This window comes from Paenibacillus periandrae, from assembly GCF_022458865.1.
Classification (GTDB): Bacteria; Bacillota; Bacilli; order Paenibacillales; family NBRC-103111; genus Paenibacillus_S; species Paenibacillus_S periandrae.
In genome coordinates, this window is the sequence record NZ_JAJNMU010000044.1 from 1 (window position 1) to 44,975 (window position 44,975).

General features: G+C 42.0%; 37 protein-coding genes and 2 pseudogenes. 7 read left to right on the forward strand and 32 right to left on the reverse strand.

Annotated features, from left to right (window positions below; genetic code table 11):
- The 7 genes and pseudogenes from LRL21_RS42010 to LRL21_RS42040 form a co-directional block, all read right to left on the reverse strand.
- Positions 1–934 (reverse strand): annotated as a pseudogene (locus LRL21_RS42010) (hypothetical protein); the annotation flags it as partial.
- Between the two features lie 233 nt (positions 935–1,167).
- Positions 1,168–1,734 (reverse strand): sugar transferase, encoded by a 567-nt coding sequence (locus LRL21_RS42015; protein ID WP_240421718.1) that lies wholly within the window; start codon positions 1,732–1,734, stop codon positions 1,168–1,170.
- A gap of 4 nt (positions 1,735–1,738) precedes the next feature.
- Entirely contained in the window at positions 1,739–2,686 is a 948-nt protein-coding gene (locus LRL21_RS42020) for an NAD-dependent epimerase/dehydratase family protein (RefSeq protein ID WP_240421719.1), read from the reverse strand.
- Between the two features lie 11 nt (positions 2,687–2,697).
- Positions 2,698–3,825 carry a non-hydrolyzing UDP-N-acetylglucosamine 2-epimerase gene (gene wecB / locus LRL21_RS42025; protein ID WP_240421720.1) on the reverse strand — a complete coding sequence of 376 codons (1,128 nt, stop codon included), beginning with the start codon at positions 3,823–3,825 and terminating at the stop codon, positions 2,698–2,700.
- Positions 3,776–4,711, reverse strand: a complete 936-nt coding sequence (locus LRL21_RS42030) for a dTDP-4-dehydrorhamnose reductase family protein (RefSeq protein WP_240421721.1) — start codon at positions 4,709–4,711, stop codon at positions 3,776–3,778. The genes wecB and LRL21_RS42030 overlap by 50 nt, the downstream gene beginning before the upstream one ends.
- A 19-nt stretch (positions 4,712–4,730) precedes the next feature.
- Complete coding sequence (locus tag LRL21_RS42035; protein ID WP_240421722.1) at positions 4,731–5,954, reverse strand: glycosyltransferase family 4 protein; 1,224 nt, start codon at positions 5,952–5,954, stop codon at positions 4,731–4,733.
- Positions 5,955–5,968: 14 nt separating this feature from the next.
- Entirely contained in the window at positions 5,969–7,903 is a 1,935-nt protein-coding gene (locus LRL21_RS42040; RefSeq protein ID WP_338044765.1) for a polysaccharide biosynthesis protein, read from the reverse strand.
- A gap of 242 nt (positions 7,904–8,145) precedes the next feature.
- Between LRL21_RS42040 and LRL21_RS42045 the strand changes: the two genes are divergently transcribed.
- On the forward strand, positions 8,146–10,575 hold the full coding sequence (locus LRL21_RS42045; protein WP_240421723.1) for an O-antigen ligase family protein: 2,430 nt from the start codon (positions 8,146–8,148) through the stop codon (positions 10,573–10,575).
- Between the two features lie 119 nt (positions 10,576–10,694).
- Here the strand turns inward: LRL21_RS42045 and LRL21_RS42050 are convergent, their stop codons facing one another.
- The gene (locus LRL21_RS42050; RefSeq protein WP_275901164.1) at positions 10,695–12,200 is read right to left on the reverse strand and encodes a lipopolysaccharide biosynthesis protein; all 1,506 of its coding nucleotides are present in this window, start codon (positions 12,198–12,200) and stop codon (positions 10,695–10,697) included.
- Positions 12,201–12,311: 111 nt separating this feature from the next.
- Here LRL21_RS42050 and LRL21_RS42055 point away from each other — a divergent pair, with 111 nt between their 5' ends.
- The 3 genes from LRL21_RS42055 to LRL21_RS42065 are packed head-to-tail and all read left to right on the forward strand — an operon-like array spanning position 12,312 to position 15,406.
- Positions 12,312–13,106, forward strand: a complete 795-nt coding sequence (locus tag LRL21_RS42055) for a Wzz/FepE/Etk N-terminal domain-containing protein (protein WP_240421724.1) — start codon at positions 12,312–12,314, stop codon at positions 13,104–13,106.
- A gap of 10 nt (positions 13,107–13,116) precedes the next feature.
- Positions 13,117–14,070, forward strand: coding sequence for a glycosyltransferase family 2 protein (locus tag LRL21_RS42060; RefSeq protein WP_240421725.1), 954 nt, complete (start codon positions 13,117–13,119; stop codon positions 14,068–14,070).
- Between the two features lie 13 nt (positions 14,071–14,083).
- A complete protein-coding gene (locus LRL21_RS42065) occupies positions 14,084–15,406 on the forward strand; it encodes an O-antigen polymerase (RefSeq protein ID WP_240421726.1) in 1,323 nt (440 codons plus the stop codon).
- A gap of 18 nt (positions 15,407–15,424) precedes the next feature.
- Here the strand turns inward: LRL21_RS42065 and LRL21_RS42070 are convergent, their stop codons facing one another.
- From LRL21_RS42070 to LRL21_RS42130, 13 genes are all read right to left on the reverse strand, one after another.
- Positions 15,425–16,360: a glycosyltransferase gene (locus LRL21_RS42070; RefSeq protein ID WP_240421727.1), complete on the reverse strand. Its 936-nt coding sequence runs from the start codon at positions 16,358–16,360 to the stop codon at positions 15,425–15,427.
- Positions 16,357–17,841 carry a hypothetical protein gene (locus LRL21_RS42075; protein ID WP_240421728.1) on the reverse strand — a complete coding sequence of 495 codons (1,485 nt, stop codon included), beginning with the start codon at positions 17,839–17,841 and terminating at the stop codon, positions 16,357–16,359. The genes LRL21_RS42070 and LRL21_RS42075 overlap by 4 nt, the downstream gene beginning before the upstream one ends.
- A gap of 121 nt (positions 17,842–17,962) precedes the next feature.
- Positions 17,963–18,913, reverse strand: a complete 951-nt coding sequence (locus LRL21_RS42080; protein WP_240421729.1) for an NAD-dependent epimerase/dehydratase family protein — start codon at positions 18,911–18,913, stop codon at positions 17,963–17,965.
- A gap of 43 nt (positions 18,914–18,956) precedes the next feature.
- Positions 18,957–20,108 carry a glycosyltransferase family 4 protein gene (locus LRL21_RS42085; protein ID WP_240421730.1) on the reverse strand — a complete coding sequence of 384 codons (1,152 nt, stop codon included), beginning with the start codon at positions 20,106–20,108 and terminating at the stop codon, positions 18,957–18,959.
- Positions 20,109–20,447: 339 nt separating this feature from the next.
- Entirely contained in the window at positions 20,448–21,398 is a 951-nt protein-coding gene (locus tag LRL21_RS42090; RefSeq protein WP_240421731.1) for a hypothetical protein, read from the reverse strand.
- Between the two features lie 12 nt (positions 21,399–21,410).
- Positions 21,411–22,871, reverse strand: coding sequence for an MBOAT family O-acyltransferase (locus LRL21_RS42095; protein ID WP_240421732.1), 1,461 nt, complete (start codon positions 22,869–22,871; stop codon positions 21,411–21,413).
- Between the two features lie 716 nt (positions 22,872–23,587).
- Positions 23,588–23,854, reverse strand: coding sequence for a hypothetical protein (locus tag LRL21_RS42100; protein WP_420832564.1), 267 nt, complete (start codon positions 23,852–23,854; stop codon positions 23,588–23,590).
- A gap of 59 nt (positions 23,855–23,913) precedes the next feature.
- Positions 23,914–24,795, reverse strand: a complete 882-nt coding sequence (locus LRL21_RS42105) for a methyl-accepting chemotaxis protein (RefSeq protein ID WP_240421733.1) — start codon at positions 24,793–24,795, stop codon at positions 23,914–23,916.
- 115 nt (positions 24,796–24,910) lie between these two features.
- On the reverse strand, positions 24,911–25,825 hold the full coding sequence (hprK, locus tag LRL21_RS42110; RefSeq protein ID WP_240421734.1) for an HPr(Ser) kinase/phosphatase: 915 nt from the start codon (positions 25,823–25,825) through the stop codon (positions 24,911–24,913).
- 71 nt (positions 25,826–25,896) lie between these two features.
- Positions 25,897–27,213, reverse strand: a complete 1,317-nt coding sequence (locus LRL21_RS42115; RefSeq protein WP_240421735.1) for an MFS transporter — start codon at positions 27,211–27,213, stop codon at positions 25,897–25,899.
- Positions 27,213–28,322, reverse strand: coding sequence for a DUF58 domain-containing protein (locus tag LRL21_RS42120; protein ID WP_240421736.1), 1,110 nt, complete (start codon positions 28,320–28,322; stop codon positions 27,213–27,215). The genes LRL21_RS42115 and LRL21_RS42120 overlap by 1 nt, the downstream gene beginning before the upstream one ends.
- Before the next feature lie 11 nt (positions 28,323–28,333).
- Complete coding sequence (locus tag LRL21_RS42125; protein WP_240421737.1) at positions 28,334–29,296, reverse strand: AAA family ATPase; 963 nt, start codon at positions 29,294–29,296, stop codon at positions 28,334–28,336.
- Positions 29,297–29,559: 263 nt separating this feature from the next.
- Entirely contained in the window at positions 29,560–30,738 is a 1,179-nt protein-coding gene (locus LRL21_RS42130; protein WP_240421738.1) for a low temperature requirement protein A, read from the reverse strand.
- Between the two features lie 201 nt (positions 30,739–30,939).
- Between LRL21_RS42130 and xerS the strand changes: the two genes are divergently transcribed.
- Positions 30,940–32,019 carry a tyrosine recombinase XerS gene (xerS, locus tag LRL21_RS42135; RefSeq protein ID WP_240421739.1) on the forward strand — a complete coding sequence of 360 codons (1,080 nt, stop codon included), beginning with the start codon at positions 30,940–30,942 and terminating at the stop codon, positions 32,017–32,019.
- Positions 32,020–32,024: 5 nt separating this feature from the next.
- On the opposite strand, the gene LRL21_RS42140 is transcribed toward xerS, so the two are convergent.
- From LRL21_RS42140 to LRL21_RS42170, 7 genes are all read right to left on the reverse strand, one after another.
- A complete protein-coding gene (locus tag LRL21_RS42140) occupies positions 32,025–33,236 on the reverse strand; it encodes a hypothetical protein (protein WP_240421740.1) in 1,212 nt (403 codons plus the stop codon).
- A gap of 111 nt (positions 33,237–33,347) precedes the next feature.
- A complete protein-coding gene (locus LRL21_RS42145; RefSeq protein WP_240421741.1) occupies positions 33,348–34,907 on the reverse strand; it encodes a response regulator in 1,560 nt (519 codons plus the stop codon).
- A 27-nt stretch (positions 34,908–34,934) separates the two neighbouring features.
- The gene (locus LRL21_RS42150; protein WP_240421742.1) at positions 34,935–36,134 is read right to left on the reverse strand and encodes a histidine kinase; all 1,200 of its coding nucleotides are present in this window, start codon (positions 36,132–36,134) and stop codon (positions 34,935–34,937) included.
- The gene (locus tag LRL21_RS42155; RefSeq protein WP_240421743.1) at positions 36,131–36,691 is read right to left on the reverse strand and encodes a hypothetical protein; all 561 of its coding nucleotides are present in this window, start codon (positions 36,689–36,691) and stop codon (positions 36,131–36,133) included. The genes LRL21_RS42150 and LRL21_RS42155 overlap by 4 nt, the downstream gene beginning before the upstream one ends.
- Before the next feature lie 116 nt (positions 36,692–36,807).
- Positions 36,808–37,530, reverse strand: a complete 723-nt coding sequence (locus tag LRL21_RS42160; protein ID WP_240421744.1) for a carbohydrate ABC transporter permease — start codon at positions 37,528–37,530, stop codon at positions 36,808–36,810.
- A complete protein-coding gene (locus LRL21_RS42165; RefSeq protein ID WP_240421745.1) occupies positions 37,520–38,413 on the reverse strand; it encodes a carbohydrate ABC transporter permease in 894 nt (297 codons plus the stop codon). The genes LRL21_RS42160 and LRL21_RS42165 overlap by 11 nt, the downstream gene beginning before the upstream one ends.
- Before the next feature lie 37 nt (positions 38,414–38,450).
- The gene (locus tag LRL21_RS42170; protein WP_338044768.1) at positions 38,451–39,011 is read right to left on the reverse strand and encodes an extracellular solute-binding protein; all 561 of its coding nucleotides are present in this window, start codon (positions 39,009–39,011) and stop codon (positions 38,451–38,453) included.
- 564 nt (positions 39,012–39,575) lie between these two features.
- Here LRL21_RS42170 and LRL21_RS42175 point away from each other — a divergent pair.
- On the forward strand, positions 39,576–41,726 hold the full coding sequence (locus LRL21_RS42175; RefSeq protein WP_240421747.1) for an ABC transporter transmembrane domain-containing protein: 2,151 nt from the start codon (positions 39,576–39,578) through the stop codon (positions 41,724–41,726).
- Here the strand turns inward: LRL21_RS42175 and LRL21_RS42180 are convergent.
- A complete protein-coding gene (locus tag LRL21_RS42180) occupies positions 41,723–42,229 on the reverse strand; it encodes a hypothetical protein (RefSeq protein ID WP_240421748.1) in 507 nt (168 codons plus the stop codon). The genes LRL21_RS42175 and LRL21_RS42180 overlap by 4 nt on opposite strands.
- Positions 42,230–42,243: 14 nt before the next feature.
- The gene (locus tag LRL21_RS42185) at positions 42,244–42,762 is read right to left on the reverse strand and encodes a hypothetical protein (RefSeq protein ID WP_240421749.1); all 519 of its coding nucleotides are present in this window, start codon (positions 42,760–42,762) and stop codon (positions 42,244–42,246) included.
- Between the two features lie 533 nt (positions 42,763–43,295).
- On the opposite strand from LRL21_RS42185, the pseudogene LRL21_RS42190 reads away from it, so the two are divergent.
- Positions 43,296–44,079 (forward strand): annotated as a pseudogene (locus LRL21_RS42190) (SDR family oxidoreductase); the annotation flags it as partial.
- Here LRL21_RS42190 and LRL21_RS42195 read toward each other — a convergent pair.
- Complete coding sequence (locus LRL21_RS42195; protein WP_338044766.1) at positions 43,987–44,583, reverse strand: extracellular solute-binding protein; 597 nt, start codon at positions 44,581–44,583, stop codon at positions 43,987–43,989. The pseudogene LRL21_RS42190 and the gene LRL21_RS42195 sit on opposite strands and share 93 nt — an antisense overlap.
- The gene (locus LRL21_RS46555; RefSeq protein ID WP_338044767.1) at positions 44,584–44,775 is read right to left on the reverse strand and encodes a hypothetical protein; all 192 of its coding nucleotides are present in this window, start codon (positions 44,773–44,775) and stop codon (positions 44,584–44,586) included.
- Positions 44,776–44,975 lie beyond the last annotated feature (200 nt).

The window sequence follows — 44,975 nt, forward strand, 5'->3', positions numbered from 1 at the left end:
CACGCACATAGTATGTCGTACCAGGCGTCAATCCCGTCAAGGTCTTACTCATCGCTCCCGTGCTACTCGTTCCATCGGTTGCTTTTGAGTTGGACGTTGTCGGATTCGGGGTTGTTGCATACACAAAGCCACGCTCCGTTAACGATGCTCCGCCGTCCGAGCTTACATTGCCCGTTAAATCAACGGTCGTTGTTGTGATGTTCGTGTACGTCAGCGTCGTTACCGTTGGTGCTACCGGTAAGTTCTGCGTCCTAAACTGAACTTCCACTCCATAGCCCGTTGCTGTTGTGTTGTTGGTCGCATATGCACGCACATAATATGTCGTACCAGGCGTCAATCCCGTTAAGGTCTTACTCATCGCTCCCGTACTCGTTCCATCGGTTGCTTTCGTGTTCGACGTTGTCGGATTCGGGGTTGTTGCATACACAAAGCCACGCTCCGTTAACGGTGCTCCGCCGTCCGAGCTTACATTTCCTGTTAAATCAACGGTCGTTGTCGTGATGTTCGTGTACGTCAGCGTCGTTACCGTTGGTGCTGCCACAGGAACTGTAAATGAAGTTACCCCACCATAAGCGATTCCATTCAAATTTTTAGCATAGGCCTTTGCATAATAAGTATAACCAGGAAGTAAGTTAATAAGGCTGCCGTAAAAAGGTCCTGTTCCGTACATAGCATCTACAACATTCATTTCATTGGCGTTTGCATTAGGAGCAACTGAATAATAAATCCCTCGCTCCGTAACAGGACTGCCTCCATCCCCGTATACCTCTCCCTCTACCCCAAATACTCCGTTTCCGTAGTTTTGGTAGGTCACCGTTGTTACCGATGGGGCAGAATTTGGAAGGGCAAAAACAACAGCTTGGGGAATCACAACCTGAAGCATCAGCATCATAGCCATGATACCACTGTGAAGCCATAACAACTTCCTTCTCATTCTGAACTCTCCTCTCTCTCTCCTCTCGATAGATGATGACTACATGACTTCATGAGAGCTCATTCTTAGCCATCTGCTCGTCTTGCTCCAAAGTGGAAATTTGGCATAGTTCGACAAGCGAGAATATGATTAACTCTCTTCTTTACTATAACAAAAGTGCCTGATACTCAACAATACGCTTTTTCTTGAATATTCCTTTATTTTTCTTATCGATTTACATATATTTTCATATATTAGGAATTATTTCTGACATTTTCGCTCCTCACTACTTGTATGATGGTATTGCACAGAATCTGTATGTCAAGAATCAAAGTCATATGATCGAGATAAAATTTGTCAAACTCCAACTTTTGCTCATCTGTAATAAAATCCCTACCCATAATTTGCGCGTACCCTGTTAATCCAGGCTTAATTTGAGTAATACCCAGCCTGATTCTTTCCTGATTTAATTTATACTGATTATAAAGAGACGGCCTTGGACCAATAAACGACATATCTCCCAGTAAAATATTCCATACCTGAGGCAGCTCATCCAAGCTAGTCTGCCGTAAAAGCCTTCCAATTCTTGTTGTATATATGCTCGGGTCGGAAAGCAGGTCGGTTGCAATATCAGGCGTACCCGACTTCATACTACGAAATTTGAAAATGGAAAATAGCTTTCCATCTTGACCCAGTCTTGTTTGAACAAAAAAAGCCGGTCCCTTTGAATCGACTTTGATCATCATTGCAATAACAAGAAACAACGGAAAGAAGGCAACAAGTAGAATAACAGAAAAAACAATATCCAGTATCCTTTTCATATATTTATACATGTTTTCCTTTATTCCCTTCAGTACCTAAATACCATTGAACCGTACTCATAATACCCTCCTGAAAAGTAAAAGGCGGTGTCCATACCAACTCATTCCTAATAGTGCTTGTATCGACTGTTAATGAGCCTACCAATCGTTCAATCGCTGAAGAACGTCCTGTGCATGTTCCCAGCCATCTCAATGTCCATTGTGGCAAATAAAACATTCTCGCCTTCACGCCAGCAGCCCAAGCCACAGTTTGTATCAGTTCCGTTGTTGATACATCATGACAATCGGAAACAGCAAAAATGCGTCCAACTGCCTGATTGGCACTTAGACTACAAAGAATAGCATCCGCGAAATTATTTACATACAGAAAGCTGCGGCGATTTTGCAATTTGGCAAATGGAAGTGGAATCGGAGCCTGTACCATTTTTAACAAGCTTAAAAAATTAGCCTTCACTTCAGGTCCATATACAAGACAAGGACGGAAGATCACAGTCTCCAAGCCGCTTGCTTCGGAAATTTTGTGCAGTTCTGCTTCCGCTTCACGTTTACTCAAACCATAAGGATCCTCTGCCAAAGCTTTGGCATCCTCAGAGGCTTTAATTGAACTGACAAATATAAATCTGCGTACAGATGCCTTCACAGCAGCTTTAGCTAACAATTTAGTGCCCTGCGTGTTAACCTTTCGGTATTCTGCTAAAGGATCTGCTATACGATCATTCATTTGATGTACGCGTGCAGCCAAATGAATAACCGCATCCATTCCCTGCAAAGCGGCTTCAATCCCTCGTTGATCATCAACATCGCTGTATACATGCCAATGTATTCCGTTTGCGGTACTGAACGTTTGCTTGCTTCTGCTTAAACCGTGAACCTCGTAACCTGCATCAACCAGCACCCGACATACAGCTTGTCCAATAAAGCCAGTTGCTCCGGTAACCAAAACCTTATTCATAAATACCATCCTTACTTGAACCAAACTGTGCGATTAATGTAATCCGTATAACTTAATATAATGTTTAAAACTTTACGTGATACCAGATCGACATCATAATCTGCCACCGTTCTGATTAAAGCAGTCTGAGCTGTGAACTGTCCCATCGCCGCCTCCATGGAGTCCAGAATTCGCTCTTTTGTTAAACCTGCCATAATTAACGTACCTTCATCCATACCTTCCGGACGTTCATGAGCTTGCCTGATCGTAATGGCAGGAAACTTTAAAATTGACGCCTCCTCAGTAATCGTGCCGCTGTCGGAAATGACACAGCTCGCATGCATTTGCAAATAAATATAATCAAAAAATCCAAGCGGCTTCAAAAAACGGATTCGCTGATCAAACAGACTCATATCCAATTGTTCCAGCCTTTTTCGGGTTCTGGGATGCGTTGATACAATAAGCTCTTTATCATATCGTTGTGCAATAGTTTGAAGTGATTCAAGTAAATCATGAAAATTGGTTTCTGAGTCCACATTCTCCTCCCGATGTATACTGACGACGAAATATTGATCGTTGACAAGCTTCAACTTTTCAAGTACATTCGACTTCATAATGTTGGGGTGATAATAGTTTAGCACTTCCTTCATACTTGAACCCACTTTAAATATCGTTTCTGCCTTCAAACCTTCAGCAATTAAATACCTTCTGGCATGCTCCGTTAAAGTCATATTGATATCGCTTAAATGGTCAACGATCTTCCGATTCAGCTCTTCCGGAACACGCTGGTCAAAACAGCGGTTACCAGCTTCCATATGAAAAACAGGGATTTTCCGCCTCTTAGCGGCTATCACCGATAAACAGCTGTTGGTATCTCCATACAATAAAATAGCATCCGGGCGTTCAAGCTCCATTACCTCATCGGATTTGGCAATTACATTACCTATCGTTTCAGCTGTATTTTTTCCTACCGCATTCAGAAAATGATCCGGTTTTTTAATACCAAGCTCATTAAAAAAAATTTCATTAAGCTCATAGTCATAATTTTGTCCGGAGTGTACCAGTATATGATTCGTAAACCTATTTAAATGATCCATTACTCTCGATAGCTTAATAATTTCGGGTCTTGTACCGACGATGGTCATAACCTTCATAGCCATATTCGTTCTCCTTCAAGGTGTTTTCATAGTCCTTATGCATATTCTTAATTAATTCCGGCCAGGAAGGAGCTTTATAACCGGTAGCCTGCTGAAAGCGGTCTGAATTTAATGACTTTTTATCTATGAAATCATTATAAGGCACTATCTCTACCCTATGATCATAAGACTCGGATACGTATTTGAGCAAATCGTATTTGGATATTTGCTCGGATGAAACATGATATAACCCGTACAATCCCTTTTGAGGTATTACAAATTCCTTGATGATACGGGAAAACTCTATAGTTGGAAAACCTGTATAAATGGCACCCGAATAACCTCGTACAGTTTGATCCTGTGCAAGAAACCAGTCAATCAGACTAAAATGGTTTTTGAGCTCATGGCCTATTACTGAAGTTCTCAGGGTTATTGTGTTAATATCATCAATCACTTCCCCCATCTGCTTCGTTTTACCATAAAGATCCGTCGCATTACTGGCATCCGACTCCAAATAATTTCCCTTTTGTCCATTAAAAACGCAATCCGTACTGATATGAATCAATCTCGCATGGGCCTGCTTGCAATAAGCCGCCAGCAAATGTGGAAACAAGGCATTGACTGTAATCGATTTAATAGCATCTTTTGCTTCCGGAAGCTGTTTGATAATCCCTATGCAATTTATGACGACATCAGGTTTAACGGTGTCAATGGCCTTATATACAGTTTCAATTCTATAGGCGTCTACGCCAGAAATCGTGTGCTGCAGTTGCTCGGTGGTGTACCATTGAGAAAGATTTTCATTAGACCTGACAGTTGCAAAAGTAATCCATTGATTTTCTCTTATGAAATCCTGAAAAAGCTTATGACCAAGCATTCCTGTACCGCCCAAAATTAATATTCTTGTCATAGGATCACCACTTATCGTTTTATGAGGTATGCGTAAATTGTTCCATCCAGGCTTCCAACCTGTTGACCAACATTGGCCGATCAAAATTTTGATCGTAGTAATGCTTTCCTTTCCTACCCAGCTCCTCCCTAGCTTCTGCGTTCATCTCATAAAGTTGGAGCACCGCTGTAGCTAACGCTTGGGCATCTTCAGAAGGACAGCTGACTCCAGCGCCCGCTTCTTCAAGTATTCGATTTCCTTCACCATCCAGGGCGGAAATAATGGGTCGTCCGCATGCCAGATAAGACTGTAATTTGCTTGGAATAGTAAGTGCAAATATTGAACTTTTTTTCAATGTAACCAGTAAGGCATCGGCATGCGCAAAATAATGCGGCATGGTTTCAGCCGGGTGCTTACCCAATACATACATAGTTTGCTCAAGCCCCTGCTCAACGATCTGCTTTTCAAGCCAGGACTTCATTCTGCCATCACCTATCATTATCCAATTAATATCGGAATGAACCTTCAGCGAGTGGGCCGCATCAATAATGGTCGGGAGGTCTTGGGCTGCACCCAGATTTCCTGCAAAAACGATATTAAAACCCTCAGGTAAGGCTCGAGGTAATTCAGCTTCTGAAGTAGAAAGCGGCATGTAATAGGACTCAGCCCAATTGGGAAAATATTCGATTTTTTCGCGTGGAACATTCAGTTTTTCGATAGACGATCTAAATTTGCTCGATTGTATCAAAATGAGATCACATTGCTTATAAATATACTTCACTACATGACCTACCACTGACAACAAGCGGGGCGAATTTAACGCTCCCGTAGCCGACAAGCTCTCCGGCCATAGGTCTTGTACCCAGAAAAACAAAGGTTTTTTAATAAGCTTTTTCATGACTATTGCAGGAAGCCCGACTGTAATCGGCGAAGGTTCATAAACAAAAACCATATCGTACTTCCCTCTGCACAGAAAAGGCGCAAACAAACTTGCCAGTAAAGCGAAAGAAATAAAGTTAGCAAATAAATAGATGCTAGTTCCCTTACCCCTCGGAATTATTGGAACCCTAAACACATCACATTCGTAGTACTTGTCATGACTTTTACCCCAAAAGCTATAGCCAGCTTCAAATTTACCAGATGGATAATTGGGTTTACCGGTAAGAATAGTTACCTTATGTCCCTTATCCAGCAGACCGATCACCAAATCATTAATTTTAAAATTTTCCGGCCAAAAATATTGTGTAACTACTAGTATATGCAACTCGGCACACCTTTCTATGTTTTCGCTTTGAAACCAGGTGACTGCTCAAGATATACCAGGTTTTTGTGAAACTTATTGTTCACCTTCTGTGGATGAGTGCCTGTATTCATTTGGTAGGAAGGAACCAATCGGCACAACAACATTCTCAACTCTTTGGAACTTAAGGAAATATCATTGTGAAGAACCGCCTGCTCCAATTCGGATAACTGCTCGTCCAATTTCTCTAATGAGTTGATAGCAGGCCTACCAATATAAATCCGGTTATGCTTGGTAGCAGAAGTTATTTCCTCCGTACTCAACAATTCTTCAAAAAGCTTCTCTCCAGGTCTTATACCTGTAAACTGAATAGCAATATCCTTGTCGATTTCTAGACCGGATAATGCAATCAAATCTCTGGCAAGGTCTACAATTTTAACTGGTTTACCCATATCCAGTATAAATATTTCTCCACCATTTGCAAAAGCCCCTGCTTGTATAACCAATTGAACAGCCTCTGGAATTGTCATAAAAAACCGAACCATTTCGGGATGAGTAACGGTTACCGGTCCCCCGGCTTCAATCTGTTTTTTAAACAAGGGAATGACACTTCCCCTGCTGCCCAAAACATTGCCAAAACGAACAGCAACAAACTTGGTCTTGCTTCTACCATTCATGTTTTGTACAATCATTTCGGCTAATCTTTTTGTTGCTCCCATCACATTTGTCGGATTCACGGCCTTGTCTGTCGATACAAGCACAAAACGAGAAACTTCATAAATATGACAGCAATGGACCAGATTACGTGTGCCAAATACGTTGTTTTTAATGGCTTCTACTGGATTTTTCTCCATTAAAGGCACATGTTTATGGGCCGCAGCATGAAAGACGACATCCGGCCTAAACATTTTCAACACTGCATCCACTCTTTTACGATCCTGCAAGTCCGCAATTATCGGTTCGATTTGAATATGGGGAAAACTTTTTTTTAATTCCAGCTCAATTTCATAAATACTGTTCTCACCGCGTCCCAGGAGTATTAATTTCTGAGGCGAAAATTTGCAGACCTGTCTGCAAAGCTCCGATCCAATGGATCCCCCGGCTCCCGTCACCATTACTGTTTTATTAGAAATATGTTCTTTAATTTCAGTAGAATCAAGGCGAATCGGCTCTCTACCAAGTAAATCCTCTACACTGACGTTTCTCAAGGCACCTATATTGACATGTCCCTGAATAAGGTCACTCATTGCAGGCATTATTTTTAATTGACAGGTAGTTTGTTTGCAAATTTCGATAATTCTAGTAAAGTTCTCTTTATTGGCTGAAGGAACAGCTATAATAATAATTGAAATGTCGAATTTGGAAACAATGTGGGGAATATCTCTCGTATGTCCTGCTATAGGTACACCGTAAATCTCCATATGATGCTTCCCTCTGTCATCGTCCACAAAAGCGATGGGAAAATATGCCGATTTATATTTGGTTTGTTTAAGCTGCTTCACAACAAGCATCCCGGCCTGACCGGCCCCAACAATCAAGGCTCTTTGATGATGAGGCTGCATCTTGATAAAAGAATTGTGAATGCCCACTACTAATATTCGCGAGCAGCAGAGACAAACCATAGAAATAATCAATGACATGACATGGATACTTCGTGGCACAGTGAATTCGGAGAATGAATAATTAAGCACAGAAATAACGACAAATGAAATTAGGTAACCGGAAAACACAAGCTTTACTAACGAGAAAACATCCTCGATGCTTGCATGCTGCCAAACCTTTTTATAAATATTTTTATTAAAAAATAGTGAAAACATGACTATGGCGTGTATAGCAGCTGCATAATTGATAAATTTGCTATATGGAGCCGGAATCGGATAATCAAATCTCAAAAAGTATGCAGCATACGTTGCCCCTAATATAATAACAGCATCCGATATCCGAATTAAAATTGCATAGTGAGATTTGTTCATAGCAGGCTCCTATTTGGTGTTGTAAAATATTGTCGAAGCTTGTCCTGACTACTTCTGATATCGATAACAATGATATCAAAATAGATTATCAAATACTAGATAGATAAACATCAAATTTTAAGTAACCATTTGAATAAGTGTCGAATCAAAACATCAAATAGCGAAAGGTGAGGAAAATAGTTGAATGCTCGACATTTTATGATAAAATCTTAAAGTATCTCAACGATAAGAGGAGAATTCTAATGAATAAATCTGGGCACAAAACTATAAAAAAATCAGACTCTGGCCTACAATATGATAATTCCGTATTTATCAATGGATTAATCGCGGCCTGCCTAACATTTTTTGTTGCTATTGCCCCTTTTAACAAAGGGTTATTTTACAGTACGAACTATACCTTCGAGAAACCCATCTTCGCCTGGATTTTGTTTTTGTCTATTGTCAGCATTCTTGGTACTTGCTTGCTGTATGTAAATAAATCTTCACTTACCCGTGCCTCAGTGATCGCATATACAGCCGCACTACTGCTTCCCTTAAGCATGATTCTGTCCTATAACGCTTCTGTATCCAAATATATGTCCCAGCAATATATCCTTATAGGCTGCATATTGGCATTCATGTTTGTAGTAACAAATGTTTTGACGAGACGCACCGGCTTCTCTTCATGGCTGCAGTGCAGTATAGTGATCGCGGGGTATGGGGTTGTTTTATTCGGTATTCTAAATATACTTGGTGTTGCTAGTTACCCCGACGCCATGACAGTAACGCCTACAGCATCAGGATTTGATTTCAGGCTATCTTCTGTATTTCAATATGCAAATGCTTACGCAGCCTATTTGATAGCTCTTTTTATCAGCACTGCTTATTTCATCATCCACACTTCCAAGAGATGGCTTTATGCCGCATACTCCCTTATGCTGGTTCCAATCATGCTTTCCCTGCTTCTAACCGGCTCCAGAAATGGGCTGCTTACTCTCGCGGTCATGATAGTAATCATGTTGTATTTTTTGAATATTTCCCAACAGATTACACTCATTCTGATGTCCGCAGCCTGCTTTTTGCTATGTCTTTTTATGCTTGACCCTATGGTGGCCATTGGTATTGAAATGCACAATTCCCCAAGCACAGCTCCAGCAACTAAAGGATCTTCAATTATTATTATTTCTAGTCTTGCATTCACTGGACTGTGGTTTTCATTAAACCTTAAGCTGCTGCCAGTTTTGCAAAAAAAGCTTCAGTACTTCGAGAAATTCCACTTTTCACGATACACGCTAGTGGTGACACCTATTATACTTTGCTTCTTAGGAATAGCTGTTTTTTTTGTTTTACAATTCTATTTTCCATACCTAATTCCTGAGCAGGTTCTCAATAGAATTACGAGTATAAGCAGTATCTCCGAGCGAATCATGTTTTACAAGGATAGCTTGAAAATATTTATGGATTATCCGCTAACAGGAACTGGCGGTGGTGGTTGGCAAATGCTGGCTACAACATACCAGGAATATCCCTATAAAAGTGCTCAGGTACATAGCTACTTTCTCCAATATCTGGTTGAGTACGGCTTCTTAGGCTTCGCAATTTTAATATTATTTATGGCTTTTATATTCTATTCTTATATATATAACCACCGTTTAGAAGCCAAGGAGAATAAAGCCCCTAAACACATGATCTTTTTCATTTTTGCTTCGGCTATTTTGATCCACAGTATATTCGATTTCAACATGAGCTTTGTTTATTTATCGATACTCGTATTTATTTGCCTGGGCGGCATGTTTACCTCGCCATTCCAGAAAGGATATTTTACTAATAATAATCTCAAAATCCCTATCATTTTGCTTACCTTTGCTCTTTCTATAGGTTCTATTGTGATCATTGTTCAATCTAGCCGTATCTTGGGCAGCAACGATGCTTTCCGAGCAACCCTACAAACAGCCGGCTCATCAAAAGATAATCAAAAAACAAAAGCCGGGATTGATTATGTCCTTTCTTATGGGACTAACAACCCTAATTACACTCTTTACAATATTGCTGTATTGATTCAATTGTTCTCTCAGACAAAAGACAAAAGTTACTATGACGAAGCGGTTCGGTCTCTTCAGACTGTTAGATTATCAGATCCTTATAATCGGGATGTCTGGGAACAAGAATTTAATTTAAAGATTAACAATAATGAATTGGAGAAAGCATTCGAAGTAACACAGCAGAGCCTGAATATTTTCCCTTGGGATATAAAACTGTATGAACGATTGATAAACATCTCTTACCAACTTGGGAATCTTGAAAGAGCTAAGGATGCGAACAGCAATCCGTCTGTATGGTGGGACAAGGCACTGCTGTATTTCAATATAGTTACTGAGAAAAACAATAAATTAAAGAGCTACACAGCAATTGAACAAATCAATAACTTTCCTTTCAGTCCTACAAATCTGATTAGTTTAAACATAGGAATCATTCATTTTTTACGCGGAAATTATACGGAGTCCGAAAAAGTGCTTTTCGACAAAATAAACTTTTATCCGAAAAGTGATATCGAAAAAGCTATTGACCGGTGGTACTTGGCGGCATTGCAAAAACAATACAAGGATAATATTTCTTTATATAATCAACTTTTGTTGAGTGATAATAAAGAAAAGGAACTGATTCAAGGCCTAGTAGACGGACCTAATAAATAAAAAAATATTACCTGTCAATACGCATTCAGAAATTATTGGATATCTAATTGAATGGGACATAACAAATTTATAAATCAGAAAGGATTCTTTCTGATTTATAAATTTGATACTCACTAAAATTATGATCGTTTCAAGACTTTTTTCAATTTATCCAACTTTAGCTCTCTAAACGCTATGAGGCCGAACAAATATAAAGGGATCATAATAGCAAAGCAAATACAAATAACAGGCAATATAGGCAAATAATCATGTAAAATTCCTTTGGTAAACCATCCTATACAAGCAATAATTATGGCCAAGCCAACAAGCTTGCACAACAAAACTTTCGAAACCTGCCAGAGCACGTAACGCTTGGAGTTAAAATAAATAAGTAACGTATACGTAGTAAAAGCAATTAAGGTTGAATAGGCTGCTCCCATATAACCAAAGTAAGGAATCAAAGCAAAGTTGAATACAACATTCACCAATGCGCTAATTCCTACGAAGATCAGCATGACTTTTGTCTTTTCCTTATATTCATAGCCTTTATGCCCAATAATCGATACATTCCAAATTATAAAACCAATAACCATCACAGGGATAATAGGTGATCCAGCTGCAAACTCCTTTCCCAACAACAGTGTGCATAATTCATGATGAAAAACAATCATGGCCGCTCCAAGTGGCATTGCTATATGAAAATATACTTTTGTAATGCTTTTGATCAAATGCTGCACTTCGATCGTACTTTCTGCTCTCATCACCATAGGATGCACAGCGGAAAATAAGGGGGCTACGGATATCCCGATGATAGAAGCCGCCAGACCGTAATTGGCTGCATAAATTCCAACTTCCGTACTGCCACGGAACCATTCCAGAAAATAACGGTCACATATATCAAGTACTGCCGTCCCCAAAAACCAGCCAATCATCGGCGTTCCAAAACGCCAAAATTTCTGAAGAAAATCAGCAAATTGACCGTCTTTCTTAAAAAGGTTTGAACATGAGTTAAATATTTGTGTCTTTACATACAAAGGAACTAGCAAAGCTACATTAGCAAGAATAGCCCCATAAATAATTCCGTTTATGTGATTTTCTATAAAATAAATCCATACTAATCCTATGCTAAATCTAAGCAACGCGTTCGCTACCTGAAACCATCGGTATGCTCTTACATTGGAATCCGATTGAAACAGCGAAACCCCCGTTGTATATAAAATTTGAGTCCATATCAAAACAACGACCAATATATATTCGCTTGACGTTAACAAGGAAAACCCGGTAACAATCCTGTGCATCGCTATCGACACAAGCACAAGGACAATCGAAATAAAGATCATCATTCTTATCAGATTTCTATCAAATTCATCCTGCCTGCCTTCCCTTGCATACTCCGGCCGATATCTCTGGAGGGATTGAATATTCCATTGAGCACAAATAATCGTCAAAAATGTAGTTGTGCTGATTAACAATGAATAGTGTCCGTAATCTGATGGCGCAAATATTCTTGTCAACAACATCAGCAATAAAAAGTTTAGAGTAGAAGGTACCAAAATAGCAGGTATGTATCCTAATGATTCTTTGTTAAGACGAAGCAAGGTGTGCTGAATAAAACTGCTCGAACTGACTGCCTTTTCACTGATCATAAAAAGTCCCCTTATAGTAACAATAATAAATTTCTAGCTAGTGTTTCCAACAATATTTTGCTATTATAATCTAGGCTGGGCTCACTAATCAATGATATTGGAGATTGCTAGATGAATGAGGATATAAATGTGCAAGAAATTTGGATGACTCTTTGGAAAGGGAAAATGATATGTATATTATGTGTAGCACTAAGCATCATTCTAACTGGACTGGCCAGTTGGTTCATGTTTAAACCGACTTTAATTACAAGTGTAACCATACATGTAAATAAATCTGTAACCAACGATTCGGCAGCTTTGGCCGGGCTAGTTGAACAGTTCAAAAGTGCTTTTTTTATTGAACGTGTTTTAAAAAAAATAAATAACCCGCAACTTACAATTAACAAGCTTCAAAACAATATTAATTTTGAAGTCTTATCAGAGCCTGACACTATTAAACTTATAGTAAGAGGAACTGATCCTCAGGAAATAGTTGATTACGCAAATACGGCTTCCATTGAAATGGCAACTATGATTGACATCTATACTAGACAGAACAGGATCATTTTTTTAAAAGAACGAATCTCGGAAATAGACAGAGTGCTTATATCCGGCCATGAAGATCAAACAAGGCGTGCCGTTGTTGAAGAAGAAAAAAAAGAAATTAATAATTCAATCACAGTATTAGATAAAGATATAGCTCTTCTAGAAGCGAATAGATTAAATAATCCCGTTGCTGATACATTCAAAATTTTTCCGAATTTTATCTACTATATATATATTTCGCCTGCCATTAAAGTATCCTCTTTAGGAGGACCTCAAATTGCAGTCAATATGCTGTTCATGTCTGTAATAACGGCAATAGCTTCCATGCTTGGTCTGCTGATCAGAAATTCCGGGAAACTAATTACTTTTAAACACACTTGAGGTGTACGCTATGCAAGTAAATAATAATATAGGTAGTGAACTTCCATTAGTTACTATTGTTACTCCTTCCTATAACCAAGCTGAATTTTTGGAGGCATGCATTTCCAGTGTCTTGATGCAGGACTATCCACGAATAGAATATATTGTATTAAACGATGGATCTACCGATCATACTGCAACTATACTAGAAAAATATCGGGAACGTATACGCTATGAGAATCAATCGAATATGGGCCAGGCCAGCACTTTAAATAAGGGATGGAGCCTGGCGAGTGGCTCAATACTAGGATATTTGAGTTCTGATGATATCCTTCATCCCTGGGCTGTTAGATTGGCTGTAAATGAGCTGTCAAATCATCCAGAGACAGTAATGGTTTATCCTAACTGTGATCTGATAGATCCCAATTCAAGAATTATTAAAAAGTCTGTTTCAAAACCAACCGACTATATCGCTTTAGTCAGGGATCAGGAATGTCATGTCGGTCCGGGTGCTTTTTTTAGAAAAGAGACATTTAATATTGTTGGGGGATGGAATTCAGATTTAAAGCTGGCCCCGGATAGAGAATTTTGGATGAGAATGGGCTTGCATGGAAAATTTAGAATGATACCAGAAGTATGCGCCCAATATCGGATGCATCCAAAATCCATATCTTATTATGCCACGGATCTTAAAGCTGCATCTGAGTATATTCAAGTGACTCAACAGTTTTTTAACAGGTCTGATATCCCCTCCGAACTCTTCAATCAAAAAGATATTGCCTTTAGCAAGGCGCATGTTGTAGCTGCCCGGATTCATCTTCGCGGAGGACGTATTTTGAACTGCCTTGAAGAGATTAAGTCTGCCTATCAGTGTGATCCTAAGCTAAATATCGCCGCTTTGATTATTATGCTAATCAGGACAAGTATAAGTCGATCCGTTTATCGGGTCATCTGGAACTTACGTCAAATATTTTCCAAAAAATAGGTGATTATAATCAATGGAACTATTGTTCATAGGTATTTGTTATAGCATAAGTATTCTGTTTTTAGTAACTCCTCTTATATTAATAATTAAAAATAATAATTTCCGTAAATATTTTGTTTATTTTATTTGCAACACTGGCTTTTTAACTTTAAATGTTGTGGGACTCGTTTCATTTAATATTCTTAAACGCCAGCCTTCAATAGAACTTTACTTATGTTACCTCTTAATTTCCTTTTCTTTTTTTATATTATATTATGTTCTCGAAGCTGTCAGAAATAAATACACCTATCCGGCAATCGCTCCTAAAATTGGCATTGGGGAATTCTCCATAGCAAAAACAATCATTATTGTATTGCTCGGTACCAGTATATTTTCTACCATTTTATGTTCTTACATCCTTTCGCCACCGTTGCTTTTCAGGTTTGACTTATATGGAAACTGGTCGTCTCTCGTATCAAAAAGAATTGACATTGTGCTAACATCTAAATTTCATTGGTTCGCTTTAGGAATATTCGAAATCCCTTTATTTTTGACTATATTCATAAGTATGATTACGATTTACCAGCAAAAGCAAAAAAGTATGGATTATAAGATATGGAGAAAATATGCTCTTTTTGTGATTTCAATTTCCACCATCCTATCCATTCAATACCTTAATAAACAATACATTATGTATTTAATGGCCGCTTTGCTCCTAACTTCTATCATTATGGCGAATACTATTTCATTGAAGAAACTATTATTATTTATGATTACAGCTTTTTTCGTACTCTATGCGCTTTATAGCGTGTATGTTGGAAGCATATCCATAATGTATATATCCGGAACCATTTTTCATCGCATTTTCGAGGTATATCCATGGGCATCTTCCATCGCTTTTGAGATATTTCCAAAAAATCATTTTTTTCTGTACGGAACTTCGTTCATTAACCTGTTTGGCTTATTTGATTACCAACAGGTCAGTGCGGCGAATATGATTTACCCTTACATATATGGAAATGTCGGCTTTGGTAGCGCTCCACTACCAGCTTTAATGGAGAATTATGTGAATTGGGGGTGGTTTGGAATTGTTGTAGGTATAGCGGTTATGTATTTTTTGATCGTTTTTACAACTCTGTTATCCTGGACCAAAAATCTGTTTCATTTCTCCATGTCTATCTATTTAACCATGAAATTGATTCTGCTATGGCAGGTTCCTTTCTGGTTTGGAACCATTGAGCCCACCCTGTTATTTTTGATTTTATGCCTATATTCGTTTTATTATATTTGTTCGTACATCGTTGCCAGCCGTTTGCCACAAAAAAGACATATTAACCTCCAAAGCCATAAAAAATAATGAACTGAATGTAATTGCTTATTTATGTTTGCTTTGCAAATTTCTTATTTTCCATACCAGCTTATACAGCGGCCTGCTAAAAACAGCATTAATTAATAAGCGTACAGTTTTAATGGAAAAAATATTTTTCGGGTATATCTGAAGTGACTTATACAACATAGAAACTCCTTTTTTCAACCTATTTGACCTTAAGTGCAAGCGTGAAGACAATATATAAGCATTTGAGAGTGCGTAATTGAAATCTCGCGAAATATAACCAGGTATTTTTTTTTCTGTTTTATAAAATTTGTTTACAATAGCCAGTGGCTCCTCTGCCCTGACTTGGTCTAATTTGGCAAAGGATTGAGAAAGTTCGTGAACTCTGTATAAAGCATCAACAAAAGGCAGTCGTTTGAATTCACCTAATAGACCCAATCTGAGCCAGAATTCCAGATCAGGCATTTGACGAAATTGTCCATCCCAGCCTCCGGTAATTTCGAAAGCAGAACGCCGAAAAAAAACACCAGGTCCTGGCTGACAAATAAGTTTAACAGCCATATCATGATAACTATAATCACGAGCTTTGACACTTCTGATCGTATTGGAATCAGCATCAATCAATTTGTAATCGCAATAGGTCATAATCACAGCGCTATCCTGATTTAAATATTGTACAGCGTGTTCAGCAGCTGATGGTAAGAGCACATCATCAGAACTCAAATAGGATAAGATGCCCCCCTTTGACATTTGCCAGCCTTTATTCAAAGAATTAGCCTGCCCCATATTGACATGGCTCTCCCATATCAGCCTTCCGTTATATTTGCTCAGAATCTCAACCGTGTTATCAGTTGATCCGTCATCAAGAACAATTAACTCTATCGGGCTGTATGTTTGCGCCAAAACGCTATCTATAGCCGCTACCAAGTAATCAGAGCAATTATAAGTAGGAATCACTATTGAAACAAGCGGATTCATAAGTTCTCCTGTCTACTGGCTGCCATATTCCGGTTTATGTTAAGTTTGTTCTGCAATATCCAAATTACTACAAGTGCAGCCCAAAGTTCAATAAAAAATGTTAATCCCAAATAAGGAAAATTCATTTGACACAACACATTTGCCATGGATAAGCCAATAAAAGAAATTAAAAATATATTCTTAAGGTAGTAAAAACAAAAGAGTTCCGTTACGAACATTAATACACAAACAAGCAGCATTCCACTAAACACATACCATATCGATCCAGAATAGTAAAGGATTGCCACAACACCTGGAATAGTCATAAACGTTGTTTTACTGGATTCTAAATATAAGGACTTGGAGAGTCTCTGATAAAGGGAGTTAACCCCTGTTCTCGGATCTTCCGTTAAAGCGTTCATTAAATAGGATACACCTAAACTCTCTCTACTAGAAGCAACGGCAAGAATTCCTTCCATGCCTATCCACCTATTAATAAACAGATTCTGAAGTTCATATTTTGCTGCTTCTTTGACACCAGAAGGCAGTTCCTTGAACGTTACCGCCTCAGGTACTACTGGTGTTGACACTGCTGTGCTTGCATCTGTCTGAGGTACTACTGGTGTTGGCACCGCTGTTTCTATTTTTGGATTACTGCTCATTGATAAATTATAGTATAAAGGAAGCCTCAATAGCGATACCGAAACCAAGCTTAAAGCAAATAAGCAACAAAAAATCACTCCCAATAAAGCCAGTTTTCTTATATTAAAATGAGCTTTGAACTCCTTTTCGGTAATAACAATAAAATAAGGAATGGTACGAAATAAATACATAGATCTGCTCAATGCAGTAATGGAAGAAATCACACCTTCTAAAAAAGCTGCTATCACTACGATCAGGAGACTTTTGTTTTTATTGTGATATTCCCAGAAAATCAAGCAAGACATCCATATTCCAAATCCCACATTAATAAACCACGCCGCTAGCAAATTAAACGGAAATAACAAAAAAACCTTTGTATTAATTCCTACCTGGTAATAGGCACCCCAAACATTTGCTAGATTTAAACCGACGATACAAAGCAATGTAATTGACCATATCATATTGCGATAACGGATATACCAGATAGGAAGCTTTAACAAACTTTGATTTGCGTTCAGAATATGAGGTTTATCCCTTTTATATAAGCGAACATATACAAGGTGCAGAGAGCGGAATACGATCAAACCCATGGCAGCCGCAGCAGATATGTAAAGACCTTTATCCCATTGCTGAGGTAAACCAGTAAATAGACCTACTGGCTCTATAAAGGACTGGCCAGAATAAGAATGGAACATAAATTTAACCCAAAATCCCAAAAAAAGAAATGAAGCAAAAAACGTATAGGAATAAATTCGTGGTCTGGGAAAAACAAGTAAAAACATTCCCAAGAAGCTTAAATCGAACAATAAGAAAGGAACTGCGGTTCCTGGATATTTATTTACCAAAGGAATTGTAATCAAGAACAAAAAAATAGGCATAACTACAAATAGCAGCTTCTTTACTGATGTGTCCACTTATCCGTATATCCCTTCGTACAATCATTTTCTTAAATATATCAAACGACTACAATCAAAGAAGGGTTTATTTATTTGTTATTAATCCCATATCAGCCATACCTTCTTGAGCAGTGTAAGGAAGTGCAGCAACCAAGCTTGCATTTTGAACACTCAAAGGGTACTGGACTTGAGTATTCAAGTTGCGTAGGCTTCTTACCTTGAATCTCTTCAACAAACCAATCTTCTGTACCAGATTTATTGCAATAATAAGAATCTTAACGATCAAAGTAGGAATGGGTATTAGATAACATTCCTTGTTTATCACTCCCTTCAACTGAGAACACCATTCACGAAGAGTCAATTGCTCATGATCGCGGGCCACAATGATGGAATTATTATAGCTATCCCATTCTAACGTTTTTCGAATAATAAAACTTACATTTTTGATATAAACCATATTCATAATTTTATTACCGCTATTCGGAAGCAGGTAATAGCCTCTACCCATTTTGTTGATCAAATCTGCAAAATAACGACTAGGTTCATTCTTTCCATAAACCATTGTTGGTCGTATGATGATAAAAGTAATTTGATGTTGCTTACAAAAGGCCGTAACGTATTCCTCCGCCTTGCGTTTGGACTGCTCATATATGTCACTGGGATCATTATTATAGACTACCACACTGCTGATCAAAACAAACTTGCTGACCTTTGCCTCAAGGGCTAGATGTAGAACCGCTATTGTTGCATCTATGTTGTTTCTCATAAACATAAAATCGGCATTACCCGTCTGGGCAATATGTGCCTGTCCAGCCGAATGGATACAAACATCAATCTGAAGCTCAGTAGGCAAGTCAGCACGAATATCATCCAAATTCAATTGGTTGAGATCACCTGTCACATAGTGAATATTAGTGTGTGGCTCCTTCTTCTTAAAGTTTCGGCCCAGCGCAATGAGGCCATAATCATTCTGCAGCTCTCTCAGAATGTCACTTCCAATAAATCCGCTCGCCCCTGTGACCAAAATTGTTTTCATTATTTCCTCCTTAATTCCGAACTTCATAGCCGAAAAAATCGGACTATTCGTCAAAAAGCGACCTGTGGGCTTTAATGACCTGTGAGTCCCTCATATAAGCAAGACTGTAAGCATACGCATTGACGGACATACGGCTGTATGCTTCTGCATCCATATCGACGAATTGTTGCACCGCTTGAGCAAACCCGTTTGGCTCCTCCAATGGCAGCACAACTCCAGCATTGGCATCGGCTACGTCATTCCATGGGGTACGATCAGATAATAAAACAGGACAAGCGGATTGTAATGCCTCAAAGATAGCATGACCGAATCCTTCACCCAATGTGGGAAGGTAAAACACGTCATTTTGTTCCATGCAGCTTTTTACTTCATCATGCCTAACGGCTCCTTTGTATTCAACTGTTATATTGGCTGGAAGCTTGTCTGCTATCGCTTGACAGCTCTCCCAATATAAAATGTCTTCAATCGGTCCGTAAATAGTAAACAAAACCTGACCCGTTACATGCTGCATAGATTTTAAAGCAAAATCAAGATTTTTCATTTTTGATACTCTTGATAGGAAAACGAGCCTGAGTAGTCCTTTTACCTTCGTACGACGTAAAGTTTGACTCTCATAGTTCGCTTTGGAAGGAAGGTCAGGGGCTACTATAACATGAGAAAGCTTACCAAATACTTGTTGAATTTCCTGTTTTTCAATCTCACTGGAAGCCTGCCAGGTCACATGCTTATAGAGGCCCAATGCCTTAGACAAACCTATGAAACAACGTTTTTTTAAAGTATTCAGCGACAATGCGCCAGCTGAAAATTCCCCTCTTGGTGCAACAATAACTTTTGTTCGAGAACGCAAAAAAAAATGATGATAAAAAATGGGGCGAATTGAGAATGCATAGCTGAAAAAGCTGTTCGCATATAAAATATCATACTCTTCTTGCTTTAAAAGCTTGAGCATTGTCCCACAATTACCTCGGGATATATAGATGACCTCCGAAATTCCGGTAATCCATTGATCTAAAAGAAGCGGATAGGGTGCTCTATCTCCCAAATCACGGTCTGAGGTTACAACCCTAAATCTATATTGATCACTTAGGTAATGAATTGAATTTTTAATAGTGGTAATAGGACCGCCAGCTTTGTAACCAGGCTCATAATACTGGAGCATTGTAAGAATCACCTTAGGTTTTTTTTTTGTATCCACGTCATACCCCTTTATCGTTATTTCCCCACTACCATAGAAAAGAGACCCAGCAAGGAGGCTCGGTCTTAATCGGTATTCATAGAGCAATTTGCAAACGTAGCCCTGCTCGGTATGAAGCCTTTTTTAACCCGCATCAGTTTGTCCATCTACTATAGGGCGCAGCATTTCCAAATATTTCATTTCAGTCAATACCGGCCAGCATCCAAGATGTCGGTATAATTATAAGCATTGAATTAGTCATTTTATTAAGTTATACACCTGTCAAGTGTCTTCCCCATTTTAAATATTATCATTGTTTGTGTCAATAATTCATCGAAGCAATCGAACATTAATCAATCTTTACTTATTCACAAAAACTTTTCTCAATTCTTTGATTATGTCGGCTGTTCTAAGGCTCACACCTTTTTCATTCATATGATAATCAGTATCGTAAAACAATTCCTTATTATATAATGAATCCTTTTGCTTCATGAGTACTTTGATATGATGCTCGGCAAAATATTGATCAAGAAACAGAAAATAATTTTGATAGTTTTGATTCAAATATTCTTCAAAAAAAATCATGTTCGGATATGTATAGTATAAAGCAATGCCGTTTGCCTCACACCATTTATTAAAATCATCCAGTTTTTTCAAACCGATGGTTTCCTTAAGTTGTGCTGGTATAGTTATTGGCTGTCTATGTTTGATCAGTGTTTCCTTATACTCGATATTATTGATTTGATCACCATGATCATTTAGATTCGAGCTTTTGTAACCAATTTCCGAAGACTTTTTCAATAATGAGGTGGCCGCATTGATTATCGATTCCATAGGATTGTTCTGGAATGTATAACGCCAACGATCAATTGGAATTATTCTTCCCACTTTTTCCGGTTCATACAGCCTGTAATAATCGAATGCAAGCTTTGTAGTATTACCAAAGAAGTCGTTCATGAGTAATTCGTGCTCCAGAGGCAGTATGATCGTATCCCCACTTTTTAAAAATCCCTTGGACTCTTCCAAAATAAAATCCAGACCTAAGCCCGCATGCATTGACATATTGTAGGCTGGTACTCCCAGTTGCTCTGTGATTTCTTTGGAGCGTATGCCAAATAAGGCGTTGCTACCCGAGTTAATTACAATTTTGTTATTCTTCTCAGCATTAACATAGCTATCCTTCTTGGATTTGACTTCCTTTACCCATAACAGATCTTCATTGAACCCGTAGTTAGTCATCAAATAAAAAAAAACCATTAATAAAAAAGATAGAGATAAATAGTATCGGACGAATATTTTATACTTCCTCATTAGGAAATCTCCCTAGAAATTGAAATAAATGAATTCGGAATTTGTTGGATTTACCAGTGTTACAGCTAATGCAAGAACTAAGATTAGAGCTATTTTCAAAGCTGTAAATACATTCGGTTTGAACGCATTTAGCATTTGAATCGAGTTTTTGAAGAAAAGCACGATTATCAAAAAAAGTAAAATCATACAAATTGCTTGCCTGACTCCCAAAATAGATGCAGAATTAACAAATTTTATTCCATAACTACTTAAGAAACTTATTTTCCCTTGTATAGGAGCGGGTACCCACACACCACTTAATCCGATCATTCCTTTTAAAACCTTAACCGCATCCGACCACTCTTTAGCTCTGAAAAATACCCAGCCTATATTGATAAAATTAATTGTGATTAACCAGGCTACTACTGCTGGAAGTTTAATTTTAAATGATCGCCAATACCGGTGGATAATCATGGCCAGACCATGAAGGAACCCCCAGGCAATAAATGTCCAGCCAGCTCCGTGCCACAAACCACTTATCAAAAAGATAAGTAGAATGTGAACATACGTTCTTACTACCCCTTTCCTATTGCCTCCAAGCGGAAGATAAATATACTTATGTAGAAAATTTCCAAGTGTTATATGCCAACTTCTCCAAAAGTCCTGTATACTAAGCGATTTATAGGGAGAATTGAAATTAACAGGTAGTTTAATATTAAATAAAAGCGCAATTCCGATAGCCATATCTGTGTAACCACTAAAATCAAAATATAATTGAAAAGTATATGAAAAGGATACAATCCACGCCTCAAAAAACGTTAACACGTTTGTTTTATCGAAACCATTGGTTGCCCAAAAAGCAAATTTGTCAGCAATCACTACTTTTTTGAATAACCCTATTGAAAATAAACCTATAGCGAGAGCAATATTTTTATAATTAACAAGCTTATTCCTCATATTCCCAAATTGGGGCATCATTTCGTTATGATGGACAATAGGACCAGCGATCAATTGAGGAAAAAAACTTACAAACAAAGCATAATTTAAAAAGCTGTGTTCTTTCACTTCATTTCTATAAGTATCAACCAGATAAGCTATTTGCTGAAAAGTATGAAAACTGATTGCAAGCGGTAATATCAGCTTCAATAAAGGTAGATTGGTCGAAAAAAAGTAATTCATATTACCAATAAAAAAATCTGTATATTTATAGTATCCAAGTAAAAGGACATTGAACAAGATTCCTGATGTCAGAACAAACTTTCGCTGAGATGAACCTTTGACCTTTCCAAGCAACTTTCCAAACATAAAATTAATGGTGAATGATGCAATAATCAGCGGAAGATAGATTATATTCCACCAGCCATAGAAAAATAAGGAGCTCATTATTAGCCATATTCTGGAAAAAACTATCAGTCTGTATTTATTTAATACAAAGTAAACTATAACTACCAAAGGCAAAAAACCAAAAATGAATTCAAAAGAATTGAATAGCACAATTTAACCACCTTAAACATGTTTATTGCTTTATTATCGATTTTTAGATATCCTAACTTAATTCGTTCAATAACTTTCTTTGCTAAGCTTTTCAGGCAAAATACGATCAATAATTGAGCACTTTGCATTAACGTAGCAAGGTTTTCCGTTAATGCAAAGTGCTCAATTATTGGAAAGCAGGGTGTTGGCGATGTAAATGTTATTCTTGCAATATAACTTACTATTTTTATGACACTCAGAATTGGACCTTCTCATCAATTGCCAAAAAAGCACAAAAAGTCACCAAGAAATCTTGGAATCTTCTATGGCTGCGGGTTTGCTATACGGTCCTGTCACTATAATTTTAGCTGAAGCTTTTATTACAAATTATGAGGCTGAACCTAAGATTTTGGCGGGTGGTATATTGTACATATTTGTTTAATATTATGTATTCATATTCATGAACGTCAAGGTTACTGGAACAGCAAGTGCTACAGTGGCAGTACGATCCACCACAGTAGCACTGCACCTATACATTCGAAATTCTAAAAATGCATTTTAATTCGATAGCTTCATATTTTCAGAGGAGACCCTCTCATCCTAGCAGAAAATCTGATCGAGCCAACTCTGGCAAGCTATGCATTTCCGACTCATTATCAAACTCGGAACTGAAGCTTAAGCAACATAGAGATCTTTTCGTATATGCCTGGTTATTGATTGGTACTATGGTCTTAAGTCTAAGCTTCTTTTTGCAGCTTGCTCTTCGCTGCTTCGATTAATTGGTCGTAAATATCATCATCTTCCAATAAATCTTCTACTGCTTCAATATCCTCCTCGCCACCAGGCTCGTTCAGGAAGTTCAAGCTATAGCTCCACTCTTTGCCTTTTTTACTAAAAAGCATGATTTCATAGGGCTGCTTGTGATTCTCGACTGCAAAAGCAACCTTGCCTACATGTCCATCTTCTTTGCTATAAACCATACTTGCTTCCAATATTTCAACCAAGAGTATCATCCTTCTTTGTTTGTGATTCATTTAATCGTAACACATTACTGTAGGAAGAGCTATGTTAGTGTACTTGCGATAGTGGAGAGCCGCGCGGCTAACCCGGCCATCGTATCGACAGAGGCAACCATTTGATTCGTAGCATCAGCTTGTTCATTGATTCGCTGCGCACTATTTTCGGAGGAGCTTGTGATTTTATCCATATTGAGGACGATCTGTTCCGTTAAATCGGCGATTTTCTCGGCATTTTCCTTGGACTGGGCAGACAGCTTGCGAATCTCCTCGGCAATCACGCCAAAGCCTCGACCATGCTCGCCGCTTCTAGCCGCTTCAATCGCTGCATTTAAACCGAGGATATGCGTCTGCGTTGCCACATTGCGTATGAACTCCAGCATGACCCCGATGTCTTTGGAAATAACCTGAACCTCTTTGATCTGTTGGGCGAGCTGTCTTTCGTTCGTATCAATCTCCCCGGCAGAAGCTGCGATGTGCATGATGCTGCCTGATAAGCCTTGTGCGTTCTCGTGCAGCAGCTTGGACACCTCTTGCAAATCGTTCCCGATCTGCTTAGCCAGCTCATTGTTCGTACTGCGAATCCGGCTGGATAAGCCCTTCATGACGCGCCAAGCCAGAACGATATCTTCCTTCATCAGCTTGCGGAACGAATCCTCACTAAGCATGACAAGCTCGCTTGCTTGATCCACGATCGCAGTACCACTGCGCGGCATTCCTTCCAGTAAAGACATTTCGCCAAAAAAGTCACCTTGTCGAAGCCTTGCTACCGGGATGCTGCTGCCATTTTGCTCAAGAAAAATGTTGACCGTTCCCTTAAGCACTACGTACATGTCCTCACCAGCATCACCGGAACGGAAAATAACCTCACCTGATTGCTTTGTAATAACCTGGCCCGCCTCTTTTAACAGCTGCTCATTCATTTCCATAGTTATCTACCTCTACCTCAATGGTTTGTCTTTGTACGTACCACTCCTTCTTACATATTCTATGAATATTCGACCAATTCCTTTATTGCTTTTTTGTAAATGTTTTGTTTATCTTCTAGCCCTGATCATGCTCCAAGCGTTTCATAAAATCCTCTACAGCACTATAGCCCTGCTGACGCAAATACCAGTTGTTCGCTGCAGCTTCAATGAGTCCGGCCACATCACGCCCCGGCTGCAGTTGGATTTCGATATGGGGAATGCGTACGTCCATATACTCGGTAAACTTCTGTTCAAGCTCCAGCTCATTATTAAGCCGATGATCCTCCCATTTGGTCAGCTCAATATCCAGTACGATCCGGGTTTCATCCTGAAAAGCTCTACGCCCGTACAGACGGGAAACATTCACAAGACCAACACTGCGCAGCGCCAGGAATTCCTTGGTTTTGCCATTATGCGTGCCTACGATCGTCTCAGAGCTGATCTTGCGCAATACGACGATATCATCTGCTACTAGCCGATGCCCGCGGTGGATTAGCGTATGGGCCGTCTCGCTTTTGCCGACTCCTGACTTGCCGCGAAGCAGGATGCCGATTCCGGACACATTGACGCAAACGCCATGAATCGCGATCTCGGAAGCCAACGCTTTAGCCAAATACGTATCCATCAGATCCACAAATTTATAGGTAGGCTCAGGGGTACGAAGTAACGGTATACCCTCTTCCTCGCAGTATTTCTTTAAATATTTCAACCCTTCCTGATTACGTGTGACTACGAAGCACGGCGGATGATATTTAACCACATTTCCAATCCTTAAGTTCCGCTCTTCTTCACTTAGCGTGTGCAAATAATTGATTTCTTTCCTACCTAACACCTGAACGTGTGCATGAGAGAAAAAGTCAAAATAGCCAACAAACTCGAGACCCGGTCGATGAGTCTTGGGCTTGGAAATCATACGCTGCAGCTGACCATGGCCGGCTAGTACTTCCATAGAAAAACGGTTTAACAAATCCTGTACAGTGACGGTTTTCATTGTAGCTACACTCCCCTTAACGAATTATTCAATACTTGCTTCTATCTATATGAGTCTTACTTGGCATAAGGTCATTTGGTTTCAACAATCTTTTTCATTGCTTCTATATCAGCGTCCTGAAGAGCCTTGTCACTGTAGCGCGCTTGTTCGTATACGCCTACAATCGGACCGGTTGAGATAGAGGATTGCCTCTTTCCCCAGCGCTGAATATCGTGACTGATTTCCTCTGGAGTCAAATGCTTCTGAAGCTTGTAGCCTTCCTTCGTATGCTTGAGAAGCCATTCACGGTACAAATATCGGGCACGCTCTCGATTATCCATCGCTGCCCACTTCCCTTTGGGATGAAGCTGTCCTTGGAGCCACCGCTTGATATTGCCGGTTAAGCTGTTGTTCAAGCTTTTCCAATCCATCAGACTTTCGACGTCATCCTCATATCCGGTATCTTGCTGGTGCATTCCCCTTTGACCGAATCGGAGCATCAGCCATTGAACAATTCGCTTGATCAACGGAGGAAGTTTTTTGGCTGCTACATACAGCAGAACGAGCACCCCAACAATAAGCGCGGCCCCCACCATGATCATCAGAGCCTTTTCGAGCCATTGCAGCCAGGCCGCAGGAGGAGGTGTTTCTCCAAGATTCATAGAAGGCGGTGGTGCCACCTCATTATTGACGGGTGGCGGCTCGTTAGATTGACTGAATAATTGCTGAAGCCAGGCAATAATTTGATCTCTTAGCCATAGCAGAGCGGCTTGCAGCTTTCGTATGAACACAATAAGGACGACGATGACTAAGACCAGCACGATCAGAACACGATTTTGCAGCAGTATACCCGCAGCAAGTACGGGCTCCTTGCTGCCGGATAGCGTTTCCTGCTTCATCATAGTCTGGTTGGTCATCAGAAAAGTGATCGCCAATGCCAATAACCCAAAGCCTGTCACAATGGACGAATAGGGCTCAAACGATGGTACAAACTGGAGCACAACGGATGATATAAAATAGATGACCAGACCAACAGCGTATAACGTAACAGGAAACATCATACTCCAGGGTACAGTAACCATGCGTGCGCCGCGGTACATACAGACAGCTGCGATGGGCAGCGTAATAAAAAAAGCATACGTAGATCCAGACACGCTGTAAGCTGCTATGGCTCCGAGACAGATAACCATCGCCAGCATCGCAAACATTTTGCCGATATTCAGAAGCTGGTTTACTGCGAACCCGACAGCATAACAAACGGGCAATGTCATCAGCCACAGCCATAGGCCCGCATTCTCAGGAAACAAGTACACGCCTGTCACCATCAGCAAAGGAATAACCATGAGCAGCTCTGTACTGCCTCTAAGAGCGGCCAGTCCGATACCGGTCCATCTCGTATGGGTATTCATCAGACGACACCTGCCTCTTCCTTAAGTGCTGATTCCTTATTGAGCATCAGCAGCTCTACAGCATTCCCGCTGCGGCGAAGCTGTTCAATGGGCTGAATCATTTTCTCGCTCATATAAGCCGAAATGACGACAATGTCCAAGTTGGTAGCTCCTTGCTCCGCTACCTCCTGCAACAAATCATCAAACGGTATTCGCCGTCCTGCAACGAGCTTGGCCATTGTTTCTAATAAAAAGGTCATCTGCTCAGGTCCGTTTCTTGCTTCAATATATACGGGATCTCTTGGTAAATCAATCAGATGCGCATTGGTACCGAAGCCTGTTTCCATCCCCTGATCAATAGCCTGGGCAGCAATGGCCGCAGCGTAGGAAATGCCCTGCTCGAACAGCTCCTCATCGTTGACCTGGCTCCACATCTTGGCATGATCCTCGACATTCAGCAATATCATCAGACGATGATCCGCGGTATAGTCCAACTGATGCACCTGCAGGCTCCCACTTCGGGCTGTAGCCTTCCAGTTAACGCCCTTTAGAGGATCACCGTAGCGATACTCCCGTGCACCAGAAATCATAAAAGGGTCCTCTACAATCCAGCGGCGAACACTGATATCACCCTGCCAGCTGTGTGAAGGCAGACTGAGCACATCCAGATCAGCCAGCTTCGGGTAGACGAGCAGCTCCACATTCAGAGCAAGCTTAATCGTATTCCGGTACACACCCAGCAAATCACCGCATGTCATAGACGCTGTATTCAGACGGTAGCAGCCCCGTTTCTTGCACACAATCCGATGTCGTCTCGTAATCTGCGTGAAGGGCATCAAGCTGAACAGGCTTTTGTGATTCTGAAACATCGTACCGTCACTAATATCCAGATTACTCTGGTTTTGAAATTTCAGACCTGCATGAATCAACGATTCAAGTCTGAGCCAGGGTACGGGCACCCAATTCCGGTTGGCGATTCGCTCCACCAGTTCAACCTCTTCACCCTCAAAGCAGGCCCGGGTACCAAAAAAACGCTCGTATTTGAGCCCCTTTTGACCCCAGTAGCGGAATACAAGTCCCTGCGCGACAACGATGATAAGTGCCGTTAATATAAACCAATGGATTCCCATACAACCACATCCTATCCGGAAATCAGGCTATCTTCAGTAGGCACGGGTACATCCCGCAATATAGCGGCAACAATGGATTCACTCTCCTCGGTACGGGAGCGGAGCGATCCCTTCACGATCAGGCGATGAGCAAGCACAGGCTCTGCCACTGCTTTAATATCATCAGGCGTAACGAAATCTCTGCCTTTCAGTATCGCCTGCACCTGTGCAGCTTTAAGTAAAGCTTGGCTCCCGCGCGGACTGACTCCGGTTGAAACTTCACTATGAGTCCGGGTCTTCTCCACAATAGCTATCAGATAGGCCAGTATATCATCACTCACCTTCACTTGGGAATAGCTGTTCTGCGCGGCGACAATTTCTTCTGCATCGGCCACACCAAGGATGGCATCGAGCGGATTGGCTTCTTTAAAGCGTTTCAGGATTTGGATGCCTTCTGCAGCATTGGGGTATCCCATCTTGATCTTGAACAGGAAACGGTCAAGCTGGGCCTCTGGAAGCGGAAAGGTTCCCTGATTTTCGACCGGATTTTGTGTAGCGATAACAAAAAAAGGTCGCGTAAGCGTTCTTGTTTCACCATCTATGCTCACTTGTCTTTCCTCCATGCACTCCAGCAGAGAGGATTGAGTTCGTGGTGTCGCACGATTAATTTCATCAGCCAGCAGCACATGAGTGAACAGGGGCCCTGGCCGGAATTCGAATTCAGACAGCTTTTGATTGAAAAAATGGATACCACTTAAATCCGACGGCAGTAAATCAGGAGTAAATTGTATTCTTTTAAAGCTGGCCCGAACCGACTTTGCCATCGCTTTGGCCAGCAGCGTTTTGCCTGTTCCCGGCACATCCTCCAACAGCACATGCCCCGATGCTATGATGGCAATGAGCAGCTTATCAATGACATCCTCTTTTCCGACAACCACCCGATTGACATTGTCTCTGATGCTTTGGGCCAAGCTTCTAATTTGCGTAAGCTGCATGCATGTAACCTCCATCGATAATTAAGCATGAATGAATCCTTTGTAATCGTTTGCAGTTTAAATGTACCACAAGCGCCGCTGGTGTGCACCTTCCTCGTTTATTGCCGCATGCTTTCTAAGATGAAGGTCCGTTCAGTCGAAGCAGTTGTGATATCTGACGATGTGAAATTAAAGCCTGTTCAAAGTTACAGGCCATGAGAGACGGTAATAGCAGTGAGATACAATGGAGCAATTATTGAATCAGAAACAGTTGCTCGCTCGAACTACACTGCTGTCCGTCTCCTTCTGGAAATCAACCTTTCCGATACGCCCACAACCACCAGCAGGATAGTAACAAGTAAACCCAGAACAAGGGGAGACAAGCTGTGAGCCACGAATATGCATAGAAGTAAGGCTGCCGTACCTAATATGTAGGGTAAACAAAATTTGCCTGTTACTTCACGCTTAAACAGGGTATTGCCAATCAAATAGATCGCGGGACCACCAACAATCGCACAGATCGTTTTCGTGTCCATATGCCCTAATGGATGTGCCAGAACAAGCTCATCACCAACCGCTGTCACAATAATTCCGGCAGCAATCGGTAAATGCAGGTACGTATAAGCAAGACGCGCCAACCGCCCCGGATCGTTGGAATGTGTAATCTTGTGGTGGCCCGAGTGTGCGCTTGAATCAAAATAAATCCACCACATCGCTACACTGCCAACAAACGTAACCATGAATGAAAACAAGTTGACAGAGGTCCATGGGAGTGAACTGAAGGTCGAACCGGTTACCAGAATGGATTCACCCAAGGCTATAATGACAAACAATCCACAACGTTCGGCAAAATGAGCCCCCTCTACCTTCCATACACTTGTTGGCGTGCAGCCAAGTCTCGGCACCCAGAAGCCTACAGACGGTGACATGTATTCCAGCACCAATGCCAGTATCCATAATACGTACCGAAGTACTTGACTTTCTACAATACCTCCAGCTATCCAGAAAACACCGGATACGATCAGCCAGACCAATATCCTTATAAAGCTAAGTCGCAAATCCTGCTGGTCCTTCCCCACTCCCCAGACCATAAATGCAGTTCGTCCAACCTGAATAAGCACATAAGCGATAGCAAAGGTTAGTGCCCTTTCCCCAAAAGCGTCAGGGATCGAAGAGGATAAAATCAACCCTGTCAGCATGAGGCCAATGAGCACGATTCTCACCGGCAGCTTCTCAGGATCCAGCCAATTCGTTACCCACGAGGTGAATATCCATACCCACCACACCGCCATCAGCAAAAACATAGTTTGCAGCGCCCCAATGAAACTAAAATGCTCCAGCAAATTATGTGACAGCTGTGTAACCGCAAATACAAAAACAAGGTCAAAAAACAATTCAATGAACGTAACCTTGCCGTTATCATGGCCCGATCCGCCCCTCATAAGACTCAACGATTTCATCATTATTGTAGCTCCCTATTATAACGATTATAAAGTCAACCACCTATCTCTTATGCCATAATAAAAGAATTATTGGCAACAATCAATTACATGTTTGTTCATAATCAGTTGGATCCAAAATGGCAGCAACTGATTCCGATTTGCAATATCTTCTTCCTATACTATACTTAAACGTATCTGTACATAAATTTGAGGTGCCTACTAATGAATATTTTGAAAGTAAAAGACCGCCAGGAGCTGGATAAAAAAATACCAGCGATGCCTTGGTACGTAGAGAAATTTATCAATTTCAAGCTTCCTGACCTCTCCCCTTCTTCATTGCTGGAGTATGTGCGGGATTATGAAACCTTTTTCTCGTGGATGCTTGCGGAAGGTCTGGCTGAAGCCGATTCGATAAAAAACTTACCGATTGAAGCACTCGAGAAGCTGCATATGGAAAGCATCGATAATTTTCGGATGTTTTTGATGACCCGTACCGAGCATACGAACAGCCGTGTTACGATTTCACGTAAGCTGTCCTCGCTTCGTTCATTATTTCATTATTTAAGTCAAATTGCCGAGGATGAGGAGTTTTATCCTTTGCTCAAGAGAAATGTGATGGCCAAAGTCGAGATCAAGCGGACCCATAAACCGAAGGATACGGCAGCCAAGCTTGAAGGCAAGCTGCTGCAGGAGCAGGAAATCCATGAATTCATAGCATTTGTTGAGCATGGGTATGGTGAAGAGGTTGCGGGAAATAAGCAGGCCCTATACTCCTACAACATCAACAAGGTTCGTGATACCTGCATTATCCGACTGGTGCTGAACTCGGGCCTTCGTGTCTCGGAGGTTGTTAACCTGAACGCCGACGATATCGATCTTAAGAAAAAGCTTGCTTATGTATACCGCAAGGGCTCTAACGATGATACTTTCAAAACACCCGTATATTTCCGTCAGGATGCAACTGAGAATCTTATGGCCTATATGGACATACGGCAGACGCAGTATAAAGCGCCACGCAAAGAAAAAGCCCTCTTTCTTGCCATTGCAAACGGCAAAAAAGAAGGGGAACGGATGACCAAACGAGCCATTCAGGAAATGGTCATTAAATATGCCAAACGGTTCGGCAAGCCCTATTTGTCAGTCCATAAGCTGCGGCATTCATTTGCTACAGATTATTACCTACGTAACGATTTATACAAAACTCAGGAGCAGTTGGGACACGCTTCGCCGGAAACTACACAGATTTACGCCCATTTGACTGACAAAACGATGGCGCAAGCGATTGATAATGAAAAAGAATAGGATGCTTATCTCTTTACCCATTCATTTCCATTTAGACCGATAAAATGATACCAGACACCACCCTGACCTGCATCCCATTTCTCGAAGGCATGTACGGGTTGTGGGCTATAGAAACCTTTGGCGTGAGCCGTTTTCTCTTCTATAGGGTGGTCAAAGGTTTGATCCCCCAAGGTCAATTGCAGTTCTTCATCTGTAGGCACGATCCCGATCGGACGCTCTAATAAAGCCCGCTCTGGATTCACCCACTTGTCTCCCTGAGGAGTTTTTACATGCTTCCAATGCTCCCCTGAAGCTTCGAAGGCTTCGTATTCCCCAGGCTGAAGCCAATAAATCATGCTATTATCTAAAGTAGGCTTTTCAAAATAGCGGGTTTGGACAGGCAATCGGACAGTTTCCTGAATAGGTTTATAAGAAATGACAGCTTGATTGCGGGGAGCTACCCAACGATCACCTTGCGGCAGCTGGAATTTATACCATAGCTCTCCACTGGGACCCAGGAAGCCATGAGTATCCCATGTCCCCACTATTGGCAAGGTTTGCGGCAGCAAGGGCTCAGCGTCTTCTTCAATATGATAAGGATATGGATAAGCCGTTTCCGCTGCTTCCAGCTTCAGATCGAACGAAATCGGTGTTTCATGAATATCCTCAACCAATGTTGGCTTCAGCAGCCATTTATCCCCGAGCCAAGTATGTATGCGATACCAGCTGCCACCACCACCCATAAAAGACATCGCATTAGTGCCACGTAATTGCGAATATGTAATAGAAGCATCAGATTGCAGCTTTTGTGGAGCTAGCTTTAAACCATTTGGCAGTGTATTAGGCTGATCATACAAAGCAGTGTCAAAAATCGTCGTAATCGATCGTTTCTCCTCCTGCAATAATCCGTTCATTACCCGATCATCTGCACGTATCCACATGTTGCCCAGCCACGTGGTCTCAATTAAATACCAAGTAATATCAACAGGCTCATCCGCCCTCCATTCTCGATCAACGTCAACAACCTTCACCGATTGCAGCGGGCCCAGGCTGGCCAAAGCTTCCTTGGGCTTGTTATAGTCCTTATACAGCTCCGTGTCTGCCACAATTGTAATGTACTGGGGCTTTACGTTGATCACTGCCCCTGCAGAGTGTGGGGAATTAGAAAATGCCAGCAAGCAAATTCCCGTAGCTACAACAAATCGTATAAAAAAAGAACCTCGGGCAGAAAAATTCATTATTCACACTCCTCGTCAGCTTTATTACATAAACGGTAGTCCTATCCAATAAGTTGCGAGAAGTGCCTATTATTTACATAACTTTTACAAAAACGCGACGTAGCTTTTCTCCTATATATCAGGATGACCCAGTCCCTTTCGTTGATATTCAGAAGGAGAAACACCCTTTTGCTTCTTGAACAGTTGTGTAAAATATTTATAATCCCGGAAGCCGACATTCCAGCTAATTTCATACAGAGCGGCAGTAGTTTTGGCTTGCAGCTGCCTTGATGCTTCCTCGATCCGAATTCGATTCAGAAATGCCGTATATGAAATGCCCATTTCCTGCTTGAATTTATGGCTAAAATAGTTGGGAGACTGTTGAATATACGCCGCCACTTCTTTTACAGAAATATCATGAAAATGATCATGCATGTAGCTGATAGCCTTGGTGACGCCTTTCATATTCGGGAGTGGTTGACCATTTTGTACTTGCTCATAAGCAATCCGATACAGCTGGAGCACATAGCTGCGGAAACCATCAATCGATTCGATCTGCTCCAATGAATGATCACGATTCCATTCTGCATGGTTAGGCCGGATAGAAACAACTGTCATTCGTTTCATCTCCTGCTCGGCAATCCAGGCATATTGTCTGCATATCCTACGAACTTCCCCCACCAGTCGGTTCCGTTCTTGCGACAACGCGTCGAATTCCCTGTCGATGCAGCTTTGTAAAGAGGCGAAGGAAGGTTCATGGAATCCTCTTGAGAGCTCATCCTCTGGCGGTGTGTAGGTTCTGCTCCGTACTTCTTTCCGGTCAGGAACCTCGTAATAATAATACATAGCCCGTGGTCCACCGTATAACCTCAATTGGATAGCTTGTAGAGCCTGCTCATACAGCTTGGGGAGATGGGCTATCCCATCTTCGTTGCTGATACCTATCGTTATGCTGATATGGCAATGCTCCAGCAGCACCGCTTGAACCTGCTTCCACCACTTCTCCAGCTCAAAGGTACGGTTGTCCGAGTTCATAATCAGCATATAGTCCCGGGGAGAAAGCCTATGTACCATACTTGGTATTCTGTGAGCTTCTGTGTCCAACAATTGTTGAATGCGCTCTGGATGATGAGTGAGAACGTCTCCAAGCACCACATCCGCTTGCAAGTAACAAATCCGAAGCGGAATCCCGGGCTTCCACTTGATACTGAGAGCAAGCATCGCTAACATATTCGGTGTCTCTGTGAATGTGTTGTTTACAATATCCCGAACAAGGCGTTCACTCCAATATTCATGGTACCAGGTGATCTGACTTTTTTCTTTTTCAATCGTTTCGATAGCCTTCTTGACCAGATTGAGCAGTCGTTGTATATTGACAGGTTTTAACTCATAATCGATGACCCCATATTGGAGTGCTTCCTTGGCATACTCAAATTCGGAATAACCACTCAAAATAATAAACTTGCAGGAAGACGACAAGTCTCTTACAGATTTGATCAAGGCCAGACCGTCCATCCTGGGCATTCTAATATCCGTGATAATGATTTCAGGATTGTACTGCTTGAAGAGCTGCAGCGCGGTAACCCCACTATCCGCAATATACACCTCATCCAACCCCAATGATTTCCAATTTATGCCTTCCTGTAAACCCGTTCGAATTTGAATTTCATCATCGACAATAAGCATTTTCATACCGCTTGTATCACCTCAATTATATGCCTATACGCTATCGTGTCTTAAAACTGCCGGAAGTAGCAGTACGACCTTCGTCCCTATACCAAGCTCACTGCTAAAAAGAATCCCGAATCCAGTTCCGTACTTCAACTGTAGACGACTGTGTATATTTTTAAGCGCATAACCTGAATGTGATTCCTCACCGGCAAGCAGCCTGCGGATACGGTTCTCATCTGCCCCGATTCCATTATCCTCTACACAAATTCGGGTAAAAGCCGCCTCCTGTACAATCGAAATACGGATGAAGCCTTGCCCAATCCTATCAGCAAAGCCATGCTTGATTGAGTTCTCAACCAATGGCTGTAAAATAAAATGCGGGCACTCGTACTGAAGCAGATGCTCCTCCACTTGTACCTCGAACTCATAAATGTGATTGAACCGGAAATTGAGAATGATCATATAATTGCGCACATGCTCTACCTCTTGCTCAATCGTGGTGATTTGATGCTCCTGGGTTAACGAATATCTGAACATGTTGGAGAGCACCTCCAGCTGATCAGCAACCGAATCCACCTGATGCCTGATAGCTACCCAACGAATGGATTCAAGCGTGTTATACAAAAAATGAGGATTAATTTGCATACTCAGCATTTGCAGCCGGGCTTCCTTTTCTTTTAATTGACTGTGATACACCTTATCGATCAGATCTTTAAGCTCCAAGCCCATGGCTCTAAAATGAAACACCAGCTGTCCGATTTCATCCTTTTGTTGCACATCAAGCTTAATTTCCAGATTGCCGCGCTTAACCTTATCCATTTCGCGCTTCAGCAGCTTGATGGGTCGAATAATGCGGTTGTTTTGGATAACGGAGAAAATAATCCCAAATAGCAAACAGATCGACAGTGCGACAACAATCAATATCCCGAGAAACTTCTGCGGTTCATTAATTTGCGAGTCTGGAACCACTTTGATCACATGCCAGCCTGGATTTGGCAGCTTATAATAAAATACAGAAACTTTTTCCCCATTGATCGTGGAGCGAAAATTCCCCTCAATGCCGGACATAACCTGCTGAACATAGGGCAGCTGTCCGATATCGTTTCCGATCTCACCTTTGTTCTTGGAAGACACGATTTGCCCATGGCTATCGATAATAACCATCCCGTCATTTTGCCACGCATCATTTTCTGTGTAAGCCTGCTCCAGCGCTTGTTCGGGGATCGTTAATATTTCAACAGAAATCACAACAAATGAATTAAGATCATTAACGGCTCTAAGCAAAGAGACGACATATTCATTTTCATTCGGATTTTGATAGGAATGCAGCTTATAGGTGCCGGTCCATACCGGAACTCCTTTTCGCTGGATCGCTTGTTGGAGCAGCTCCTGGTTAACCTCGTTCTCATAGTAACCGAACCGGTAAATCGGCTTCGTATGTTGATAAGGAGAAAAGAGTGCAGGTAAGGCTGCACTCTAATTTCCTGCTGCAAAAAATAATTGAGTCCATTCGTACGCACTACGAATTCATACGGATAAGATTGCTCGTTCAAGTTCGATAGCTGCTGGACATCTTCATTGCCCAACAACTTATCAGATAAATATTCTGTATTGGAGACGATTTGATTCAAGCGAAACTCGGTTTGCTTAAAGGATTGAAAGACGGCCTCTCTCGACTTGGAACCGATAATATCGGACGAAATCGCGAGGATTAAGAAGGACGCTGCCATTAACGGAAGAATAACAAGCACAAACAAATACACAAAAAAAATTTGGTTTGGATAGACATGGTTTATATTCTCCAATTGGTTCACCCTTTTACTGCACCGCTCGTTAATCCTCTTACAAAATACTTTTGTGAACATAAAAATATGACAACGAGCGGAACCATGACAATACATATGGCCGCAGAGAGCGGTCCTCAATCGGTGCCCATCTGCGTTTGAAAAGCAATAATACCAAGTGGTATGGTTCGAAATACCGATGCTGACATGGAAACAGTCGTCCAGAGCAGCTCTCCCCATAACCCAAAATTGAGAATAGCCACCGTCAATAGTGTCGGAATCATGATGGGTACGATCACTTTTACAAAAACAAGCATATCGTTCGCCCCGTCTACCTTGGCTGCTTCCAGCAGCTCATTCGGGACCGATTGGAAGAAATTACGCAATATAAACGTTGCCGTGGGCACCCCCCATCCAATAAACGGAAAAATAAGCGTATAAGCTTCATTCAACAGCCTCAGCTTACTCATCATGATATAGAATGGCATAATGATCGATTCGGATGGAAACATCGTTGGAATGAGAATGAACAGCATCAGGAGCTCCGCCTTGGGAATACGTAATCTCGCCAAAGCATATCCTGCCAATGAGGCAAATAGCACGATGCCTATAATCGAAATCGATACGACATAGGTGCTGTTTAATAAATAGCGACCGATCCCGCCGTCAATGAGTGCCTTCGAATAATTAAACCACTCGATACGTTCTGGTAGCGCCCATATGTTCTGAAGAAACTGCTGTGTGGATTTAAAAGAAGTCATAAATACAAAGAGCAGCGGGAATAACGTGAGCAGCGTCAATAGCAGAACGGTAACTCTGGGAATCCAGACGATGGCTGTGGTTTCTCTATTAATATTCATACGTCTCTCCCCCTAGTAACCGTCTCGCTATAAGTACAGTCAACAGCAATATTCCTGTAAACAAGGCTCCCATCGATGCTGCATAACCGAATTCATTGTAATTGAATGCGGTATCGACCATATACAAGGATACTGTCTTCGACATTGTCCCTGGACCGCCGTTCGTTAATATTCTCACCGAGTCGTAAGTTCGGAAGGCTGTGATCAAGGACAGCACCACGCACAATTGGATAATCGGCTTAAGTAATGGCAGCACAATGAGTATGAATTGACGCGTGTATCCGATACCATCCATTCTGCTTGCTTCAAATATGGACTTCGGTATAAGCTGCATGGCCGTGAAACAGAGCATCATCGTAATGCCCATATTCTTATACACATCTACAAGCACAATACTTGGCAGGACGGTTTCCGGTTCACCCAACCATACCCGCGTCAAATGCTCCAAGCCAATCGCTTCCAGTGCTTGATTCAATACGCCTTCAGGACTATAAATAAAAGTAAACAAAATCGCTATGATCGTTGTCGGAACCATAGAGGGAGTGAACAGAGCAAATCGGTAGAACGCTCCCTCTTTATTCCCCAACGGGTAGATCAGGGCTGCGAGCATAATGCCGATAACTACAGAAAATAAGGTGATACAAATGCCCAGGAAAGTTGTATTATAAAAGCTAATAAGAGCAGTACGGTCAGCAAAAATATGAATGTAATTATCGAATCCAATCCAGTTTCTCGTTAGAAACCCATCCCACTCCTGGAAAGACAAAATCAAGTTCCATATGAAAGGAATATAGGAAACAAACAGGATCAGGAATAAGACCGGAGCCAAAAATAGAAATCCAAGGACTGTACTGCCGAGTAAATTGCCTTTACGGTTGTTCATCCATGTTTCTCTCCATTATCTAAACTTAGCTATGTTGTCACTTCTTTTTAAGTGCTTCCTGACGTAAGGCTTCGAGATCACTAATAATTTCTTTGAAATCGGAGCCCTTCAGGAAAAGTTTAGGCAAAAGCTGGTTCCTGAAATATTCATCGATCTTGCTGTCCACATAGGTGAATCCCGGCGGGTTGGTAATCGCATGCTTATACAAAGCACCAATCTGAGTAACTATCGGATTTGTATACTTAACATTCACGTTGGAAACCAGGAAGCCCGCATCCGCATGAATTTGCATATATTCCTGGCTGGTCAGTTTTTTAATAATTTCGACTGCTGCTTCTTTGTTGGCTGCGTTCGCCGGAATCATAAATCCGTCCGCACTGCCCGTGTAAGCCAGCTTGTTGCCCATGGTCGGAACCGATAAAGCAACGACTTTAAATTTCGAATTGGTTGTTACTGTTGCCGCAAGTGAGGAGGCTTCGCCAATCATTGCTACTTTACCTTGGTAGAAAGCCGATTGCTCCTCGTCACGCTTAATCGTCAAAGCGCCCTTACCCGGATACCAGTAATCGTTATCATTTAATTTTTTGAGTATTCGGATTTAATGGTGGAATCATATGTTTAGTAGTATGTGATAAAGTTCGGATTAATTGGTGGAATTATCATTTTTATATACTCGCAATATTCGCCATTGTTCAAGTCATGAACGAAGAGGGGCGAAAGAATATCACCGAATCCTACATGTGGGCATAAAGCAGCGGCCAGCATTGCAATGGACAATCGACATATGCTTGTTAACCGTTGAGATCTTCATGCCCCTTGCAAACAGCTCATCCCGGTAGGCCAACAGGTCATCCGCGATCACCACCCGGAGCTGATTACATTGTTGAATGTGGAAAGAGGACAACACCCCTTCCATCTCGGTAGTTTATAACCGGATCATGCTCGCTTCCTTTGAAGAAGGGAAACACCCTATTCGGATCTTCGTGTACCAACCGGGTAGATGTGGCAAATAGCTCGTAAGATGCGGAGTTAATCGGCATATCCTTTACACCGGAGAAAAGGGTATCTCACGTAAACTCATTAATTCCGAAAATATTTTACCAACATCTGCCTTTGTCTATATAATAGACTCAGGTTATATATAGAAGGAGTTGAGTTGGCCGTGAAATTTCTTAAAGCATCTATCCCTTATCTGCGTCCCCACAAATGGTTGCTCATCATTATTCTCCTGTGTGCAGGGCTGGAGACAGCGTACAACTCCCTCTGGCCCCTAAGCTTTACCTACCTAATCGATAAAGCTTTCATCCCCAAGGATAGCGGCGTGTTTTTTCACACCCTGATCCTATTGATCTCGGGAGGGATCATCGGACTGCTAGCCGGCTTCGGCTCTGATTACGCCATGGCTGGACTTAGCGGACGAGTTGCCCTGCAACTGAGAAGGAGGGTATTCGGCAAGCTCCACCGCATACCTATAGAAAAGATAGAACACTACGGAATCGGAACGATTGTAAGCCGATTTTCGAATGATATTCCCTCAATTGGAGGCATTACCGCCTATTTAATTCCTGCACTCTTTAAAGGGCTGCTATCGGCCCTGATCGGCACGATTCTGCTTTTTCAAATGCAGTGGAAGCTGACCCTGTTGTTGCTTCTCTGCTCAGTGATTTTATTCGCGGGGCCCATGCTGCTCGAGAAACGTTCAAAAAGAGCAAGTGAACGCTTCAAGCAAGCTCAAGAAACATTTATTGATCTGGTAGACGAAAATGTAAAAGGGCATAAGCTCGTGAAGGGCTTCCACCTCGCCGACCTCATGAATCAAAGAGCGGAGCCGCGGATTCAATCCATCTTTCAAATCGGAACCAGGATGAATCTGCTCTTTTCCTTCCTGGAGCGAATACCGGCCGCTTCACTGCTTACACTTAGCGCACTCATGGTGGGTGTCGGCGGTTACCTTATTTTTAAAGGGGATCTGACAGTCGGAGAGTTCGTTGCCATGAATACGGTCTTCCTGCAGGTAGGTCAGTCGCTGTTATCCCTATCTATGCTGTGGCCTCGGCTGTTCGAGGCGGAGGTATCCTTAGCACGTATTAAAGAGCTGCTCGATTCAAGCGGCCCGGACGAAGGTAGCAAGAATAGACTTCCGCTTCCTGCCGCTATTCAAGAAATTCGCTTCCAAGACGTTCACTTCCGCTACACGGAGGATAAGGATACGTTAAAAGGAATAACCTTGTCCATTCCAGCAGGTGGATATACGGTCTTCGTAGGTACAAGCGGGTCCGGCAAGAGCACAGCACTCCAGCTGCTGCTGCGTTTCCTGAAGCCCTCGCGAGGAACCATTTACTTCGGCGACTTAGATTTACATAACCACGTAAGCGAGTGTTCCCTTTATGAACAGCTCGGGGTGGTTTTTCAGGATTCTCAGTTTTTGCAAATGAGCATTAAGGAGAATCTGTTCCTGGGGCGGCCTGTTAGCCTGGATACCATCGTGGAAGCGGCGCGCTTGGCTCGTATCCATGATACGATTAAAGCCATGCCTTTGCAGTACGATACGCAGTTGGATCAGAGCGGAGGCAATTTATCGGGCGGGCAGAAGCAGCGACTGGCGATTGCGCGGGCCCTGGCCAAGAACCCGAATTATTTGCTGTTCGATGAAGCGAGCTCTGCACTGGACCCGGCTACAGAAGCGGAAATTAACGAAACGATTGAAGGACTACGAGGCAGGAAGACCATCATCAGCGTGACCCATCGGCTTGCGTCCGCCAAGCGAGCGGATCGGATCTTTGTTTTTCAGGAAGGGGCTATTGTGGAAGCCGGAACCCACGAGGAGCTGCTTCGGCAGGAAGGAGCCTATAAGCGTCTATGGGACAAGCAGCATGGTATCCACATTACCGGAAACGGGTTTCTTGCTCAGGTCGAGGCTAGCCGGCTGGCGCAATTTCCCTTTTTCGAAGCCATTGCCCCGGATCTGTTAACCATAATCAGCAAGCAGTTTGTTAGCGAAAAATATGAAGCGGGGCAGGTCATAGTCCGTGAAGGCGAGGAAGGAGATAAGTTTTACTTGATCGCTCGCGGTGCCGTAGAAGTGGTCAAAGGAACCGGGGCAAACAGCAAAGCTGTGGCGGTTTTGCAGGATGGGGATCATTTTGGCGAGATTGCCCTGCTTCGCGGGATTCCGCGCACGGCAACCGTTACGGCTAAGATGCCCAGTGTACTGCTGTCCTTGCAGCGTGAGCAACTGCTCGAGCTTACCTACAACCATCATCAAATATACGAGATGCTGGTGATGACGTTACAGGAGCGAATGTCCTCTTAACCGAGCTTCCATCGGTTTAAACGGTCTAAAGAAGCGACAAATTCGTGCTCCACGCCAAAGCGAGTCGGCTCCGTACTGATCAGATCCGCTATCTTTTCGAATAGTTGTTTACGTTCTGCCGGGCTGGACTCGGTATAAAATTGGATTTGTTGGGTTGCCGGGACATGCTCCTTCAAAAACTCTTTGAGCCAGATCAGTCCGCGTAAAAATAACCTTGTGTTACGGTAAGTCGGGAGGATATGCACCATCTCCAGTCTTACCGTTTCTTTGTCGGTAAATCCCTTCTCCGGTGTTCCATACACGAATCCCAAAGCGGCAATCACTTGTCCGGATGCATCCTTCACAATGACCGCGCTCCCGTATAGGACCTGCTCCTTGATGAAATGAATCACACGTTTCGCTAAAAAGGCACTATGGATTTCCAGCTTATGATCCAAAATATACAGTGTATAGGCTTCCCAATCAGCGTCAGTCTTACATGGATTAAATTGATAGGCCATCATTTCCCTCCAAAACACTATGAATGTCGATGAAAAGATCGGATGAAAGCGGAAAGAGCCTCCAAGGAGGTAGAATAGACATCGAGCTCGCCAAACTCCCCTTCTCGTTTGGCAACCGGATTGGCAAACTTCGAATAGAGCCTGCGCAAATAGGCAGAATCCGCATGGGCATAGAAGAACACTTGTGATACAGAGCAATCTGCTTCCGTAACCCCGTTTATCAGGTATTCAAGACCCTGAAAAAAAGCAGTGGTTTTGCGATATTCCTTTTTGATAAGTAAAATCTCCACCAGAAGACTCTCACGGTCCTGAAAATCATTATCCGGGTTACCGTAATAATAGGTAACGATCCCTCCCGGTTCCCCCTCCTCGTCCAAGCCCATGATGATGTGTCCTTTGGACACCTGGGTGGATATCAGCTGCAAGGTATAAGTCAGCGGATACGGTGGAGTCATTTGATCCCTGTATTTGAGAAAAAATCGGATAAATTGCTCGTATTCATGATCTTCATTGCACTTTATAAGGGTTAGCGCCACTTTTCCACGCTCCTGTCTTGAGCTTACGAATTCAGTGATAAGAGCCATCGTTTAATAGGTATTATAACATGAGATTTCTGAAGAAAACCTCCCGTTTTTGTTTTTGTATGTAAATTCACAATTGATATGTATTGAAACATCTTCAGCTTATGGTAAAATAAGGGCAATATCACTTAATCTCGAAAGGATGAATCCTATGTCAGCCGGAATGAAAATTAATGCCAACGATAAACACTTTGACCCAAGAGCTAACGCATCTGCATCTTCACCGTCAAACTCGGAAACATCACGTAAAGCTTAAGCTTACCTCAGCACCCAACCCTCTCAGGGGGTTGGGTGTTTTTTTCATTCTTCCATCGTTCCCCCTTAGTGGGGAGCTGGTCGAACCATCGACATTCTGAGCACTCCAAATTGAGAAAGCTTGTTCTATTAAGCGACCGAACATAATGGATAGGCCTCTTTCATAAACTTCACTATCGATCAACGACCGGTTCCCAAATCGAACGGTTTAACCGAAAAAAGGAGGGATTAATATGTACCCGGTGTATCCTTATTATGGTTATGAGACCAAATGCGAGAGCAATCCCGTTACCTTTCCGCCGCAGCACCAGGATATTCAGCCCGGTTTAGAGTATTTAATGGATCCTGCGCCTATCTCCAACAATCCGGAGTACATGGGCAGCGGGAAGCTGCAGGGCAAGGTTGCTGTTATCACCGGCGGCGATAGCGGTATCGGCCGTGCGGTGCGATAGGCTTCGCCAAAGAGGGGGCGGATGTCGTGATCGCCTATCTTTACGAGCATAAAGATGCGGAGGCTACACAGCAAATGGTCGCCCGCTACGGCCGTCGCTGCCTGCCGATAGCCGAAGATTTGAGGAATGAGTCGTTTTCCTATGAAGTGGTGCGAAGGGCGATGGACCATTTTGGCAAAATAGATGTCTTGGTGTTGAATCAGGCCGTACAGTTTCCCCAAGAGAGTATTCTTAACATTACTGCGGGACAGCTGGACACTTCTACATGACCAAAGCCGCGCTTCCCTATCTGAAGCCCGGTAGTTCCATCATCAGTACAGCATCTGTGACCGCCTATGCAGGGGCACCTTTACTGGTAGATTACTCTTCAACCAAAGGAGCCATTGTCTCCTTTACCCGTTCGCTGTCGCTTCAATTGGTGGGTCAAGGAATCCGGGTGAATGCGGTAGCCCCAGGCCCGATCAGGACGCCGTTAATCGTATCCAGCTACTCCGCTCGGTATGTTAAAACATTTGGGACGGAGACGCCGATGCGCCGGGCCGGGCAACCGTTCGAGCTGGCTCCTAAATAGGGACACGCCAATTATTATACCTGGGATCTGGGTGGCTCTGAATTTGAATGATGATAAGAGCGTAGGGTGAGTAAATGACAATGATTTATAAGCCCTTTTCCACCATAAAATCCGAATACCCAATTTTTTCAGGTTTTCAAGCATCTTGGTAAACATAGGGTCTGCGATTGGAATTTGCAGCTTTGATAATTCATCCAGCTTGTTCTGTGCTTCCCCAATGCTTTGTAAACCTTCCCGCGGTAAAATAATAGCTTGATCGTTAGCTGCACCGAACGGATACACACCGGTTTTCTCCTTGATTTGCTTCAAGGTATCCAGAAATTGCTCCCAATTCCAGTTGTCCGGAATTTTAACTCCAGCTTTATCCAGAAGATCCTGGTTGGCGTAAATGAGTGGGAATACACCACTGATCGTAACACCATAAGTTTGCGAACCATACTTGCCAGTGTCCAGCATGGAGGTAAATTGCTTTCTCCATTCGCCTCCGTTCGCATCCAATTACGGTGTTAAATCAGTTACCATCTTGGAGTCGATCATCGTCTTCAAATTGTTGGGCCAATACGCATAAATATCTGCCGGTTGTCCGGAAGCGATACCCGTCTTGACGACTTTTTCCAGGTTACCCCAATCGACCGGAATCGTTTGAATATCGTATTTGCCTTTGAAATCTGCTTTCAGCTTTTCAAGCATGGTGACAAAACTTCGATAAGTTCGATAATTCTACGACTGGAGATTGGCATGAAAAGAGCCCTTAGCAATGATAAAGGCCACTGAAGAACTTACTGTTTTTTTCTTCGGCGGTAAGATCAAAATGAACGAAGACATCTACCCCGCTTTTTTTGAGGGAGATGTCTTCTTTTTTTGGTCTTTTCGGGGATTTTTCCTTACAT

Excerpts from the sequence above, each read along its gene's own strand:
- LRL21_RS42130 (WP_240421738.1), bottom strand. The coding sequence starts at position 30,738 with ATGATGAAATCGTTGAGTCTTATGAGGGGCGGATCGGGCCATGATAAC.
- wecB (WP_240421720.1), bottom strand. The coding sequence starts at position 3,825 with ATGGCTATGAAGGTTATGACCATCGTCGGTACAAGACCCGAAATTATT.
- xerS (WP_240421739.1), top strand. The coding sequence starts at position 30,940 with ATGAATATTTTGAAAGTAAAAGACCGCCAGGAGCTGGATAAAAAAATA.
- LRL21_RS42030 (WP_240421721.1), bottom strand. The coding sequence starts at position 4,711 with ATGACAAGAATATTAATTTTGGGCGGTACAGGAATGCTTGGTCATAAG.
- LRL21_RS42180 (WP_240421748.1), bottom strand. The coding sequence starts at position 42,229 with ATGATGGCCTATCAATTTAATCCATGTAAGACTGACGCTGATTGGGAA.
- LRL21_RS42145 (WP_240421741.1), bottom strand. The coding sequence starts at position 34,907 with ATGAAAATGCTTATTGTCGATGATGAAATTCAAATTCGAACGGGTTTA.
- LRL21_RS42120 (WP_240421736.1), bottom strand. The coding sequence starts at position 28,322 with ATGGGAATCCATTGGTTTATATTAACGGCACTTATCATCGTTGTCGCG.
- LRL21_RS42090 (WP_240421731.1), bottom strand. The coding sequence starts at position 21,398 with ATGAGGAAGTATAAAATATTCGTCCGATACTATTTATCTCTATCTTTT.
- LRL21_RS42065 (WP_240421726.1), top strand. The coding sequence starts at position 14,084 with ATGGAACTATTGTTCATAGGTATTTGTTATAGCATAAGTATTCTGTTT.
- LRL21_RS42040 (WP_338044765.1), bottom strand. The coding sequence starts at position 7,903 with ATGAACAAATCTCACTATGCAATTTTAATTCGGATATCGGATGCTGTT.
- LRL21_RS42045 (WP_240421723.1), top strand. The coding sequence starts at position 8,146 with ATGAATAAATCTGGGCACAAAACTATAAAAAAATCAGACTCTGGCCTA.
- LRL21_RS42080 (WP_240421729.1), bottom strand. The coding sequence starts at position 18,913 with ATGAAAACAATTTTGGTCACAGGGGCGAGCGGATTTATTGGAAGTGAC.
- LRL21_RS42055 (WP_240421724.1), top strand. The coding sequence starts at position 12,312 with ATGAATGAGGATATAAATGTGCAAGAAATTTGGATGACTCTTTGGAAA.
- LRL21_RS42160 (WP_240421744.1), bottom strand. The coding sequence starts at position 37,530 with ATGAATATTAATAGAGAAACCACAGCCATCGTCTGGATTCCCAGAGTT.
- LRL21_RS42165 (WP_240421745.1), bottom strand. The coding sequence starts at position 38,413 with ATGAACAACCGTAAAGGCAATTTACTCGGCAGTACAGTCCTTGGATTT.
- LRL21_RS42020 (WP_240421719.1), bottom strand. The coding sequence starts at position 2,686 with ATGAATAAGGTTTTGGTTACCGGAGCAACTGGCTTTATTGGACAAGCT.
- LRL21_RS42060 (WP_240421725.1), top strand. The coding sequence starts at position 13,117 with ATGCAAGTAAATAATAATATAGGTAGTGAACTTCCATTAGTTACTATT.
- LRL21_RS42105 (WP_240421733.1), bottom strand. The coding sequence starts at position 24,795 with ATGGAAATGAATGAGCAGCTGTTAAAAGAGGCGGGCCAGGTTATTACA.
- LRL21_RS42050 (WP_275901164.1), bottom strand. The coding sequence starts at position 12,200 with ATGATCAGTGAAAAGGCAGTCAGTTCGAGCAGTTTTATTCAGCACACC.
- LRL21_RS42125 (WP_240421737.1), bottom strand. The coding sequence starts at position 29,296 with ATGCAGCTTACGCAAATTAGAAGCTTGGCCCAAAGCATCAGAGACAAT.
- LRL21_RS42115 (WP_240421735.1), bottom strand. The coding sequence starts at position 27,213 with ATGAATACCCATACGAGATGGACCGGTATCGGACTGGCCGCTCTTAGA.
- LRL21_RS42140 (WP_240421740.1), bottom strand. The coding sequence starts at position 33,236 with ATGAATTTTTCTGCCCGAGGTTCTTTTTTTATACGATTTGTTGTAGCT.
- hprK (WP_240421734.1), bottom strand. The coding sequence starts at position 25,825 with ATGAAAACCGTCACTGTACAGGATTTGTTAAACCGTTTTTCTATGGAA.
- LRL21_RS42070 (WP_240421727.1), bottom strand. The coding sequence starts at position 16,360 with ATGAATCCGCTTGTTTCAATAGTGATTCCTACTTATAATTGCTCTGAT.
- LRL21_RS42015 (WP_240421718.1), bottom strand. The coding sequence starts at position 1,734 with ATGAAAAGGATACTGGATATTGTTTTTTCTGTTATTCTACTTGTTGCC.
- LRL21_RS46555 (WP_338044767.1), bottom strand. The coding sequence starts at position 44,775 with ATGCTTGAAAAGCTGAAAGCAGATTTCAAAGGCAAATACGATATTCAA.